43 protein-coding genes and 4 pseudogenes are annotated in these 57671 nt (G+C 67.5%); 25 read left to right on the forward strand and 22 right to left on the reverse strand.

What is annotated here, in order from left to right; genetic code table 11:
- The first annotated feature begins 91 nt into the window (after nt 1–91).
- The 5 genes from ACT86A_RS17340 to ACT86A_RS17360 all read left to right on the forward strand — a co-directional run bounded on the left by ACT86A_RS17340 (nt 92) and on the right by ACT86A_RS17360 (nt 3258).
- Nucleotides 92–523: an Rrf2 family transcriptional regulator gene (locus ACT86A_RS17340; protein ID WP_445093188.1), complete on the forward strand. Its 432-nt coding sequence runs from the start codon at nt 92–94 to the stop codon at nt 521–523.
- Nucleotides 524–615: 92 nt separating this feature from the next.
- On the forward strand, nt 616–1368 hold the full coding sequence (locus ACT86A_RS17345) for an SDR family NAD(P)-dependent oxidoreductase (RefSeq protein WP_445093189.1): 753 nt from the start codon (nt 616–618) through the stop codon (nt 1366–1368).
- A 118-nt stretch (nt 1369–1486) separates the two neighbouring features.
- The gene (locus tag ACT86A_RS17350) at nt 1487–2098 is read left to right on the forward strand and encodes an NADPH-dependent F420 reductase (protein ID WP_445093190.1); all 612 of its coding nucleotides are present in this window, start codon (nt 1487–1489) and stop codon (nt 2096–2098) included.
- Nucleotides 2099–2145: 47 nt separating this feature from the next.
- Nucleotides 2146–2562, forward strand: a complete 417-nt coding sequence (locus ACT86A_RS17355; protein ID WP_445093191.1) for a nuclear transport factor 2 family protein — start codon at nt 2146–2148, stop codon at nt 2560–2562.
- Nucleotides 2563–2811: 249 nt separating this feature from the next.
- On the forward strand, nt 2812–3258 hold the full coding sequence (locus ACT86A_RS17360; protein ID WP_445093192.1) for a nuclear transport factor 2 family protein: 447 nt from the start codon (nt 2812–2814) through the stop codon (nt 3256–3258).
- Between the two features lie 165 nt (nt 3259–3423).
- Here ACT86A_RS17360 and ACT86A_RS17365 read toward each other — a convergent pair.
- The 5 genes and pseudogenes from ACT86A_RS17365 to ACT86A_RS17385 form a co-directional block, all read right to left on the reverse strand.
- Nucleotides 3424–3642 (reverse strand): annotated as a pseudogene (locus ACT86A_RS17365) (Tn3 family transposase); the annotation flags it as partial.
- Nucleotides 3635–4231 carry a DUF308 domain-containing protein gene (locus tag ACT86A_RS17370; protein WP_445093193.1) on the reverse strand — a complete coding sequence of 199 codons (597 nt, stop codon included), beginning with the start codon at nt 4229–4231 and terminating at the stop codon, nt 3635–3637. The pseudogene ACT86A_RS17365 and the gene ACT86A_RS17370, both read right to left, overlap by 8 nt.
- A gap of 304 nt (nt 4232–4535) precedes the next feature.
- Nucleotides 4536–5471, reverse strand: coding sequence for a coiled-coil domain-containing protein (locus tag ACT86A_RS17375; protein WP_445093194.1), 936 nt, complete (start codon nt 5469–5471; stop codon nt 4536–4538).
- A 341-nt stretch (nt 5472–5812) separates the two neighbouring features.
- Nucleotides 5813–6004, reverse strand: a pseudogene (locus ACT86A_RS17380) (hypothetical protein); the annotation flags it as partial.
- A gap of 32 nt (nt 6005–6036) precedes the next feature.
- Nucleotides 6037–6552 (reverse strand): FAD-dependent oxidoreductase, encoded by a 516-nt coding sequence (locus ACT86A_RS17385; protein ID WP_445093195.1) that lies wholly within the window; start codon nt 6550–6552, stop codon nt 6037–6039.
- On the opposite strand from ACT86A_RS17385, the gene ACT86A_RS17390 reads away from it, so the two are divergent.
- The 6 genes from ACT86A_RS17390 to ACT86A_RS17415 all read left to right on the forward strand — a co-directional run bounded on the left by ACT86A_RS17390 (nt 6547) and on the right by ACT86A_RS17415 (nt 13079).
- Entirely contained in the window at nt 6547–7188 is a 642-nt protein-coding gene (locus tag ACT86A_RS17390; RefSeq protein WP_445093196.1) for a TetR/AcrR family transcriptional regulator, read from the forward strand. The two genes, ACT86A_RS17385 and ACT86A_RS17390, sit on opposite strands and share 6 nt — an antisense overlap.
- A gap of 991 nt (nt 7189–8179) precedes the next feature.
- Nucleotides 8180–9151, forward strand: a complete 972-nt coding sequence (locus tag ACT86A_RS17395) for an LGFP repeat-containing protein (protein ID WP_445093197.1) — start codon at nt 8180–8182, stop codon at nt 9149–9151.
- Nucleotides 9126–9854, forward strand: coding sequence for a hypothetical protein (locus tag ACT86A_RS17400; RefSeq protein ID WP_445093198.1), 729 nt, complete (start codon nt 9126–9128; stop codon nt 9852–9854). The genes ACT86A_RS17395 and ACT86A_RS17400 overlap by 26 nt, the downstream gene beginning before the upstream one ends.
- 151 nt (nt 9855–10005) lie before the next feature.
- A complete protein-coding gene (locus ACT86A_RS17405; protein WP_445093199.1) occupies nt 10006–10926 on the forward strand; it encodes a hypothetical protein in 921 nt (306 codons plus the stop codon).
- An 870-nt stretch (nt 10927–11796) separates the two neighbouring features.
- The gene (locus ACT86A_RS17410) at nt 11797–12342 is read left to right on the forward strand and encodes a DUF4333 domain-containing protein (RefSeq protein ID WP_445093200.1); all 546 of its coding nucleotides are present in this window, start codon (nt 11797–11799) and stop codon (nt 12340–12342) included.
- A 242-nt stretch (nt 12343–12584) separates the two neighbouring features.
- Nucleotides 12585–13079, forward strand: coding sequence for a recombinase family protein (locus ACT86A_RS17415; RefSeq protein WP_445093201.1), 495 nt, complete (start codon nt 12585–12587; stop codon nt 13077–13079).
- 10 nt (nt 13080–13089) lie between these two features.
- Here ACT86A_RS17415 and ACT86A_RS17420 read toward each other — a convergent pair whose 3' ends face one another.
- Nucleotides 13090–13566 carry a hypothetical protein gene (locus ACT86A_RS17420; protein ID WP_445093202.1) on the reverse strand — a complete coding sequence of 159 codons (477 nt, stop codon included), beginning with the start codon at nt 13564–13566 and terminating at the stop codon, nt 13090–13092.
- A 218-nt stretch (nt 13567–13784) separates the two neighbouring features.
- Between ACT86A_RS17420 and ACT86A_RS17425 the strand changes: the two are divergent.
- The 3 genes and pseudogenes from ACT86A_RS17425 to ACT86A_RS17435 all read left to right on the forward strand — a co-directional run.
- Nucleotides 13785–13985: pseudogene (locus ACT86A_RS17425) on the forward strand (methyltransferase family protein); the annotation flags it as partial.
- A gap of 295 nt (nt 13986–14280) precedes the next feature.
- On the forward strand, nt 14281–14967 hold the full coding sequence (locus ACT86A_RS17430; protein ID WP_445093203.1) for an alpha/beta fold hydrolase: 687 nt from the start codon (nt 14281–14283) through the stop codon (nt 14965–14967).
- 320 nt (nt 14968–15287) lie between these two features.
- Nucleotides 15288–15755, forward strand: coding sequence for a VOC family protein (locus ACT86A_RS17435; RefSeq protein ID WP_445093204.1), 468 nt, complete (start codon nt 15288–15290; stop codon nt 15753–15755).
- A gap of 201 nt (nt 15756–15956) precedes the next feature.
- Here ACT86A_RS17435 and ACT86A_RS17440 read toward each other — a convergent pair whose 3' ends face one another.
- Nucleotides 15957–16253 (reverse strand): SHOCT domain-containing protein, encoded by a 297-nt coding sequence (locus ACT86A_RS17440; RefSeq protein WP_445093205.1) that lies wholly within the window; start codon nt 16251–16253, stop codon nt 15957–15959.
- 424 nt (nt 16254–16677) lie between these two features.
- Nucleotides 16678–17373: a MerR family transcriptional regulator gene (locus ACT86A_RS17445; RefSeq protein ID WP_445093334.1), complete on the reverse strand. Its 696-nt coding sequence runs from the start codon at nt 17371–17373 to the stop codon at nt 16678–16680.
- A 112-nt stretch (nt 17374–17485) separates the two neighbouring features.
- On the opposite strand from ACT86A_RS17445, the gene ACT86A_RS17450 reads away from it, so the two are divergent.
- Nucleotides 17486–18703: an erythromycin esterase family protein gene (locus ACT86A_RS17450; RefSeq protein WP_445093206.1), complete on the forward strand. Its 1218-nt coding sequence runs from the start codon at nt 17486–17488 to the stop codon at nt 18701–18703.
- Nucleotides 18704–18805: 102 nt separating this feature from the next.
- Here ACT86A_RS17450 and fahA read toward each other — a convergent pair whose 3' ends face one another.
- The 4 genes and pseudogenes from fahA to ACT86A_RS17470 form a co-directional block, all read right to left on the reverse strand.
- The gene (gene fahA / locus ACT86A_RS17455) at nt 18806–20002 is read right to left on the reverse strand and encodes a fumarylacetoacetase (protein ID WP_445093207.1); all 1197 of its coding nucleotides are present in this window, start codon (nt 20000–20002) and stop codon (nt 18806–18808) included.
- The gene (locus tag ACT86A_RS17460; protein WP_445093208.1) at nt 19999–20871 is read right to left on the reverse strand and encodes a hypothetical protein; all 873 of its coding nucleotides are present in this window, start codon (nt 20869–20871) and stop codon (nt 19999–20001) included. Before ACT86A_RS17460 ends, fahA begins: the two co-directional genes overlap by 4 nt.
- Nucleotides 20872–21354: 483 nt before the next feature.
- A pseudogene (locus tag ACT86A_RS17465) lies at nt 21355–22326 on the reverse strand (acyl-ACP desaturase); the annotation flags it as partial.
- A 112-nt stretch (nt 22327–22438) separates the two neighbouring features.
- Nucleotides 22439–23221 (reverse strand): sigma 54 modulation/S30EA ribosomal C-terminal domain-containing protein, encoded by a 783-nt coding sequence (locus ACT86A_RS17470; protein WP_445093209.1) that lies wholly within the window; start codon nt 23219–23221, stop codon nt 22439–22441.
- A gap of 466 nt (nt 23222–23687) precedes the next feature.
- Between ACT86A_RS17470 and ACT86A_RS17475 the strand changes: the two genes are divergently transcribed.
- From ACT86A_RS17475 to ACT86A_RS17495, 5 genes are all read left to right on the forward strand, one after another.
- Complete coding sequence (locus ACT86A_RS17475) at nt 23688–24017, forward strand: ArsR/SmtB family transcription factor (RefSeq protein WP_445093210.1); 330 nt, start codon at nt 23688–23690, stop codon at nt 24015–24017.
- A 95-nt stretch (nt 24018–24112) separates the two neighbouring features.
- Nucleotides 24113–25939, forward strand: coding sequence for a phosphoenolpyruvate carboxykinase (GTP) (locus ACT86A_RS17480; RefSeq protein WP_445093211.1), 1827 nt, complete (start codon nt 24113–24115; stop codon nt 25937–25939).
- Complete coding sequence (locus ACT86A_RS17485) at nt 25849–27624, forward strand: SulP family inorganic anion transporter (protein WP_445093212.1); 1776 nt, start codon at nt 25849–25851, stop codon at nt 27622–27624. The genes ACT86A_RS17480 and ACT86A_RS17485 overlap by 91 nt, the downstream gene beginning before the upstream one ends.
- Nucleotides 27625–27865: 241 nt before the next feature.
- Complete coding sequence (locus tag ACT86A_RS17490) at nt 27866–28504, forward strand: class I SAM-dependent methyltransferase (protein ID WP_445093213.1); 639 nt, start codon at nt 27866–27868, stop codon at nt 28502–28504.
- Between the two features lie 98 nt (nt 28505–28602).
- Nucleotides 28603–29805: a site-specific integrase gene (locus tag ACT86A_RS17495; protein WP_445093214.1), complete on the forward strand. Its 1203-nt coding sequence runs from the start codon at nt 28603–28605 to the stop codon at nt 29803–29805.
- A gap of 960 nt (nt 29806–30765) precedes the next feature.
- Here ACT86A_RS17495 and ACT86A_RS17500 read toward each other — a convergent pair.
- Both ACT86A_RS17500 and ACT86A_RS17505 read right to left on the reverse strand, forming a co-directional pair.
- Nucleotides 30766–31254, reverse strand: a complete 489-nt coding sequence (locus ACT86A_RS17500; RefSeq protein ID WP_445093215.1) for a universal stress protein — start codon at nt 31252–31254, stop codon at nt 30766–30768.
- Between the two features lie 5 nt (nt 31255–31259).
- A complete protein-coding gene (locus tag ACT86A_RS17505) occupies nt 31260–32516 on the reverse strand; it encodes an SLC13 family permease (RefSeq protein WP_445093216.1) in 1257 nt (418 codons plus the stop codon).
- Between the two features lie 129 nt (nt 32517–32645).
- Here ACT86A_RS17505 and ACT86A_RS17510 point away from each other — a divergent pair, with 129 nt between their 5' ends.
- From ACT86A_RS17510 to ACT86A_RS17525, 4 genes are all read left to right on the forward strand, one after another.
- Entirely contained in the window at nt 32646–32894 is a 249-nt protein-coding gene (locus ACT86A_RS17510; RefSeq protein WP_445093217.1) for a type II toxin-antitoxin system ParD family antitoxin, read from the forward strand.
- Entirely contained in the window at nt 32891–33184 is a 294-nt protein-coding gene (locus tag ACT86A_RS17515) for a type II toxin-antitoxin system RelE/ParE family toxin (protein ID WP_445093218.1), read from the forward strand. The genes ACT86A_RS17510 and ACT86A_RS17515 overlap by 4 nt, the downstream gene beginning before the upstream one ends.
- A gap of 451 nt (nt 33185–33635) precedes the next feature.
- Nucleotides 33636–33890 (forward strand): hypothetical protein, encoded by a 255-nt coding sequence (locus ACT86A_RS17520; RefSeq protein ID WP_445093219.1) that lies wholly within the window; start codon nt 33636–33638, stop codon nt 33888–33890.
- 233 nt (nt 33891–34123) lie between these two features.
- Nucleotides 34124–35377: a cytochrome P450 family protein gene (locus ACT86A_RS17525; protein WP_445093220.1), complete on the forward strand. Its 1254-nt coding sequence runs from the start codon at nt 34124–34126 to the stop codon at nt 35375–35377.
- 154 nt (nt 35378–35531) lie between these two features.
- Here ACT86A_RS17525 and ACT86A_RS17530 read toward each other — a convergent pair whose 3' ends face one another.
- The 8 genes from ACT86A_RS17530 to ACT86A_RS17565 all read right to left on the reverse strand — a co-directional run bounded on the left by ACT86A_RS17530 (nt 35532) and on the right by ACT86A_RS17565 (nt 56194).
- Entirely contained in the window at nt 35532–36599 is a 1068-nt protein-coding gene (locus ACT86A_RS17530) for an LLM class flavin-dependent oxidoreductase (RefSeq protein ID WP_445093221.1), read from the reverse strand.
- A 64-nt stretch (nt 36600–36663) separates the two neighbouring features.
- Complete coding sequence (locus ACT86A_RS17535) at nt 36664–37998, reverse strand: condensation domain-containing protein (protein ID WP_445093222.1); 1335 nt, start codon at nt 37996–37998, stop codon at nt 36664–36666.
- 37 nt (nt 37999–38035) lie between these two features.
- A complete protein-coding gene (locus tag ACT86A_RS17540) occupies nt 38036–39889 on the reverse strand; it encodes an amino acid adenylation domain-containing protein (RefSeq protein WP_445093223.1) in 1854 nt (617 codons plus the stop codon).
- On the reverse strand, nt 39858–40985 hold the full coding sequence (locus tag ACT86A_RS17545; protein ID WP_445093224.1) for an aminotransferase class I/II-fold pyridoxal phosphate-dependent enzyme: 1128 nt from the start codon (nt 40983–40985) through the stop codon (nt 39858–39860). The genes ACT86A_RS17540 and ACT86A_RS17545 overlap by 32 nt, the downstream gene beginning before the upstream one ends.
- Before the next feature lie 61 nt (nt 40986–41046).
- A complete protein-coding gene (locus ACT86A_RS17550) occupies nt 41047–47931 on the reverse strand; it encodes a beta-ketoacyl synthase N-terminal-like domain-containing protein (protein ID WP_445093225.1) in 6885 nt (2294 codons plus the stop codon).
- Nucleotides 47921–54154: an SDR family NAD(P)-dependent oxidoreductase gene (locus tag ACT86A_RS17555; RefSeq protein WP_445093226.1), complete on the reverse strand. Its 6234-nt coding sequence runs from the start codon at nt 54152–54154 to the stop codon at nt 47921–47923. Before ACT86A_RS17555 ends, ACT86A_RS17550 begins: the two co-directional genes overlap by 11 nt.
- Before the next feature lie 109 nt (nt 54155–54263).
- Entirely contained in the window at nt 54264–55928 is a 1665-nt protein-coding gene (locus tag ACT86A_RS17560; RefSeq protein ID WP_445093227.1) for a PfaD family polyunsaturated fatty acid/polyketide biosynthesis protein, read from the reverse strand.
- Entirely contained in the window at nt 55925–56194 is a 270-nt protein-coding gene (locus ACT86A_RS17565; RefSeq protein WP_445093228.1) for a hypothetical protein, read from the reverse strand. The genes ACT86A_RS17560 and ACT86A_RS17565 overlap by 4 nt, the downstream gene beginning before the upstream one ends.
- A 327-nt stretch (nt 56195–56521) precedes the next feature.
- On the opposite strand from ACT86A_RS17565, the gene ACT86A_RS17570 reads away from it, so the two are divergent.
- Entirely contained in the window at nt 56522–57178 is a 657-nt protein-coding gene (locus ACT86A_RS17570) for a hypothetical protein (protein ID WP_445093229.1), read from the forward strand.
- Nucleotides 57179–57671: the final 493 nt, after the last annotated feature.

Consider the following 57671-nt stretch of genomic DNA (forward strand, 5'->3'; position numbering starts at 1 on the left):
GCGGGTCCGGCCAGCCCCGGACTTGCCGCCTACGGGTTGTAACAGGTACAGTTACGACTAGAGCCGAGGAGTACGGGAGGTGGAGTCCGGCATGAGTGCCAACAGCAGGCTGACCATCGCGGCACACATCTTGACATGGATCGGGTTGTATCAGCGGCGCGGTCACGAGGTCGCCACCTCCGAGCAGATCGCGACGAGCGTCAACACCAACCCCGTGGTGATCCGCCGCCTGCTGGGCGAGCTGCGCAAGGCCGGCCTCGCCGATTCACGGCGAGGTGCGGGGGCGGGCTGGATGCTCGCGCGGGACCTGGCGGCGATCACTCTGCTCGACGTCTATCGGGCGATCGAATCGGGGCCGGTCTTCGCCCTGCATCGCGCGACGCCGGACCCCGAGTGTGTCGTGGGGCACGGCATCGGGCCGGCGATGACCGCCGTGTACGACGACGTGGAGGCCGCCCTGTGCAGGGAGCTGGCCAAGACCACGCTGGAGGACGTGCTGCGGGACGTCTTGAAAGCCGCCTGACCTCGGACCGTCAACTTCCCCCGATCGAGGGGAGTCGCATTCCACACCCATTGATGTAACCAAAATAGTTACAGTAAGGATCGCAGAGTCTCATGGGACAACTGGACAACAAGACCGCCCTCGTCACCGGCGCCTCCAGCGGCATCGGCCTGGCGATCGCCCGCCGTTTCGCCGCCGAGGGCGCCACCGTCTACCTGACCGGGCGCCGCAAGGCCGCGCTGGACGTCGCCGTCGCGCAGGTCGGCGCCCGCGGTATCGCCATCCAGGGCGATGCCTCGGACCTCGGCGACCTCGACCGGCTCTTCGCCGAGATCGCGAACCGCAGCGGCCGCCTGGACATCGTGGTGGCCAACGCCGGGGTCGGGGACTACGGCCCGCTCGGCGCGATCACCGAGGAGGAGTGCGACCGCACTGTCTCGATCAATCTCAAGGGCACGGTCTTCACTGTCCAAAAGGCGCTGCCGCTGCTGACGGCCGGCGCCTCGGTGATGCTGCTCTCCTCTAGCTCGGCCCTGCGGGCCGCCCCGGGCCTTGGCGTCTACGCCGCCACCAAGGCCGCGATCCGCAGCCTCGCCCGCACCTGGGCCGCGGAACTGGTCGGCCGCGGAATCCGTGTCAACGCCCTCACCCCCGGCCCCGTCGAGACCCCGGGCCTGGACGAGCTTCTCGCCGCTTTCCCGCACGGCGATCGGCCCACCGCGGCCGAGCCCGCCCCACCGACCCCGCTCGGCCGCGCCGGCCATCCCGACGAGGTCGCCGCCACCGCCCTCTACCTGGCCGGCGATCAAAGCAGTTTCACCACCGGCGCGGAACTGCTCGTCGACGGCGGCGCCACGCAGCTCTAGGCGCCTACCCGCTCGCCGAGCTGCCGAGCGCCATCTCGGCGGCGCGGACCAGCGGCACCGGCACCGTATTGCTCGAGCTGAACTGACCAAACCTGGAACGCAGGGGAGCAGTGACCTCATGGAATTCAAGACCATCGGCACCATCGGTGCGGGAGCACCAGCACAAGCCGTGGCCGCCCACGCGGCACGCGCCGGGCACCCGGTGCTGGTCAGCAACAGCCGCGGCCCCAGCACACTCGGCGACGCCGTCGCCGCCATCGGGCCCGGCGCCTCGGCGGCCACGTTCGAAGAAGCGGCGGCGGCCGACCTGGTCCTGCTCGCCGTCCCGTTCGGCGCGGTCCCCGCGGTCGGGCGGCGGCTCGGGGACTGGACGGGCCGAGTGGTGGTCGACATGACCAACCAGTTCGCCCGGTCCGACCCCTACCGCGGCTTCGCCGACGTCTCGCCGCTGACCGGCAGCGAGTGGGTCGCCCGGCAACTGCCCGGCGTCACGCTGATCAAGGCCTTCAACGCCATGTTCGCCACCTATATGGCTCCCGATCCCCGGCACCAGGACGGCAACCAGGTCGTCTTCCTCGCCGGTGACGACGAGAGCGCCAAGGCCCCCTTCACACGGCTGCTGACCGAATTCGGGTTCGCGCCAATCGACCTTGGCGCTCTGCGCGAAGGCGGGGCGCTCATGCAGCTCGGCGGGCCGCTGAGCGGCAAGCACTTCCTGTTCCAGGGCTGAGGCCCGACCGACACCTTCAAGAGACGAAGAGACAAAGGACAAGGACGATGACAACTGACACTCAGACCTCGCGGACCGTGGCCGAGGAGTTCCTGGAGCGCCTCGGCCGGCAGGATGCCGACGGCATTCAGGAACTGTTCTCCGAGGAGATCGACTGGCACGTCCCCGGCAGCGACGCGCTGCCCTGGACCGGGCGCCGCACCCGCCGGGAGGAGGTCGCGCCGTACTTCACCACGATGTGGCAGCACTTCGCGCCCGGCCGGAGCAAGGTCGTGCTGGAGCGCTTCATCGTCGACGGTGGTGACGTGGTGCTGCTGGCGGTCTTCACACACACCGCCGCACCCACCGGCAAGGAGTTCACCACACCGGTGGCCATGCACCTGGCGATCGAGGACGGCCGGATCGCTCGCATGCACCTGTACGAGGACACGCTGACCGTCGCCGAGGCGTTCAACGCCAGCTGAGCGGAGGGACTTCAGAGGCCCCTGCGGCCCGGGGCAGCCGGGCAGGTGCGCAGAGGGTCAGCCGAGACACGGCCGCAGCTGTCGGCGGATCTCTCTCCCCGGTCGCGTACAGGCATCCCCAGTCGTCAGACCAGGAGGGCCCACGCCGCGCACTCCTCGGCGGGCCGACGCGACTCCTCAAACGAATCAGGCCGAAACGGTGCTCCACGGAAACCACGAGCATCGGCAACACAGAAAGCAGAACGAACCATGAACGAAAACGACCTCCACGCGCAGCGCGAAGCAACAGCCATCCAGTACTTCCGCCTGGTCGATGCCGCCGATCCGGCACTCCTCGAACTCTTCACGAACGACGCGCAGATGTTCTTCCCGAAGTTCGGAACCGCCAAGGGCCTGGCGCAGATCGGGGCCTTCGCCCAAGGCTTCGCCCGGGGCATCGCTGACATCGAGCACGACATCGCCCACTTCAACGTCCTCACGTCCGGCGACTACGTCGTCGTCGAAGGGGCCGTCAAGGGAGAGACGACATCCGGTGTGAAGTTCCCCGACGGATCCTCATCCTTCGGACTCTTCTGCAACGTGTTCGAATTCCAGGGCGAAAAGATCAAGAGGCTCCACATCTACGAAGACCCCGACTTCGCAGGCACCCACACAGACGGAGCGTCCTGGGGACAGTCCGTACGTGACAGCATGTAGCCGGCCGACCGGCGGCGGTCTTCTCGAAGTACAACGACCCGTCCCGGACAGCGGATGCGGCACCCAGGCTTCGTCCTCGGCGTCCTCGTCCGCGTCCGGGTCCCGGAAGGGCACCAGGCCCTGGCCGGGGCCGCAGGCCTTGATGTTGAACAGATAGCGGCCCAGGAAGTTGATGTGCCGGTCCTCTAGCGGGGAGAGGCGGGCCACGTCCTCGTCCCTGATGTCGTGGCCCTCGGCGCGGAGCTGGGCAACGGCGGCGTCCAGGTAGTCGGCGGTATGGGTTACCACGATCAGTTCGGCGGGCGAACGGAGCTTTGGACGCCGGAACGCCGTGGTCACAGACAACCCGCAGGACTCGCCGGCCGCCACTGCGCGCTCAACCATCCAACGGTGCGGTCGGCATCATCCCAGCCAGCATGATCGCACTGGGCCGGGGAGACATGACGCAAAGAGTCTCCAGCGCGCTGATCGCGATCAGGCAGAACCCGGCCACCCAGCCGACCGCGTCCAACGAATCGAACGGCAGCGCACTGACAATCACGCCGAACGTCAGCATCACCAGGCCGAAGACCTCCTGCCGGACTCGCCCGGGCAGGTCGTCGAGCCATACCGCCACCGTCGCGTGGCAACTGCCGCGAATGGCCCAGGCGAGTCCGATCCAGAACGCCAGCAGCAGAGCCGAATTGCCACCGGCGAAACACAGCATGGCCAACAGAGCCGAGATGACGCCGCTGATCAGCAGCAGCGCTCGAAGTGCCGTGGCGAGCCGCGCGCTGACCGCCACGATCATCTGGAACACGCCGTTGAGCAGAAGATAGCCGCCGCACAGCAATTCCGCTGCCGGTACCGACTTGTGCGGCCACACCGCTAATGCCACACCCACGATCATCGAGCAGGCGCAGACCACCAGTACCGACTGCCGGGCGCTGCCGGCCAGTGGTTCCGTACGCCCTTCCACTACAGTTTCGGGCATAGCTAGATGATATGACCGCGTCGATCAGCGAATGGATTGCCCCGCTGTGGCCCCGGATTTCGTTCTCCCGGGTGCACTGACGCCACCGACGAGTTCGAGTATCACCGACCGAGTGCCCGCCTGCTGCTACGCGGGCGAAAGGTGCTGTCGCAGATCGCGGATTGATTCGTCGCGACCTGCTGGTCGGACACCAAGTCCACTCTGCTATCCCTGCAGCGGACTTCAGCGGAGGCATCTTGTCCCGCCCCGTGCCTTGATCATCGTGACGGCAGACAACTGACCAGGCTCCGTCAGAGGTCGATGCTCATATGCCTTCGCTGTCACGGGGTTCGGTCGCGGATGGTTTGCGACGCGCCTCGGCGAGCAGCTCGTCGAGTTGGGTTTCGGCACGTTCGGCGCGAGCGAGGGTTTGGGCGCGCGCTTCATCGAGTGCCGCAAGGCGCTCGGCGGCTTCGGTGCGGACCTTCTCGATGGCCGCAGCAGCTTCGGTGCGGGCCGCTGCCACGTCGGCGGCTGCGGCGCGGCGAATTTCGGTGAGCTCGGCGCGGGTCGCATCGAGTTCGGCACGCACCCTGCGCCATTCGGCGCGTGCCTCGGTGGCAGCCTCGGCCCGTTCGGTGGCAGTCTGTTCAGCGCGCTCGGTCGCGCGTTCGGCGTCGGCCGCGCGCTGGGCGGCGAAATCGCGTTCGGAGTGGGCTGCCGCGACCTGCGCGGCTGCTTCACTACGGGCGTGCGCGATCTCGGTTTCGGCTCGGCGCTCCGCGCGCTGGACCTGTTCGGCGGCATCTTGTTCGACGCGTTCGATTTCGTCGGCCGCCTCCCGGCGGACGGTGCGGATCTCGGCTTCGGCGTCGCTGCGGGCCGCGAACACGTCGTCTGCCGCCTGTTTGGTGACCTGTTCGACCTCGCGCAGCGCGTCCTCCCGGGCCGAGTTGGCCTCGGCGATCAGCTCTTCGGCCCGCTCCGCGGCATTCGCGGCGTCGTCAGCCGCGGACTCCGCGAGAGCGCGCGCTTCCTGCGCCTGCCTGCGCGCCTGCTCAGCCGCGACCGCGGCCGCCTCCGCCTCCGCGATCCGCCGTGCCGCGTCCGCCTGCACCGACTGGACCTGCACCTCGGCGATCGACGGGTCGGCGAGCGTGGACAGTTCCGCGACAGCGGCATTCAACGTCGTGTTCAACTGTCCTGCGAGCGACCGGAACTGCGTGAGCAGCTCATCGGCACGTAACCGCGCGACAGTCACCGGCCCCGGCTGCGTCACAGTGACAGAAGCGGCCGGTATCTCCGCCTCCTGCTGCAGCCGTTGCCGCTCCCGCCACGCGCGCCATCGCGTGTGATCCGGATGGTCGCAGTACTCCGACGGTCGACCGGGCCCGCCTCCCCGCATAAGAGGACGAGAGCAGCCCGGATAGTTGCACACATTCGACACGCCGCGATCGTAGCGTTGGCCTCGTTGCACTCAGCGGATTGATTCTGTCCTGATCCGGTGTCCAATGCCAGGCAAGGCGGCCTCGCCTGGAAGGAATCAGTTGATCGACCCGGTGAGCGTTAGGGTGCCACATAGATCTGAGGTCCGGCGTCTCGGTTGAGCAGGAGCCCGACCAGCAGGAATGCCGACAAATAGCTGCAGAGCAAGGCTTGCTCGGAACAGCGACCGCTGCGGCGGAGTCGAGTTCACGGCTGGCGCGGCGCTGCGCCGCCGAGAGCACCCGGCATGATCACCAAAGTGGCTGCGGCCAAACTGATCCCGATCGGTGCGGGCTGGGCTTCACCGAGGCGCGGCACCGGTGCTCTTTACGCTCGGCCGGTCAGGATGGCTGCAATTCGTCGAAGAGGGCGAGGGCTCGGGTGGGATCCGGGCTCACCAGGCGTTCCAGACCGGTCGTCGTGATCTTCGCCCACTCGCCGGCCCGTGCCCACATCTGTTCCTCGAAGGCGCGGACAGCTTTGTCCAGCTCGCCGGGGCCAGGGGCGGCGGCGATCGACTCGGCGAGTTCGGCGCCTTCCAGCATCGCGAGGTTCGCGCCCACGCCTAATGGGGGCATCAGGTGGGCGGCGTCGCCCAGTAGCGTTACCCCGGGGACGTGGGTCCAGGTGTGGGAGACGGGCAGGACGAAGAGGGGGCGGTGGACGAAGGCGGTGCCGTGGCGGAGAAGGTTGAGGACAGGAGCTGCCCATCCGTCGAACAGCACCAGCAGGCTTGATCGCACGGCCTCGACGTCGGCCAGGTCCAGGCCCGCGTCCGGTCCTTGGTGCCGGTTCAGGCCCATATACCGGTCCAGGTCGGTGTGCCAGTCCAGCGGCGCGCGGAACTGGGCATGCACCTTGACGTGGCCGCCGCTGTTGCGCTGGGCGACGAGGGAGGGCTGGCGGCGGTGTCATTGCGCAAGGTCGCCGCCCGGTTGGACGTCGGCCCGATGCGGTTGTACGGATACATCTCCACCAAGGAGGAGCTGTTCGATCTCATGGTGGACGAGGTTCACGCCGAGATCCTTCCCGAGGAGCAGGTCGGTGACTGGCGGGAGGTGCTGCGCATCCGTGCCCACCGCACCAGGCAGGCCGTCCTCCGCCACCAATGGCTGGCCGACCTGATCGGCGGCCGTCCGCCCCTGGGCCCCAACGCTCTCGCCGTGACCGAGGCCACGCTGTCTGCCCTCGACGGCCTGGCCGACCTCGACACCGCCCTGCGCGCCGCGGAAACCGTCAGCGCCTACTTCACCGGTGCGATCAGGCGCGAGATCGCCAACCTGCGGGCCGAGTACGCCACGGGCCTGTCCAAGCGCGATTGGCAACGCGCCTCCGGCCCGCATCTGAAAAGGATGCTGGCCACGGGCCGCTTCCCGGCGCTGGCCAAGGCCGTGTACGACGGCACGGAGATCGACGCCGAGGCGTCTTTCGCAACTGGCCTGGACTGGGTCCTCGACGCCGTGGCCGCCAAACTCACCCGGCCGCCGGCGTGACGGGATGTCAGTAGTCCCGCGGAAGTTTCCAATTCACTGAGATAGGGACACCTGTCCCGACTCGATTGATCTGGCCCGCGGCCGGTCTTCCGACCTTGGGACGGACCAGATTGATTGAGCCGCTGTCCAGATCGGCGGCTCATAATTCCTGGTCCACGTAGAACCTGTCCGAAAGTTGCGAGGCGACACGAGATTGTCAGTGCGAGGCGATATCTCGATATCAGCCAGCTCGCTCTGGGATAGTCAGCAGCGGCGAGCGATGTGGTTTACCCCCAGCGTCATCTCACTCGCAAGTACCCCCGGTCTTGGTGAACCTCCGTCAGGATGGCCAGTAGGGAAGCAGGCGTCGGGAAATTCATCGAGCTACCGAGGCGGACGCGTCGCCGGAGCCCCCTACTGAAAATGCTGCAATGAGCTCTTGCATCGGATCCTCTCGCCGTGCCGAATTCGTCGTTCGGCCCGGGGTCGAGCAGGACAGCGATGAGATCAGGGTTTAGGCCGATTTCTAGCCGGGTAGACAGCAGTGACAACTCCGTCGAGTTGAAAACCTCTTTGGGGCTGCGGGTTTCGACTTGCAGCGCAACGGGGAGAGAAGGAGGGCTTGATGGAAGACAGTCGGCAACGCCGAGCGCAACCACGCTGGCGAGTCGCAGTGCCTCACTCGATAACGGTTGTGGTGGTGGCTTTTGCGGTTGTTTGGGGTGGCGGTGTCGTAACGGCGCAACCGAGCGAAGTGCCTCCCTCGACTACCGTGGACCCGCGGACATCGACGACAGTTCCTGCGCCGCAGGCTTCCTCTGTCCCGCCTTCTGCCCTGTCGTCGTCGGTGCCTGCGTCTGCGCCTACTTCGACCCCTGTGCCCGCGCCTCCCTCGACGAGTGCGCCCGCCGCGACGACTTCACCGGGTACCGAGTGTGGCTCTGGTCCGAAAACCAAATCCGAGGAGTGGACACCGACCGAGAATCCGAAGGCCACGGTCGAACCGGGCAGGATGCGTTCGGACTGCCAGGAAATTCCCGAGGGTTTCACGAAGGCCGATGCGGACAAGGCCGAGACCATGGAAGCGTCGCTGGCGAGCCGCCCACAGTCGCGGGTGGCAGCGGGATGTCAGGTGTATTGGCCCGCACCGTATGAGGTGTGTGGGGCGATCCGTGACAAATACAACGAACTCGGTGGCCCGAACAGCTTCCTGCTATTTCCGACCAGCAACGAGTTGAGCAACCCCGACGGTGTCGGTAAGCGGACGACGTTCCAGAACGGGCCGATCTACTGGTCGCCCGCTGGTGGCGCTCACCCGGTGGTGAATCACTTCTTCGCGGCGTGGCAGAGGCAGGGTTGGGAAGGAGGGGTGCTGGGGTACCCCACTACCGATGAGATACCGGCCGCCAATGGTGGACGACGCCAAGAATTCCAAGGTGCCGCGATCTATTGGCATCTCAACGAAGCGTACGCGATCGGCGGCGCGATCCGCGACAAGTGGAACACCGTGGGCGCCGAGGGTGGGCCGCTGGGATATCCGAATACCGACGAGCTGTCGGTAACGAAGAACAACGGCCGCTACAACAACTTCGAGAACGGCACGATCACGTGGTCGGGCCAGACCGGATCGCGGCTGCTCTACGGCGCGATCCGGGACCGGTGGGCCTCGTTCGGCCGTGAGGACGGGGAGATGGGGCTACCTCTGGGCGATGAGCTGGTCGCGGCCGACGGTACCGGCCACTACGCAAACTTCGAGGACGGCTCTGCCATCTACTGGCACCCGGTGATCGGCGCATGGCGAATCACTCCCGGCATACTCAGGATTTTCGCTCAATTCGGTGCTGAAAGCGGAAAGTTCGGCTATCCGACCTCGGCTGCCGGGACAGCTGGAACAGACAACGGGATCGGGCAGGGTTTCGAGAACGGCTCGATCATCTACATCGACAGGGGGGCCACATATGACTACTACACCGCATCCTACTGATCGTTCCCAGTCTCGTAAGCGGATCCCACAGCTTATGCCAGCAGCCATTGCCGCTGTCGTACTGGTGATGATGGCGACGATACCGGCGCTGACCAACAGTGTTCCCGCCGCTGCCGCCGATGTCTCGACTTGCACCGGAACGCCACAAGCTCCGATCTACCCGAACTATGACAGTTCCGAAGAGCTGGGAACTTACGACAACACTGTGGCCGGCGAAGTGATCATCCGACGTGGGTTCTACTGCGTGCCGAGCTCGTCGCAGAACGAAGCGGCCGACGGGTTCGGGTTCGGACTCGACAAAGTCCAGAACCGACACCACATCGGACGCCCGCAAGACGGGTACAACCGCGCTACCGCAATCAAGGCAGTCAAGTTCGTCCTCTCGGCACCCCCATCGAATGTCACCTCCAAAACAGACGACTGGGGATTCGGATGGAATTTCCTCGTCTATGCCAACGGCGGAACGGAATGCCCGAAGGGCAATCCGGATCCGCAAGCATGTGCGAACAAGGTGAGCGTGCCGGTCAAGGCCGCCTCCACCGAAGGCGGCGACGATTATGAACCGACCGGCGGCATGCCAGCGGGAGAACCTCTCGGCCTACAGACTGTCTACTGCGACTACGGTCAGCAAAGTCTGCTCCGGTGCGATCTCTGGGTGACCGCGGCGCTGGCCAAGGCCGCCGAGGGCCAAGGCATCAACTGATCAACGCCTGACTGGACCGGTACATCAGACGGTCCGCAGCAGCGTATCGTCCCACCGGCTGGACGATGATTCACAGACCTAGGAGGATCGGGTGATGAGCGTTCCGTCCGACCACCGGCTCGACGAACTGCGAACCGAGGTAGACCGGCAGTTGTCAACCACGGGCAACGGCGTCACAGGTATCGCTCTCGTTGACCTGGCACATGACAGCGGCTCGCAGGTCGCGAGAACTGTCCGCGGACGGTCCTGTACTGATCCCCGTATCGGGATCACCGCCGACCTCAGTACCCGGCGGGTCGAAAATGATGGCACCTTCTCGACCATCGGACCTGTATACCTGGTGAGCCTGCTCGTTGCGGTGAATCCGGCATCGTCCGACGCGCAGAGCGCCGCGTCACCAGGGCTCATTCCGTACGTGGAAGCGACAGCGTGGCGGAACATTCTTCTTCCGAAACCGTCATGGTGTTACCTGCGTGAAGCCCCCGATGGCACTGCGGCCGAGGGCGCCCGGCAATGGTTTTTCGTCTTCTTCATCGCCTCGAACGGTGAACTACTCGCCGCACCAACCGATTTCGACTGGGTAGCGCACAGAGTTCGCTATCGGGGTTTGCTGGTGTCCTTGATCGACAGGGACGGCAACCGAGTCGAGACAATCTACGAGAACGAACGTTTCCCGAAATTCTATCAGGCGTACACCGAAGGGCGCGGCCGGTACTGGGATATCGAAATAGGCACACCCCCACCGGACGCGAAAATAGCTGATTGTTTCGAATCGCTCGCCAAAGCAGTTGCTCGAGTCGGAGCGATCGCGGACAGTATCCGTCCGGAGGCTCTGACATGGAAACACGGCACCACCGTCGAACTAGTTCTACGCAACGACCCCGAAAAGCGTTCCTACAAAATATCGCTGACTGTGCCCACCGCTGACGAACTCGACAGTGGAAGTCACATCCTTCGCGCAACCACAGATGGTCTCGATACGGTACTGACAAGCCCGCACCAATACGCCAACGGAGTGATAGCCCGCCTGCGAGAGGCGGGAACCAGCGGCATCGCCGCGATCGCCGACTAGGTTCGATCTTCCAGCCCGGCGACGCGAGCCGGTCGTGCAGTTGCCGTCGACGGCGTCAACCTCATACAGCGAGGGCTACACTGACTACCCCGTCCTCGCCGAGGGACGGACGGCATGCTCACCTGATTAGCGTAGGCGGCTGTACCGACAAATTGCCTTGCTGCTGGCCTGTTCACCGAGTCAGACCAGATCGACTGAGGCAGGACAACACCTCCCGAGCGGACGAAAACCGCGAGCGGCCTATGACCTCCGATAAGTGAACCTTATCGGAGGTCAGGATGGGTAGAGGCCAGGTTCGGCCCAGATCTCGCCGCTGAAAATTCGTTTTCGTTTCGTTGAACCAAACGAAACGTAATCATGACGAAAACCCCCGAAAACTGTGCACCCCCGGCAACTCGACTGTCAGTGTCAGTTCTCAGTAGATCTGGCGGTTCTCTCACGCATGTGGCGGGACGGTGGCGGGGTCCGCACATAAGTGGCGGGAATGGGTTGGTCGCGAGATGACGTTGCGGCGCAGCGTGAGTTCGGATAGTTGGGTTGGAGCGCTGGTCCGCCGAGGAGCAATGGGTGCCGTGGCGGTGGATCCCGGAGGTGGGGTTCCGGACTCGCCGAAAATCCAACGATGTTCGCCATATGCACTGATCAGAGCCGGACATCTCGATGCGGAGGCAGGCCTCGTATCGGATGCGGGAGAGTCGCATTCGATACGGGTCGCCGATGCCGGCGCCCGGATGCGCTACCCGGCCGGATCGGGGCTGGAGTTGGCGGCGAGGACTTTCAGTTCTCGGTCGCGTTCGCGATCGATCTGATCGACCGGTACTGCCGGGCCGACAGACCTGGACTGCCCCCGACGGATGCAAGAATTCAGCTATGCGTTGGTTTCTACTGCTGGTTCCGATCGCCGCTGTGACGGCGTGCTCCTCGGCGCCGTCAGGTCCGCCGTCGGTCAGCACCTACAGTCTCCAGTCCAAAGCGACGGATCTGTTCAAGGGCAAGATTCATCAGGATCCGAAGTCCGTATCCTGCGACGGCGAGCTGGACGCCATAGTCGGTGCGACGCAGAAATGTACGGTCGTGGATCTCACGGGCGGGAAGTGGGCCTTGACTGCCAAGGTCACCGGCCTGACCGGGGACATGGCCGACTACGACATGACCTTCGATGACAAGTTCGCGACCGCCGAGCAAGTGGCCCGCTCGGTCGGTGACCTGATCGGTATGGGTGGACTGGACGGTAGGGCCGTGAAGTCCAGCGTGTGCGATGGAGCTCTACCCGGCACAGTGGGTGCCGAAATCCGTTGCACCATCACGTTCAGCGATGGAACGACCCTGCCGGCGACTGCGAAAACCGTCGGGATCGACAACCAAGGCGTGAAGTACGACGTCTATGGGGACGGAAAGCATTGGAGCCGTCGTTAGGTTGGGCGGTCCGCGGGAAGGGGGAAGCCCGGACAGGGCGCGCATCACGTCGTAGCGGAAACGGGCCGGTCATCCTCGAGCGCGGCCGGCTCGATCGCCATCCAGTTGGTGAGACCGCAACCGGACGTCAGTCATGGTTGGGTGTCTCAGGTGAACGTCTCATCAGCGATCGCTCACGAGACACCCTGCGCGGCAGGATGTTTCCGCAGTAAGGATCTGTAAAGGTTGCCGTGCACGCGGCAATGTCAACCTGCCGGGGTTGCCGATACGCTTGCGGCTCATGCGAATCGGCTACGGGCGAGTCTCGACCGCGATCAGCACCCCGAAGCACAACACGACGCGTTGACCGCGCGGCCGGATGCGAGAAGATCTTTGTCGACAAGGCTTCCGGCAAACTCGCGACCCGGCCGGAACTGGACAAGGCGCTGCTGTCGGCCGACCATGCCGGTGATCAGCTGGTGGTCACCGAGCTGGACCGGCTCGGCCGCTCGCTCGAACACCTGATCGAACTGCCGAAGACCCTCGAGAGTCGTAGCGTGGAACTGGTGGTACTCGACCAGAACATCGACACCTCCACCACGCTCGGGCGAAACCCGAACTCGAACTGCGGCAGGTGCAGCTGGCGCGGCAGATGTACGACGAGGCCGGCAAACGCCGCTACAGCGTCGCCCAGATCGCAACCGAGTCCGGCGTCACCCGCCCCACCAGCTACCGGACACCTCGGCAAGAACCCATAGAACTGCACCCTCAATGCGGGCGTTTGAACCAGGCTCCCGCACTGCGCTGAGACAAGAGGATGACGATTGCCAGGCTTGCGCCGAAGCCGAGGAGTCCGGGCGGGCGCCCCTGTGACATACCGCTGAGGCCCCACAGGATTCCGACGCCCGCGAAAACGATCGCAGCCACGCGCACGCCGTTCCCGTTCACGGTGAAACCGCACGCGAAGAGGGCCAGGAAGAAGGCAGGAAGGAAGCCCCCGATCAGCGCGCCGCACAACTCGGGCTTATTCATGGCGCCTGCGAGCACCGCCAGCGCGACGCCGAGACCGCCGAACAGCCAGGAGATGATCTGCGCCGCTCGCACCGGTCTGGGCATCCTGGTGGGGTGCGCCAGGATCCCACCGTCCGGCTGGTAGTCGTGTGGCGACGGTACGTAGGCCGGCTGTGATCCCGGCCAGCTGTCCGACCCGGCAGGATATGCCTCGTAGCCCGAGCCGTTCGTCACGTCGTGGTTCTTACCCAAATCCACTGGATCTCCCCATCTCTTTCTTCCCAGCCGGTCCCGCAGCAGCGAACACCACCGGGGACTGCCCGCTCCACCATCCACCGCATCGATATGCGACTTGCCGCTATGACTGGCGGTGTTTTCATATGACAAACCTGCCAAAGTGAATCTCCGTGGGACACAACGATAAAGCCAATGACACCGACGCGCTCCGTCGCATGGCTGGTTTGGCGACGCCGATGGCACTGCGGGTCGCAGTGACCCTGGGCCTGCCGGACCGGCTCCTCGGCGACGGCGCCGCCGCTGATCAACTCGCGGTCGAGCTCAACGTTTCACCGGTCGCGCTCGATCTGTTGCTGGGCCACCTCACAACCCTCGGGGTCGTCGAACGGACATCCATCAACTACCGCACCACAGAGTTCGGAGCGAACCTATGCGCCGATGCGGGCAATGGCTTCACCAACACTCTCCTGCACCTGGATTCCGCTGCCGGTCGCGCCGAACTGGCCTTTGTCGAACTCGCCCACAGCATCGCCACCGGCCGAGCGGCCTACCCACGCCGCTATGGGCAGGACTCTGGCGTCGGCTGCACGGATGAGCACCCGACCTTGGCCGGGGGCACCGCAGGAGTCGTGACGGACAATCGTCGACCGATTGGTGTCAGACCCTTCGCTTACTGTTGCGCGCGTATCCAGCGCTCGCCAGGAGAACGAAATGAACCCGGACCTGCACTCGACGCCGATCCTGTTCCTCAGTGGAGCAGGCCTTCCGGCCTGGATCTGGGACGGGGTCCGAGCAGACCTGCCTGTCGAGTCGGTCGTGGCGGCGTATCCGAAGCGGGGCGACGCGCGTCTCGATGACTGTGTGGCCTCCGTGTTGGAGCAGGCGCCGGATGGCTTGTTCACGATCGTGGCCCATTCGATCGGCGGTGTCGTGGCCAGTCAGATCGTGGCGACTGCGCCCGAGCGCGTTGCCGGGCTGCTCGGGGTCGCCGCGTCGTTCCCCGCCGCTGGAAGGTCGTTCCTTGCGGCATCGCCTGCGCCGCAGCGTGTTGTGGTGGGCCTTGTCATGCGGGTCGCGGGAACTCGTCCTCCAGACAAGGCGATCCGCTCGGTGCTGTGTGCCGGCCTCGACGAGGACGACACCGCTCACATTGTCGCGGAGTTCGAGCCGGAATCCCCGCACCTGTATCGGGACAAAGTGTCCAGCAGGACTTTCCCGGCGCGCAGCGGGTATGTCGTGACCACGGCGGACCGCCAGTTGTCCGCCGCGATGCAATACCGGCACGCGGCCGAACTCGGCTCCGGATTCCGCCGCGAGCTGTTCACGGGGCATCTGCCGATGCTGCAGGATTCCGCTTCGCTGGCGAAAGTCGTCCAGGAGTTCACTGCCAACACGTGAAACCATCGACACCTGCGCGGAACGACCACGCTGGCAGTCACAATGTCGGCAGAAACCGATTTCTCGTGTGTAACCAGGGAATTGCCGGCGAATTCGGTCGTCACTGCGGGAGCGTCGGCGTGGTCGCTGCAGCCGACGTCGACTGCAGCGTTTCGGGCTGGACGGTAGCTCTGGGTGTCGGACTCGCATGGTCCGGATCGTCATCACTCCGATCTGGGTGAAGCTGATCGACTTCGAAACCACCCTGCCCACCGCGGTCGAGGAGCTGATCCAGCAGCGGGCCGAGCGTCAGCGCGCCTGAACCGAGCAACCCGGCCAGAATGGGCCGTAACGAACCCGAGGAGAAGATCGTGACGATCCACCGGATGGATCACGTCGGCATTGTCGTCGAGGATCTCGCGGCTGCTATCGCGTTCTTCGTCGAACTGGGCCTGGAACTGGAGGGCGAAGCGACAGTCGGTGGCCAATGGGCCGACGACCTGCTCGGACTGGACGGTGTCCGAGCAGACATCGCCGTCGTACGGACTCCGGACGGCCATGGCCGGGTCGAGCTCTCGAGGTTCCACTCGCCGGCGACCACCAGCACTGCGCCGGAGGCGCCGGTGAATACCCCGGGCATCCCTCGCCTGACGTTCGTCGTCGACGACGTCGACGACGTCCTCGACCGCCTGCGCGCCCATGGCGCCGAACTCGTGGGCACGGTAGCCCGATACGAAGACATCTACCGGTACTGCTACGTCCGCGGCCCCGACGGCATCATCATCGGGCTGGTCGAGGAACTCCACTGAACGACACTCCTCGCCGCAAGGCTCCCGATCAAGCGCCGACTGTGACCGGAGCCACCCCGAAGATCAACTGGCAGAGCTGATGTCAGCCTTTCAGCATGCGCGAACTTGCCGCTTTATCGAGCGGTTTTCTGCTGGCCACGATCGGCGTAGGCCGTGCTGGGTGGTCGACCGCCGAGCGCCTGGTGCGGCGAGTACTACTCGCTATGCGTCGCCGGGGCTCTTCGTACCTGTGCCGGAGCTGGCATCGCCGCGTAGCGTTGCCAGTCGATGGTGGTACTCGTCCGCATCGATCTCACCGCGGGCGAATCGCTCGGCCAGCACTTGCTCGGCGCTGGGGCGCACGATCGGCGCACCGCCGACCGGCGGGGACGGCTGAGCCAGGTATCGGACGGTGAGGATCACCCCGGCGATCACCAGTGTCCAGAACAAAACCATGCCAACGGTCATGAGCCCGTAACCCCACCCGCTCACCCCGTGTTCGCCGTACCAGAACATCATCGCAGGCTCCTTGATCGATGCGAATCACCAGTGCCGTCGCGCGTACCCTTCTGCTGTTGTGTCGCCTCGGGCGTGTGATCGGCGCCTTCTACGATCCGCGCGGCTGAGCGCGGCTGGTAGGGACAAGGTGCCCTTCCGACGCAACCGAAGGTCCCTACCCCCGGCGGGTATCACCGCCCGGACTCGACCTGCGCAGTTGCCGACCTGCTGTTACCATCCAGCGAGACTGTGGGGCGGCGAGTGTTGACTGCGCATGAACTTCCTTCCGGGCTGTACGACTACTCGCGGTGTTGCGTCTGGAGCGCGACGATGTTCGAGCCGGAACCCGTACTCGCGCAACTCGGTCGCCGCAGGCACCTAAGCCGCTTAGTTGCACAACACGGCTGCGGCCGCACGCTCGCCCGCGCTGGTGCCGGCGCACCCGCTACGTCTGATCGAGCAGCGTCAGATAGGCGTCGAGTTGGGCAGCGCCGGCGAGAAGGTGGCGGCTGCGCGTGGTCAGCCGGTCGGTCCAGGAGTCGAGGAAAGCGCTCAACGCATCCGGCCCGCCCGCCTCGCGTAGCGACTCGATGAACTGCGCGACCCGGCGCAGCGGGTACCCGCCGCGGCGCAGCTGTCGCGCGATCTCGGCGTCGCGCAGGCAGTCCGATCCGTATTGGCGGTAACCCGTTGCGCGGTCGCGGACAGGGCGCAGGATGCCCTCGGTCTCCCAGGCGCGCAACGTCGCCGGGTGCACGCCGAGCCGGCCCGCGAGTTCGCCCACCGTCAGCGGTCGACCGTGGACAGGGGCCGGTGTGGTGGTGGACAGACTGCCGAGGGCCGTCGCGACCTCGGTGCGAGTCTCGCGTTCGGCGAGTAGGGCGACGTGTGCGGCGTCGATGAGCCGGTAGGCGGACTCGGTGTCGCCTCGGTTGGTCGCGCGCATGATCTCCGTTGCGTGCTGGTGCCCATGGCCACGGCGCAACGCGAGGAAGGCTCGCAGGGCGTGCACGTGCAAGGGCGTGTAGCGCCGGTAGCCGGTCTCGCTGCGTTCGGTCGGCGGGAGGATGCCCGCGTCGTCGTAGTTGCGGATCGCCTGTGCGGACAACCCGTGTTCCCGGGCGAGGTCGATGGGTCGCAGCGTGCACCTCCGATTGAGGCTTTGCTCCACTGCTCGCAGGTAGAAGCAGCAGAAGTTTCACTCGTTTCTTCAACGATAGTGTTCAAAGGTAGTGCCTTTGAAAGGGGTGTATATGTCCATCGCCGCAGCACTGCGTGGAATCGGACGCCAACTCGACGACCCAGCAAGCCTGGGTCGGGCCCTCGACGAACTGCTCGCCACGCGGACCGAGCCGCCGGCCCTGCTCGCCCTCGGCGAACCGACCCACGGGATCGAGGCGTTCCCGTTGCTGCGCAACGAAATCCTCGGTCACCTCGTTGAACGGGGATTCCGGTCGATCGTGCTGGAGACCGATGTCTTCGCCGCATCCATTGTCGATGACTACGTGGCCGGGGCAGTGGCGGAGATCGACACGGTTCTCGCGACCGGGTTCAGCCACGGGTTCGGCGCCGTGCCGGGCAACCGCGAACTCGTCGAATGGCTCCGCGCGCACAATTCCGGCCGCGCACCGCAGGATCGGGTTCGCTTCCACGGTTTCGAGGCGCCGCTGGAGTACTCCGGCGCGGCGAGCCCGCGCCACGCACTGTCGGCGGCCGACGACTACCTGCCCGCGGCGCTGCGACCCGAATCGGTCCGCGACCTCACTGCGCTGGTCGGCGAGGACGCGGACTGGACGAACCCGGCGGCCATGTACGACCCGGCAGCGTCCATAGGCGGCGGTGACCGCGCTCGCGCCCTGCGTATCGTCGCCGACGATCTCGCCAGCGCGCTGCGCCGAGCGGCACCCACCCTGCGCCCCGCCGACCCGGTCGGCTACGACCAGGCCGTCGCGCACGCGCGCACCGCCCAGGGCCTCCTGCGCTATCATGCGGCCATGGCCAGCCCCGCGCCTGATCGCATCGCGACCCTGCTCAGCCTGCGCGCCGAGATGATGGCCGACAACCTGCTGGCGATCGTGGCGAAGGAGCAGCGACGCGGACCGAGCCTGGTGTTCGCGCACAACGTGCACCTGCAACGCACGCAATCAAACATGCAGGTCGGCGCAGACGAGGCGACCTGGGGAAGCGCGGGTGCGCTCGTCGGAATAACCCTCGGTGAGCGCTACGCGTTCGTGGCAACCGACGCCAACCCCGATAGCGATCCCGGCACCCTCCAGGGTGTACTGGCCGAGGCGACCACCCGCCGCGCCTTGTTCCCAGCACCTGCCTTGCGCGCCGCGCTCGCCCCATCGATCGGGGCAGGCGAACCGATCGTGCCCGGCCACATCCCGCTCGCCCCGGCAGATTTGGACGGCGCCGACGCGGTCATCTTCGTCGCCGACACCGATGGAAAACGGCATCAGTACTGGTAGCGGCATATTCCGTATACCCTGGCCGCAACAGGCGTAGCCGTACTCGCGGGGACCCGGACCTTGAATGTTCCCAGTCAGCAGTGGATTTCGGCGCTGCCCGGGTCACGCACCGGCCATACCTCGCCCGGTGCCAACGATGCGGCCGCGGGCCTCGCCGAACCCGAGCCGCTTCCCGCCGGCCGCAGGCGCGGTCGCCCGCAGGTCGATCACGTCGCCGTCCTCGAGGAAGGTGCGCTGTTGTCCGTCGACCGTGACCGGCTCGGCGCCGCCCCAGGTGAGCTCGATGAACGCACCGCGCTGGTCCTTGTCCGGGCCGGAGATGGTGCCGGAAGCGAACAGGTCTCCGGTGCGCATCGGCGCGCCGTTGACGGTCAGGTGAGCCAGCATCTGAGCGGGCGACCAGTACATGGCGGCGTACGGCGGGCGGGACACGATCTGGCCGTTCCACACCACCTCCAGGTCGATGTCGAGCCCCCAGGGCCGGTCCAATGCCAGGTAGGGCAACACGGCCGGCTCCTGGACGGGGGTATCGACTTTCGCGTCCTGCAGCGCCAGCAGGGGGACGACCCACGGGGAGATGGTGGAGGCGAACGACTTGCCGAGGTTCGGGCCCAACGGCACGTACTCCCAGGCCTGGATGTCGCGGGCCGACCAATCGTTGAACAACACCACCCCGAAAATGTGGTCCTCCGCGTCGGCTACGGCGATGGGCTCCCCCATCTCGTTGCCGACCCCGACCACGAAGCCCAGCTCTGCCTCGATGTCCAGCCGCACCGACGGCCCGAACACAGGCACCGGGTCCTGTGGGCCCTTGCGCTGACCCGATGGCCGGACGATGTCGGTGCCCGACAGGACAATCGAGGCACTGCGGCCGTGATAGCCGACCGGCAGGTGCTTCCAGTTCGGCATCAGCGGATCGGGGTTGTCGGGCCGGAAGAGCCTGCCGAGGTTGGCGGCGTGGTGCTCGCAGGCGTAGAAGTCGACGTAGTCGGCCACCTCGAACGGCAGATGCAGTGTCACCGAACCGAGCGCGTGCACCGCCTGCGCCGGCACCGCGGCGGTCAGCATCGCGGTGATCGCAGCCCGCACCTCGATCCAGCGGTCGCGCCCCTGAGCCATGAACGGGTTGAGCGACGACACCCCGAAGGTCTCCTCGTCACCGAGCAGGACGGCGAGGTCGACGACGTAATCGCCGTACCGCACCCCGACCCGGGGCTCGCGGCCGGGCACGGAATAGACGCCGTAGGGCAGGTTGTGCAGACCGAACAGGTCGTCGGCGGGCACGGTCAGTCGGGTCACGGGAGATCCTCCGTCAGATGGGGGTCCAGCAGCCCGAGGGCGGCGAGTTCCTCGACCGGTTCGGCGATGGAGCAGGTGCCGAACGAGCGGAACGCCTCCCGTACCCGGGGTGCGAGGGCACGGACCGGTTCGACGACCCGTGCGCCGTCGCGGTCGGCGAGCAGGTCGACCAGCTCGGCCGCGTCGGCGCCGTCGAGCGCGGCGCCGGTGGCGGCGAGCAGGTTGAGGAAGCCGTGCTGCTCGAAGCCTGTCGCAGGGTCGGTGTTGCGCAGCGCGTGGTGCAGCCCTGCAGTCGCCTTGAACGGAACCCCGTACCGCACCGCCGTCAGCACGCAGGCCGCGAGTTCCCGTTCGTCCGGGTAGAGCTCGGCCCGTACCCCTCCGGTGCGGAACTTCGCCAGGTACGGCGTGTCGGCCAGCGCGGCCAGCACCGCCTCGCCGCGCTCGTCGCGAGGTATCTCGACGAAGACGGACAACTCGGAGTGACTGTCCAGCAACCGCTCGAGCGTAGCGACGACATCAGCCGGTGGGGTTTCCTGGGGCAGCATGACTTCGAGCGCGCGCAACCGTGCCGCCGGGATCCGGGCGGCGCCTGTGCGGGCCTCGCTGACCTGGGACAGTGGCGTAGTGACGGCGATATCGAGCGCTGCCCTTGGACGCTGCCCGGGAAGAGCGTCGACGACCTCGGCCAGCTCGCCGAGGTCCTGGACTGCGAGCACGAGTGGGCCGACCAGTGCGGCGTGCGCCGAGGTGAGGTACCGCAGGTGCGCCGGCACTGCCTGCGCGAGCGGCAGGTTCGCGGGAGGGAAGACCGCCGCGTCATCGCACAAGGCGGTGATCAGCGCGGCCGGTAGCGGGTCGGTGCTCATGCGGGAGCGCCCCCATCGCCCCCTGGTCGCCACGACACCACGAGTAAGCGTATACCCCGTCTCGGCCGCACGACCCGTCTCGCCGATCCCCAACAGCTGGCAGGTGCCGACCACCGGGCGAAGGCTTCTTCATCCTTTCCGTGAGGGCTCGGCGCAGCCTCCCGTGCGCTCGTCGCCTTGGGCGAGGAGCGCACGGGCGAGCACCTCGAAGTCACCCGGCCAGGCGCCGGAACCGCTGATCGTCTGCGCACTTGCGGGAAGCTACGGGCCGGCGCGGCGGGCCTAGCTGTCGCCTGGCGTGGCCATCCCGACCTGGCTGTCAGCGTTGTCTTCTTCGACGGCAGTCGGGACGAACCGACCGTGCGCAGGCATCCGGTGCGGGCCGGAGAGGTGCTGGTGCAGCGTTCTACTGGGTGACGCACCGCTGAACCCCTCGGCCCGCGTGTCGTCAAGTGCCGGTTTGTCCTTGGCTGCAGGGACTTTCGACGCTGGTGGCCCGCCCCGGGCGCGTTCACGGGCCAGTGCTCGGTCCCGTTGTTCCTCGAACCGGGGGATCTGTACGTGTTCGAGGTTGTTCAGGTAGGCGGCGAGACGCTCGCGGGCTTGTTTGCCGCGGGGTCCGAAGTCGGTGCGGCCGAAGATGTTCCACTGCCGGAGCACGGGTTGCAGGACTTCTTCCAGGTGTTGGCGCAGGTCGTAGATGCCGTGTTTGGCCATGAGGACGCCGTTGCGGCGGAAGTTGGGCATGCCGGAGCCGGGCATACGGAAGTTCTCCACGATCAGGTCGATCGCTTCGATGGCCTGGTCGGGCACGAGATCGAGGGCGGCGGCGCACATATCGCGATAGAAGATCATGTGCAGGTTCTCGTCGAGCGCAATGCGTTGCAGCATTCGGTCGGCAACCGGGTCGTCGCAGACGGCGGCGGTGTTGCGGTGGCTGATCCGGGTGGCCAGCTCTTGGAAGGACACGTAGGCGACCGAATGCAGGAAACCGGCCTCACCTGCCGAGGCCGCCTGGTCTCCCCTCGGGGCGAAGCCGGTGGACATGTGCACCATGCGGTCGTTCTCCAAGGCGACGGGGTCGACACCGCGGGTCACGACGAGGTAGTCGCGCAGGACGATACTGTGGCGGGCCTCTTCGGCGGTCCAGCGACCGACCCACGACCCCCAGGCGCCGTCTGGGGAGAAGTTCTCACTGATCTCGCGGTGATAGGACGGGAGATTGTCCTCGGTGAGCAGATTCGTGACCAACGCCGCTTTGGCCACCTCCGACAACCCGGATTGCTCAGGCTCCCAGTCGGTTCCGCCGAGCAGCGCGAAGTTGCGGCCGGAGTCCCACGGCACGTAGTCGTGGGGATGCCACTCCTTGACCATGGACAGGTGCCGGTTCAATGCGGTTGCGGCGACGGGTTCGAGCTCGGTGAGGATTTCCAGTTGCGCCAGATCACGCGCCAATGTCGTGTCCGCCTTTCTCTGTCGAAGAATTGAGGATGCGAAGCAAGTCGATGGGCCGATGACGGTGGTGGGCAAACGCGAGGGCCGAACCGTCGCCGCCGGCAGGAGCCCGCTACCCGGTTGTGGTGGCGATGCCGCCGACAGCGGGGGTGACGAGGGTTAGATCGGCGTCGTAGCGGCGGTACAGCAGATGGCCGCGCCCCGATACGACGTCGGTATAGAACAGGAAAGGCAATCCGTGCTCGCAGGCCCGATCAGTTGCTCGGGTTTCGGTGAGTACCGGCGCGGGACGTGGATTGATCGTGAACGGTCCCAAACCATCCGACGCGGAACGTGGTGGCTGGACGCTGTGCTGGCGGGCCAGTCGCAGCCCGGCGGGCCCGGCACGGTAGACGACGGCCTCCTCGCCGGTATCGGCATCGGTGAACAGGTGCACGCCGTAATCCATCGCGTCCATCACCGCTGCGGCGACCAGCGGGCGGCTGGTCGCCAGCAGGACCGGCTTGCGCCGGGACAGTTTTCCCGGCCCGGAAGTGTCCGGCTCCGCCGCGGTCGGATCCGGCCACGGCCGCGGCTGCCACGGCGCCCGCAACGCCTTGATCTGCCGTTCCAGCCGTAGCACGGCCGGCAGCGCATCGCCACGGCCGTGCGTCAACGTCTGCATTCGCGCCGGTGTATCACCGACACGCAGATTCACCTGGACCAGCATCGCACCGGTGTCGCGATTCGCACCGGTGATCCGCAGCCGGGCACCGCCGGTGAGATGCTCCCGTGCCAGTAGCCGGCCGACGGCACCGGCGAACCGTTCACCCTCGAGCACCGGCACCTGGCCACCGGCGAACACGACCACGTCGGGAAACAACGTCGACGACCACGCCTGCGACGCCCGCAACATACACCCTCCACTGTTCTCGACGCATCGGGCTGAACGCCTGCGCCGAAAACCACGGTGCCCGCTGGTGCGTCAAAGCCGATAGGGCCGAAGGTCACAACGCCGATCACCGCAGCGCCGCCGCCCCCAAGCCGCGCCCGCTGCGCTCGGCGAACCGAAGACCCCTGCGGGACTGCAGGATTCATATCAACCACGCATCCAGACGCAGGCTCACGCGCGAGCTGTGACAGCGAAGGGCAGGTGCTTCGAGGCGCGCGCACAACGCCGACGTTGCGACGGGGCGTCACAGGGCTGGATCCCAGGCCAGGGGCGGGGATCTGATAATTTGCGCGCGCCGCCTACGCACCCTCGACCGAGGGTTGCCACCACAGCCCCGGCAACGACATGCGAGCTGTTTGCTAAACTATGCAAGTAGCCGGGCGTTCGCCCGGGCCGACGCCGCCGCCAGCGGAAGGATTTGGTTCGGAAAATGCCGGGATCGAGCAGGCCCCTCTATCAGATGAAGGCCGACTTCTTCAAAACGCTCGGCCACCCGGTGCGGATCCGCGTCCTCGAGCTGCTCAGCCGCCGTGAGCACGCCGTCTCGGAAATGCTGACCGAGATCGACGTGGAGGCGGCCAGCCTGTCGCAACAGCTGTCCATCTTGCGGCGGGCCGGTCTGGTCACCGCTCGCCGTGAGGGCCTGTCGGTGATTTACGAACTCACCTCACCCGAGGTCGCCGAACTCCTGGCGACGGCCCGCGCGATCCTCACCGGGGTGGTCGCCGGGCAGGCCGAAGCCCTGGAACAGTCCGCATAACCAGTGCCGCACCGACACCCCTCAGGAGCGCAGCACATCTAATTGCATATTTTCTAAACTATATACCTTGCATTTTCGTGAAGGAGAGATCAGCTGTGACCGACCACCCGACCGCCGCTGTGCAGGCACCGACCGACCACGAAGGCATCCTGGCGTGGGTGGCCGAGGTTGCCGAACTCACCGCACCGGATCGGATCGTGTTCTGCGACGGCTCGCCTGCCGAGTGGGACCGGCTGACCGGACTGTTGGTCGAGAAGGGCACCTTCGTGCCGCTCGAGGCGAAACCGAACTCGTTCTGGTGCGTGTCGGACTCCGATGATGTGGCTCGCATGGAGGACCGTACGTTCATCTGCTCGGAGCTCGAGTCGGATGCGGGCCCGACCAACAACTGGGTGGACCCGGTCGATATGCGCACGGTAATGACCGAGCACTACCGGGCCGCGATGACGGGCCGGATCATGTACGTGGTCGCGTTCTGTATGGGGCCGGTCGACGCCGCGGACCCCAAGTTCGGTGTGCAGATCACCGATTCGGCATATGTGGCGGTGTCGATGCAGATCATGACCCGTTCCGGCACACCGGTCTGGGACCTGCTCACCGACGACACCGAATTTGTGAAATGCCTGCACTCCGTGGGCGCTCCCCTGTCACCGGGCCAGCAGGACGTGCCGTGGCCATGTGACAAGACCAAATACATCTCGCACTTCCCGCAACACCGCGAGATCTGGAGCTACGGGTCCGGCTACGGCGGCAACGCGTTGCTGGGCAAGAAATGTTTCGCGTTACGCATCGCATCGGTGCTCGGCCGCGACGAGGGGTGGCTGGCCGAGCACATGCTGATCCTGAAACTCACCTCCCCACAAGGGAAGACGCATTACATCGCGGCAGCGTTCCCATCATCGTGCGGCAAGACGAACCTCGCCATGCTCGAACCCGCGCTGCCCGGCTGGAGCGCCGAGACCATCGGCGACGATATCGCGTGGCTGCGCTTCGGCGCCGACGGGCGGCTGTACGCGGTCAACCCGGAGGCCGGATTCTTTGGTGTCGCACCGGGTACCAGCGCGAAAACCAATCCGAACGCGATCGCCACCATCGCTGCCGGGAACTCGGTCTTCACCAACACCGCCCGCACTCGCGACGGTGATGTGTGGTGGGAGGGTCTGACCGACACACCGCCCGAGGAGCTGATCGACTGGCGCGGGCAGCAATGGACCCCGACGTCGCGAACGCCTGCCGCGCACCCGAATTCGCGATACTGCACACCGATCGCGCAGTGCCCGTCGGTGGCACCGGAATGGAACGACCCGACCGGGGTACCGATCTCGGCGATATTCTTCGGCGGACGCCGCGCGACGACGGTACCGCTGGTGGCAGAGACGTTCGATTGGGCGCACGGAGTATTCACCGCGTCGGTACTGTCGTCGGAAACCACCGCGGCCGCGGTGGGCGCGGTGGGTGTGGTGCGGCGTGACCCGATGGCGATGCTGCCGTTCCTCGGCTACCACGTAGGCGACTACTTCGCGCACTGGCTGACGCTCGGCGCGGACGCGGACCCCGCTACGCTGCCAAAGATCTTCCAGGTCAATTGGTTCCGCCGAGGCGCCGACGGGACATTCCTGTGGCCAGGATTCGGCGACAACGTCCGCGTTCTCGAGTGGGCACTGGAACGGATCGCCGGTACCGCGGACGCGGTCGAAACACCGATCGGGTACGTGCCGACCATGGACGCGCTCGACTTGTCCGGTTTCGACGCGGGGACCCGGGCGCAGGTGGCCCAGGCGCTCGCGATCGACATCGACGAGTGGGTGGCCGAGACCGCCTCGATCGACGAATGGTACGCCATCATCGGCGACGACCGGCTGCCCGAACAACTGCGCGAGCAGCTGACCGCGTTGAAGCTGCGTCTGGCCGAGAACCGGTGAGCGCACTCGCCTTGCTGCCACGCTGGTCGGACTGGCGCTCGGCGGTCCGCGCGCCCGGCGCCGATCTGCTGTCGGGTCTCATGGTCGCATTGGTGGCGCTGCCGCTGGCGCTGGGTTTCGGGATCTCCTCGGGGCTGGGGGCCGCGGCCGGGCTGGCGACCGCGATCGTCGCCGGTGCGGTCGCGGCGGTATTCGGCGGCTCCCGATACCAGGTGTCGGGGCCGACCGGGGCGATGACCGTGGTGCTGGTTCCGATCGTCGCTCAGCACGGTGCGAGCGGGGTACTGGCCGTGGGGCTGCTGGCCGGAATCGTGCTGGTGGTGCTCGCGGTCGCCGGGGTCGGGCGGGCAGTGCGGTATATGCCGGCCCCGGTGATCGAGGGGTTCACCGCAGGCATCGCGGTCGTCATTGCGTTGCAACAATTCCCGGCTGCGCTCGGCATCGCCCATGCCCACGGCGACAAGGTCTGGCAGTCGGCATTCGACGCGGTCCGCCAGTATGTCGCGCATCCGGACCCCGTGACGGTGGCGACCGCGCTGGCTGTGGCCGCGGTCGTGCTGGTCGGCGGCCGGTTGCTGCCGAAGCTGCCGACCGCGCTGATCGCGGTCGCCGCCGCCACCGTTGTCGCGCATGTGCTCGATCTGGGTCTCACGCCGATCGGGACGATCCCCTCCGGATTGCCCGCTCCCACCGTGGAATTCGTGCATCTCGACCAGGTGGGGTCGCTGATCGAGCCCGCGCTGGCGGTGGCGGCGCTCGCCGCGTTGGAATCGTTGCTGTCTGCCACTACCGCCGACGCGATGGCCGTCGGCACCCGCCACAATCCGGACCGTGAACTGCTCGGCCAGGGTCTGGCCAATATCGCCGCCCCACTGTTCGGCGGTGTGCCCGCCACCGGCGCGATCGCGCGCACCGCTGTGAACGTGCGCGCCGGCGCCCGCACCCGGCTGGCGGCGCTCACCCACGCAGTGATACTCACCGCGATCGTCTACCTCGCCGCGCCCGTGGTCGCCGACATCCCGCTGGCCGCACTGGCCGGAGTGCTGCTGGCCACCACCGTGCGAATGGTCGAAACCGCCTCACTGACAGCCATCGCCCGCGCTTCCCGCGGTGACAGCATCATCATGCTGATCACTTTCGCCGTCACCGTCGCACTCGATCTCGTGACCGCAGTCGCGATCGGTGTCGGCATCGCGACGCTTCTGGCATTGCGGTCAGTCGCGAAAGAAGCACGGCTGCACCAGGTTCCACTCGACGACACCGATCACCGCACGGAAGAACACCAGCTGCTGCACGACCATATCGTCGCCTACCGCCTCGACGGGCCGCTGTTCTTCGCCGGCGCCCACCGCTTCCTCCTCGAACTCACAGAGGTTTCGGACGTACACGTCGTCATCCTCCGCATGTCGCATGTCACCGCCCTCGACACCACCGGCGCACTCGTGCTGAAGGACGCCATCAGCAAACTCGAACACCGCCGCATCACCGTGCTCATGTCCGGACTACGCGCCGACCACTACCGCAAGCTCGCCGCCATCGGCGCCCTGCCCACCGGCGGAGCCGATCACCTCTTCGACCACACACCCGACGCCATCGCGCGCGCTCGCGGCTACCTGCCCGATCCAGCGGCCCCCACGGATGGGCGGCCGCCCGACAACGTCCCTCAGTCGATTGCCACGCGGTAACGGTCCGCCGCTCGATGAGATCGGTGGATTCAACCTGCACGCGGGACTGATCACACGAAGCCCACAACTGCTGAGGGTACCGGTGGATCCGCACTCTGGCGCCGCCGGATCCTCTGCGGCTCGCCCCGACTCGACTGTCTCGTCACGGGATCCCATGTGCTCGACCTCTCTCCGGCCCCTGGTCGATATCACGTTCGACACGTCGGTTGTCAGCGCGACAGAGGGCCTAGTGTCGTCGCTTGTGACCGAACTTTCCTCGCACATTCGTGCGACAGCAGATGCCTATGATGCCGTCGCCGGCCTCTATGCGGAAATCACCCGCGACGCCCTCGACAGCGTTCCGCTGGATCGCGCGATGCTCGCCGCGTTCGCCGACCTCACGCGGGCCGGCGATTCCGGGCTCGTGGCCGAGCTCGGGTGCGGCCCAGGACATGTGACCACGCACCTGGCAGGCCTGGGGCTGGACGTTTTCGGCCTCGACCTGTCGCCTGTGATGATCGATCTCGCCCGCGCAACATATCCACAGCTGCGGTTCGAAGTCGGTTCCATGGACGCTCTGGACCTGGCCGACGGCGCGCTGCGAGGCATCGTGTCGTGGTATTCGGTCATTCACACTCCCCCGCACGAGATCCCTGCGTACTTCGCCGAGTTCCGTCGGGTGCTGGCGTCCGGGGGCCACCTCTTGCTCGCATTCTTCGAGTCCGAGGGCGAGCCGGTCACCATGTTCGACCACAAAGTGACGGCAGCCTACCGGTGGCCGATCGACGACTTCGCGAGACTGGCCGGCGAAGCCGGATTCATCGAGGTCGGCCGGATGCTGCGTGAGCCGCAGGAGGGCGAACGGTTCCGTCAAGGTCGTCTGCTGATGCGCAAAAGGTAAGCAGGGCTCCTTCGTCGAGCGTGCCGTAGGGTGTTCTCTCGCGCCGAATACCTTTGGCGCGGACAGACAATCGCCGATGTGAATGGGGGCGCCGAAGTATGGACGATCGATCCGCCGTCGTCGCGGTTCCCGAGTCGGTGCGCACGCAGCTGCGCCGTGGCGTCCGCAGCGTGCTGGTCGATGCTGCCGCGCTACGGCTGGTCCGGGATCGTTTCGATGACGATCAGGCCGGTTCGCTGCGCCGGTATCTGGAAGCCTCCCAATCGGCGAACACCGTGCGCGCCTACCGCGCCGACTGGGTTGCCTGGTCGGCGTGGTGCGCCGCCGAAGGCAGACAGGCACTTCCCGCCGATGCGCTCGACGTCGCCGTCTACCTGGCCGCGGCCGCCGACGCACGCCGCGCTGCCGGCGGATGGGCGTTCAGTCCGGCGACGTTGGAACGCAAGTCGGCCGCAATCGCGGCTGTGCACGCGGCGAACGGACTTCCGTCGCCGACGCGCTCGGATGTGGTGCGCTTGACCCTGCGTGGCATCCGCCGCATCCGCCGCGCGCAGCCCCGGCGCAAACGTCCGGTCCTGCTGTACACCCTCGATCAATTCCTCGGTGGACTTCCCGAACCGGGCTGGCCCGCCGAACCCGCCCGCCGCCGGGACGCGCTCGCACTGCTCATCGGCTTCGCCGGAGCGTTGCGCCGCAGCGAACTGGCCGGGCTGCGCATCGGCGACGTCGAAGTGAGCGCCGATCACAGCACCGGCGAGCCGATTCTGCTGATCCGGTTACCCGCCACGAAAACCGATCCCACCGGCACGGCGGAACAGCGCGTGGCCCTTCCGCGTGGGCGGCGCCCGGCGACCTGCCCGGTCTGCGCTTTCGCCGACTGGCTGCGTTTGCGCGAAATACATGCCGCCGCAGGCACTTCCGGCGTCCGGAGCTGGCTGTCCGAACACCCCACCGGTTCTCCCGATATCCATCGCTGCCACGGCTTCACCGGCACCCACACCGACCCGGAGCTTCCCCTCTTGCCCGCCATCACCCGGCACGGAGCCATCGCCGATCACGCTATGTCCGGTCGCGCGGTCGCCGAACTGGTCAAACGCTATGCCGCCCGGGCGGGCCTGGACCCAGACCTCTTCTCCGGCCACTCCCTCCGTGCCGGCTTCGCGACGCAGGCCGCGCTCGGCGGCGCCAGCGACCGCGAGATCATGCGCCAGGGCCGATGGTCCAACCCTCGCACCGTCCACGGCTACATCCGCACCGCCAACCCCTTGGAAGACAATGCGGTCACCAAACTCGGGTTGTGAAGCCGATACTGTTGTACCAGTTGAAAGGTGCTGCTCATCGACGCTCGAAGCTATGTCGTTATTGGCGCAGGCATGGACGCGACGCGTACCATGTGGCGCATCCAGGCAATCGTGAAGGGAGGCGAGCAATGAGTACGTTGACGCAGGAAACATGGCGCGCACGCAGGGTGAAGCTGACGCCTGAGCAGGTCGAAGCGAATCGCCGTGCAGCCGAGAAGCTCCTTGGCCGCAAGCTTCCCCCGCGCCCCACCCCGCCTATAGCCGGCAAACGCGGCCAGTAACTCGCAAAGGCCGTCCCCGCAGATCGCCACACAGCATCAGACACTCGTCCACTGCGAGGGATCGGCCAGCCCGGTTCTCGGGTGCGGCGGGTACAGCCCCGCCCTCGACAACCGCGACCAGCCCGATTCAAGCCCTGAACCTCGACGAGTAGTCATCTCCACGGAGGCCGACCCACCGCGGACATCGACACCGCCGAAACAGTGAAAACTCCACCTTCTCGACTTCCGCCCCACCGTCGGCAGGTGACCCAACGCCGCCGACCGCGCGCCGGTCGGCCAGGCTGCAATACAAGGGCCCGGCCGATTTCTTTCCTGAAGACGACAACGAGGGCGCGCAGATCCGCGAAGACCGGATGATCCAGTCCGACGAATACAAGCACGGCTGCAATACCGCTACGTCACCAGTCGTCAACCGGGCGGCACTGCATCCAATGCCGGGAGACGGCCCTATGTCCGCCACCCCGGGAGGCCGCACATCCCGGCTGATCGAACCGGCCACGTCGGTGTGACACCACATCGTGAGCGAAGCCCAACCATGCGGCGCGGTAGTGCGGTCGAAACGGTCGCACTGGCACCCGGCGGCACACCGCCGAAAAGCCCGACAAGCTGGTGATGATCGCCGCGGCGCAGGTGTTGATCGGCGGGGTAACCGGGCTGACGGGCCATGGGCCTGTTGTGGTTAGCGGAGGTGGGGTGGTGGCGGGATGGTTTCCGTTCCGGGTGCGGGTTGGGGCCAGACGAGCAGGACCGGGCAGGGGGCGTGGTCGACGATGAAGCGGCCGGCGGGCCCGAGGCTACGGGGTCCGAGGTGGGTGCGGTCGCCGTCGCGGGCAACGATGAGCAGGTCAGCGCCTTCGGCGGCGGCCACGACTTCGCGTTCGACGCGGCCCGAGCGCAGCTGCCGGGTGCACACCCGCCCCAGTCGGTCGGCCGCGGCGTCGAGGAGGTCTTCGGCGGCCGCGGCGGAGAGGTGTTCCAGTGTGGTGCCGGGGTCGCGGTCGGGGCGGGCACGACCGAACAGTCCGGCATAGGCACCGTGGGCGGCACCGGGCACTTCGGGGCCGGTGACGTGTAGCAGCACGATGTCGGCGTCGTCGGGCGCGTAGGCGCGGGCGGCGTCGATGCAGGCGGGCCAGGTGCCCTCCACGATCCACGCGATGACGGTCACGGTTTTCAGCCTCCGATCACGTGTAGTGAGGCCCACAGTGCCACCACCGACCCCAGCAGGGCGACCGGCACGGCGAGCAGCCCGAGCCGGGTGAACTCGCCCAGTTCCACGTCGGTGTCGTGTTGGTGCATGATGCGCCGCCACAGCAGAGTGGCCAAGGATCCGGCGTAGGTGAGGTTGGGGCCGATGTTGGCCCCCAGCAGCACCGCGAGGACCGGCCCGGGACCTGTGGGGGCGGTCAGCGGCAGCAGCACCAGCACGGCGGGCAGGTTGTTGACGAGGTTGGCCAGCACGGCGGCCAGCGCTGCGACGCCCAGCAGTGCCACCAGCCCGGCACCTTCCGGTATCACGTGCCCCAGCGCGGCGGCCAGTCCGTTGTCCACGACCGCGCGGACCACGATGCCCAGGGCGAGCACGAACGCGCAGAACGGCAGCGCCGCAGCGCGCCCGATCGCGGCGGGGGTACTGCGACCCCGGGCCAGGGCACGTCCGGCCAGCACGACCGCGCCCGCGGCTGCCGCCCACGCCGGATTGATCCCGGTTGCGGAGGTCACGATGAATCCGGCGAGGGTGCAGGCCACCGTCGCCAACGCGAACACCGGTATCTCATGGGGTGCTGTGGTGGGCGGGGCCTGGGCCCCGGCGTCCAGGTCGGTGGCGAAGAATCGCCGGACGACCACGTATTCGACCCCGATGGCGACCAGCCAGGGCAGCGTCATCAGAGCGGCGAAGCGCGTGAAGCTCACCCCACACGCGGCGAAGGCCAGCAGGTTGGTCAGGTTCGAGACCGGCAGCAGCAGCGAGGCGGTGTTCGACAGATGGGTGCAGGCGTACACGTGCGGTTTCGCGCGGGCGCCCAGCCGCGCGGCGGTGGCGAACACCACCGGCGTCAGCAGCACCACCGTGGCATCCAGACTCAGCACCGCGGTGATCAGCGACGCGGTCACGAAAACCTGGACCAGCAGCCGACGGGGGCGACCCGCCGCGCTGCGGGCCATCCAGGCCCCGCACGCTCGGAACAGGCCCTCGTCGTCACACAGCTGGGCAAGCACGAGCACCGCCGCGAGGAAACCGATCACCGGCCCCAGCCGGGCCGCCTCGGCCGCCGCGTGATCGAGCGAGATCGCCCCGCCGGCGATGACCACCCCGGCGGCCGGGACGGCGACGACCGCTTCGGGCCAGCCCCACGGACGCACCACCGCACACGCCAGCACCACCAGGAGCAGGACCAGCGACAGCGCTTCGGCGAGCGAGGCGTTCACGATCGGAGCCTCCCCACGGAGTTGGCCGCCCGGAGTCGAGCACGCCGGGCCAGTTCTTGCGTTCCGTCAGCTCAGGGCCGGTGCCGGGCCCGCATAAGACCGTATACCAAAAATTGGTATCATGTGGCCATGGCCAGGAACACGTCCGTCAGCCTCAGCGATCACTACCTCGAGTTCATCGAAACCGAGGTCGGTTCGGGCCGCTACGGCTCGGCCAGCGACGTCGTCCGCGCGGCCCTACGGCTACTCGAAGACCGCGAGACAAAGCTCCGCGCGGTGCGCGAGGCCCTCATCGAGGCCGAGAACGCCGGTCCCAGCCTGCCCTTCGACGGCGAGGAGTTCCTGGCCCGCAAGCGGGCGCAGTCGCAGCGCCGGTGAGCCGCTACCTGCTCAACCCCCTCGCCCACGCCGACCTCGAACAGATCTACGACTACACCCTCGATCGATGGGATATCGACCAGGCCGAGCACTATGTGCGCGAGCTGCTGCGCGCCTTCGACCGCACCGCCGAGAACCCCCGCATCGGCTGGTCCTGCGACGACATTCGGCCCGGCTACTTCCGGCTGCCCACCGGGTCCCATACGGTCTACTACCGGATCGCCACCGGCGGCATCGTCGAGATCATGCGCATCCTGCACCAGCGGATGGACGCCGAGCGTCACCTCTGACCTGGAAGCAGGGCGGCACGCTCACAAGCACCGCCATACCGGCATCGGCCTGCACACCCCGCCGACCCCAACTGCGGCCCGGCCGCCGATAAAGCCGCCGACCGGCATGCGGTCCTGGACCAGGCCCTGCTCGCCACCCCCACCGATTCGTCACCACCACGGCACCGAAGATCCTCACCCAGGAGACCGACACCAGTCCGATTCACCGTCGCCGAACGATGCGCTCAGGACAGCGCGTAAACGGTCCGCTATCAAACCTGCTGTCGCCGAGGGTTTTCCGGCTAGAACGCGGTCGATCAGCACGTAGTCCCGCACGGTGTCCGTTCGGCTGTACGGCAAATATATTGCCGTACAGCCCTTTACGAAACGGTACGGTACTGTGCCCGCAGCGCATGTGCCGACCGTCAGCTGCTCGGAATAGTTTCCTCACTCCGGAATCGAGGCAAAACGAATGAACCACAAGCTCTGGCTGCTCGGGCGGTCCGCCGCCATCGGCGGTCATGTGCTGCGCGAAAAGATCACCCGGCCCACCGCGGACGCGTATCGGCAGCAGTCCATGTTCGCCTACGCGGCGTGGGCGTTAACGATCGGCGGCGGCGCGGCATATCAGCCCAAAATGCAGTCCGTCGAGACTTGTCTGACGCTGTTGAGACGGATCACCACCGCTGTCGACGCCCCTGATTCGCTGGGCGCACTCGGCGTCTGAAGGCCACGCAGCAGAGCTTTTCACGCTTCTGTGACCGATCTGCGCACCGGAGGTGGCTCGCATCGGTGCAGGCGGAATAGTCTGCCGCGCAGTGGCTGTTCGCAATCGAACCCCGCGCTAGAGCATCGATTGCGTCCGACCGAGATCGAGTGGTGCGTTGTCCGAGGCAGCGACTCGGCACGGGACATGCGCTAATCACCAACAGTGACATCCGAACAGTCTGGAGTTTCTTCTTGAGTACGCCACAGTCCCGGGTGCAGTCGCAGTCGTGCCCGGTCGCCCACGGCTCGCCGATCGCTTTCGATGGCCCACGGGTGCCGCTGCACACGCTGGAGTTCGCCGCCGATCCGCACAGCGCCTACCGTGAAATGCGCCGGCGCTATCATTCTCTGGCTCCGGTGGAGCTGGCCCCGGGCGTGCCCGCCACCCTGGTGATCGGCTACGCCACCGCAGTCCGGATCCTCAACGATCCCGAGCACTTCCCCGCCGACCCGCGCGTCTGGCAGCAGAACATCCCCACCGACTGCCCCATCCTTCCCCTACTGGAATGGCGGCCCATAGCAAGCAGAAGCACCGGAGCGGACTTCGCGCGCTACCGGCAGGCGATTACCGCAAGCGTCGACGGGGTCGATCTGTACACACTCCATGACATCGTGGAAAAGATCGCCATCCCGCTGATCAACTCCTTCTGCCAGGACGGCCGTGCGGATCTGGTCAGCCAGTACGTGTTTCCGCTGCTGTTCGAAATCGTCAATGTGCTGCTCGGTTGCCCGGCGGAGATCGGGCAGCGGGTCGCCGCCGGCACCGCCAAGGTGCTCGACACCGTCGATGCCGAACAGGGCAACCAGATGCTCGCCGAGGCGCTGGGGAACCTGGTGTCGTTCAAGCGGAGCGATCCGGGAGCCGACATCACCTCGACGCTGCTGCAGCATCCGTCCCGGCTGGATGACGTGGAAGCTGCCCAGCACGTGGCAAGCGTCTACGGGACCGGACTCGAGTTCGAGCTGAATTTCATCGTCAACTCTTTGCTGCTGGTCCTCACCGACGATCGCTTCGGGGGCAGTGTTCTGGGCGGAAACCTGTCCTCGCGCGATGCGTTGGACGAAGTCTTGTTCAACGATCCGCCGCTGGCGAACCTGCTGGTCACCTTCCCGCGGCAGCCGGTCCTGGTCGACGATGTCTGGCTGCCGGCGCATCAGCCGGTCGTCATCAGCATGGCCGCGTGCAATAGCGACCCCGCCATCCGCACCGGTGATCTCACGGGGAATCGCTCCCATCTGGCGTGGGGCCTCGGCCCGCGCGCCTGTCCCGCGCAATCGATGGCCATTCTGATCGCCCAGGCCGTCATCGATCAGCTGCTCGATGCGCTGCCGGACATGCGGCTGAACCTGCCGGATGGCCCGCTGGCCTGGCGCCCCGGCCCATTCCACCGAGCCTTGTCCGCATTGCCGGTCACCTTCGCGCCCACTCCTCCGCTGCACGCGTAAGAAGAGCCCCGCGGTGGTGCGGGCCGATCTCGGGCGTCGCGGATGATTCGGCGGTTGCCGAACGGGAATGGGAGTATCTCGTTGGACGTGGTCAGATCGTCGCGCCTTCAGGGGAAGCGGATAAATATGTCAGCGGCGCCATCGGTCGCTGTGCTCACCCGCCGAGTCGGCGCGCGGCGGGCAGCACCTCTTTGGCGAACAACTCGAGGCTGCGTTCGGATTCTTCGTAGGGCATTCCGCCGAATGACGGGGTGACCGAAAGCCCGAAACCGCCGAGAGTCCGTGATATCTCGGTGATCTGGGACAGCACCTCGTCGGGGTCGCCGACCAGCGCTGCGGAGAGGTAGCGATCGACTGCCGCTTCCGTACCGGCTTGTCGCAGCGTCCGGGCGACCTCGGCATAGCTTTCGTAGCCGACGGTCCCGGCGAAGTGGTCGCCGGTCATCTCGTAATGCCGCATATGTGCCTGGAAAATCCGATCGAGGTAGGCGCGGGCACGCTTGCGAGCCAAGTCGCCATCGGTCGCGCAGTAGAGATGGATCATGCACATGATCGGCGCCGCCGGGACGCCGTGCCGCGCCCGGTAGCCCTCCCGGTATGCGGTGAACAACTCGGTGTACTCCGCAATCGGCTTGGTCACCACGCTGAGCAGCCGGGCACCCAGATCTACCGCCGCCGCCACCGAGTCGGGCGATCCCGCGGCGCAGTAGAGGCGATCGGCGAAGGACCCCCGTGGCCGCGGACGCAGCGGGGTTCGCGGTTGCCGGTAGAAAGGCCCGTTTCCCTCGATGAAGCCGGTTTCCAGCGCGTCCACGATCATGCGGGCAGCCTCGTCGAAACGTCCACGCGACTCGCTCATCGGGATCCGGAACGCCTCGTATTCCGACCGGGAGAGTCCGCGCCCGAGGCCGAGCAGGGCACGGCCACCGGACAGAATGTCGAACATGATCATCCGCTCGGCCACTCGCAGCGGATCATGCCATGGCACGATGACCGCTGCGGTGCCGAGCTGGATCCGTTCGGTGCGGGCCGCTACGTGCGCCAGGAACAGGATGTTGTCCGGGCACATCGAATAGTCCGAGAAGTGGTGCTCGACCGCCCAGACGCTGTCGAATCCGAGCTTCTCGGCGAGACTTGCGAGGCGGAGCTCACCGGCGTACACGTGATCGTCGGGCATGTCCTCGTGTAGGTTCCCGAAGCCGAGATCGATACCGATGTGCATTCTGTACTCCCTATCGTTCGGTCAGTGGTCGGCGACCGCGCGCACGACGGTGGTCCTGGCACAATCACCGCAGCGCAGAATCCTCTGGGACGTCGGCGGTCAGCTCGATCGTCCGTTCCGTGGCAGCGGAGATCACGCTTCGGAGGCGGTCGATGAGGATCTGGACATCGCCCCGGCTGAGGCTGTCGAGCCGGTGGCTCAGCCGCGCCCGCAGCTCGGCACCGCGGCGGTACACCTGCACATGCAGTCCGAATACATCGCTCTGTTGACCGAACGAATCGGGAAACGCGACCCGAGCGATTCGGTGGTGCCGGGTGTCCGCAGACCCGGGGTCGGCGAAGTACTGATAGAGCACCCAGCGCCCGCGAGCCGGATACCACAGCTCGCGTGCCAGCCAGGGGGATCGACCGACCAGCACATGAAACGGAAGGACGCCATCGATCGCCCGAATGACCTGCTGCTGGATCTCGGCGAGCGCGCTGCCGAACTCCCGCGTCCCAGTTGCCGGCCACTCGATCGGCCACAGGTCCGCGAACGGGCCCAGGGTACGCGCGAAGCGGTACGGGTTGCGCACGGTCTTCTCGCCGAGCAGCAGGCCGAGCCCGAGATCGGGCTGCGCGGACAGCGCGGTGCACAACGCGGTCAGCACGAGGGTGTTCATGGTGACGCCTTGTTCACGCCCGTAGGCGGTGAGGACGGCCAAGTCCTGCGGGGTGAAGCACAATTCGACTTCCTCGCGTGTCCGGTCCCCGCCCGGCGTCGGCTGCCCGGCCGCGGCATCGGCGCCATAGAGTTTTCCCCACGCCGCGACCCTCGCCTCGTGGTCCTGCCAGCGTGGTACGGCCTCCCGGCTCCGCAGGTAACTCGCTACCTGCACGCGCTGCCAGCGGGCGAATTCGGCGTATTGGGCAGCGGCAGGTTGTGCAGCCGACGCGCTCGCGACGCCCTCATAAAGCGCGGTCAGTTCCGTCGCCAGCATGGTCTCCGACTCCCGGTCGGAGATCAGGTGGTTGATGGTGAGGACCAGCCGGACCGCACCATCGGGCAGGGGAATTGCCGCACTGCGCAACAGCGGACCGCCATACAGGTCGAAGGGCATGGCCGCCTCCTCGGCGACCAGTGCCGCCGGGTCACCGTCGGCGCGACTGCGGAGCCGATGCGGCGACCCGCCGTCGGCCGGCGCCACGACCTGGCAGTGCCTGCCGTGACGCACCTCGAACCGGGTGCGCAGAATCTCATGACGCCGGCACAGCGACCGCAGCGCGTCACGTACGTGCGCGTCGTCGTAATCGATGACGTCGATCACGATCTGGTGATTCCAGGTAGCGGGGGTGAATCCCGCCTCGGCGCCGAAAGCCAGCATGAGTTCTTGGCTGTACGACAGCGGATGAGCGTCCACCGTTGGTCCTCTCCGGTCTGGGCAGCTGGCTCGATGGTCACGGCTTCAGGCCGGAGGTTTCCGAGCGGCGCACCCTGGCAGCGAGCTGACGCGACGTGCGGTCGGCGAACGCCTCGGCGAACTCGACGTGCACCCCGTGGCGCAACTCCAGTTCGCTGATCAAACGCATGATGAACAGGGAATCGCCGCCCAGGTCGAGGAAGTCGTCGTCGGGGCCGACCGCGGTGCGTCCCAGCAGGTCGGCGGCCAATCGGCACAGCTCGCCCGCCAGCGGATCGGCCGGTGCCAGGTGGTTGCCGGATTCCGGCGGCGGTAGTTGCGGCGCGGGCAGCGCCGCGCGGTCGATCTTGCGGTGGACGGTGAGCGGGAACTCGTCCACCCGTACGAATATCGAGGGGACGAGGTAGGCGGGCAACTGTGCGGCAACGAACTCGCGCAGACCGGACTGGGTCACCGTGCCGGGCTCGGCGCTCACATAACCGACCAGGCGGCGCTGTCCGGTCGAGTCCGCCCATGGCGCGACCAGGGCCTGACGCACCTGCGGATGCGCCAGCAGCGCGGCCTCGACCTCGCTCGGCTCGACGCGATGACCACGGACCTTGAGCTGGTGGTCGGCCCGGTCGATGAACTGCAGCCGCCCATCGGGGAGCCGTCGGGCCAGGTCGCCGGTCCGGTACAGCACTGCCGTGGGGTCGTCGCAGAACGGATCGGGTACGAATCGCTGCGCAGTCACCGTGGGCCGCCCCCAATACCCACGGGCCAGCGCGGCACCGCCGATCAGTAACTCGCCGACCGCGCCGTCCGGCACGGGCCGCAGGTCCTGATCCACGAGATGCAGGCGGACACCGGGGATCGGGTCGCCGAGCGACAGGATCCCGTCAGCCGGCATCCGGCCGGGCGGAACGGTCCAATATGTCGCCGTCGCCGTCGTTTCCGTGGACCCGTAGACGTGCACGAGCGGCACACCCAACCGATCCCACAAGCGCGCCGCGTGTGGCAGTGCGCGGTCGCCGCCCACAACGACCAGGCGCAACGACGGCGGCAGGACGCCGCCCGTCTCGGTCACATGTGCTGCGAGCAGATGCCACTGATGCGGCTGTAACCCCAGCAGCGTGATCGACTCGGCCTCGATGAACCGCAGCAGTGCACGCACGGACGACAGCGCCATCCGGTCGGGTGGGAATACACAGGTCGCCCCATGCACGAGCGGCGCGAACAGCTCCTCCAGCGAGGCCGAGAACGCCGCCGAGGCGAGCATCAGGGAGCGGTCGCCGAGGCAGATGCCGAACTCCGCGTCCGCGGCGAAAACGAGGCCGGACAGGCCGCGATGGGTGATCATCACCCCTTTCGGTTCCCCGGTTGACCCGGAGGTGTAGATGATGCACGCGAGGTCATCCGGATCGAGGCGGTAGGGCCGGCCATATCCTTCGGCCGACCCGCCATCGGGTCGGATCACCGGTACGCCGAGCCCGGGCGGGACCGAATCCTGATCGGTGATCAGCAGCGCCCAGCCGGCGTCCGCGGTGATGTACCGGGTACGCGCCGCCGGGTATGCGGGGTCGACGGGGACGTAGACCGCGCCGACCCGCATCGCGGCCAGTGCCGCGATCAGCAGGTCGCGGCTGTGCCGCAGGATCAGACCGACCCGATCGGACGGCCTGATCCCGGCGGACACCAGCCGGTTCGACAGGTGCTCGACGCGCTGGGCGAGTTCTGCCCAGGTCAGCGTGCCGGCCGCGTCCTGGACGGCAGGCGCGGCAGGCGCGGTCGCGGCGATCGTGTCGAGCAGCTGCGGCAGCACTGTGGTCCGGTCCGGGCCGGTTGTCGTGGCGGGAGTGGTGTTGGCGTGCACGCTGGCCTCACCGAACCCGGAGGGGGTCGGTGTCGTCACACAGCCCGGTCAGTCGTCGCAGCGCATCGGTCACCGTCTCCGGGTCGCGGGCCAGGGCGAGCCGCAGCAGGCCGGCACCGTCCTGCGGCCGCGCCCAATGGAACTGGTCGCACGGCAGCACATGGACGCCGCGCTCGTGCAACCCGCGGCGAACCGCGGAGGCCTGTCCTGGGGAGTCGAACTCCAGCCTGCTCACACTCACCCGGGCAGCACCGTCGACCAGGCGTACTCCGGGCAGGTCCGCCACCGCCCGCGCTACGGCGCGGCGGTTGGCCGCGATCAGCGCGTGGAGCGCGGTGAGCCCGTTCTCCTGACCGTCTACCGACAGCGCTTCGATGAGCTTCAGCAAGAAGGGTGACACGGTGAGCAGGACGTCGCTGAGTACGTGCTCGACTGCGGGACGCAGATCTTCGCTCACCACAAGGAAGCCGAGCTTGAGTTCAGCGAACGGCCAGAGTTTGCCCGTGTCCTCGATGACGATATAGCTGACGCCGAACCGGTGCAGAATCTCGTAATGGTCGAATTGGGCCCGCGCGTCGAACCCGCGGAAGGACGAGTCGACGCACAGCAGTATGCCGTGTTCGGCGCAGGTAGCGGCGAGCCGCTCGAAACGGCCGCGGTCCAGCACCCATCCCGTCGGATTGTTCGGAGTGGTGACGAATAAGCAGCTGGCTCCTCGTCGCAGCGGTTGGCGCAGGTTCGCGGCACTGCATTCGGCTTCCGACACCGGGAGCAGCGGAACCGACCGCACCAGCAAGTCATGGATGTTGTCGAAGGTCGGGTGCAGCAGGGCTACAGTGTCGCCCCGATCGGCCAGTACCGCCCCGACCGCCATCGTGGCGACCGAGGAGGAGTACACGCTGAAGATTCGCCCCGCATCCATGGGGGCCGCGTGCTGGCCCAGCATGCCGAGGAACGCCGCGTGCGCGGCGCGTTCCACCTCGGCGAATGCCTCTTTACGGGATGCCTCGAAAAACTCGGGGAAGCGCAGCACAAGCCGGCGCTGTTCTTCGGTCAGTTCCTGCCGCGGATGACCGTCGGCGAGGTTGATGGGCGCATCGATCGCCCGTTGCTCCAATTGGGTCAAATTGACCATCATCGCGCTCCTGATGTGCTGGCTGATGCGTGTACGTGCCGGTCGGTAGCTGGAAGGTCTGTCACGAGTCTCGGTGCGATTCGTGCGGGACCCGGTCGTCACCGGCGGCGATCCCGACGGCGAAGCTGGGCAGGTGGTAGATCCGGATGTCGTCGGCCCATAGCCACCCCTCGGCAACCACATACGGGCCCGTATCGTCGGCGGTGATGTCGAGGATCTCGGCCTCGAGCGTGACCGTTCGCGTGAGTGGAGTGACCTGGCCGCGGTACTTCCAATTCAGCGGTTGTCCGGGCACCGCGGACCGGAAGCGAGGACTGCGCAGACCGGCGGCCAGCCCGGTTTCGATGGCGTGGAACTGAACGAGTTGGCAGAGGGCTTGTATCCCGAGGGAGCCCGGCTGGACCGGGTCCTGGAAGAAATGTGCCTTGAAGAACCACTCACCTGGATCGACGTCCTTTTCGGCCCGCAGTCGCCCGAGACCGGCGGCGCCACCATCAGGCCAGTATCCGGTGATCCGGTCGATCATCGAGAGCATCGGCCCGGGCAGACGGGGCTCGGACCTGAACCATCGCCCCGGCCGGGGAGTGAGATCGAGCGCGAATGTCGAATCGCGGGTGCGCCACCCGGCCTCCTGCGGGGTAGCCGGAATGCCGACCTGGCCTGCGAATGCGTCCTTGGGGAAAAACCCGAAGGTCGTGGTGAGCGTGACCACCGGGAGGCTGTCGAGCAGACACTCGGTGGTGAAGTCCTCGATGATCGTGCGGCCGTCGCGCATGACGTTGGTCAGCCGGGTCCGGGTGACCAACGGTCCGTCACCGGGACCGATCTCGCGGTGGATCGTCGCCGTGCCGCCGAGGTTGCGGAAATGCAGATCCGTCGCACAGTCCAGGGCGCTGCCCGCGTAGGCCGCAAGCCAGCCGCTGGCCTGCAACGCCACCTCCATCACGACTGCCAGGGGCATCACCGGGTAGTCGTTCTGGTCGAAATACCACACATCGGCGGGTACGTCGTACTCGATCACCGCCCCCGCACCGGGCCGCAGCTCCCACGCCGGCCCGTCGAGATCGATGACGCGGCTCATGAAGTGAAAGGGCGGACCGGGCAGTCGCGCCACGTGACGGTGGCTGTCGAACACCGCGTATGGCGGGCCGAACGCCTCGCTCGGCCTGCCCCACGCGCAGCCGAGCAGGGCTCGGTAGTCGAAGACGAACTCCCCGACCCGGGCGGCCGAAGTGGGTTCGGTACAGCCGACAAGTCCCGCGAGTTGTTGCGGTGGTAGCGGATCGCCGCCGCGCTGCGTGGTGGGCGGGCTCAGCTCCCGCCAGCTGTCCAACGGCCAGTCGGGCACCAGCCGAAGACCGAGCCGACGGCCATGACAGGCTTTGATCCCATCCACCGTGCACAGCACGTCAGCGATCAGCGTCGGCTGCGGCCCCGCGTGCAACTCGACGACGAACACTTCGTAGGTGATCCCGGAACTCGTCGGCAATACCTGACCGCGGTACTGCATCAGGTACGGCTCCCCGGTCACCGGCTCGAACCGCCAGCCGTCACGATCGATGGTGAATCCGGCAGCGGCCAGATAGAACGCCATTGCCTGAAAACACCCCTCGGACATCAGGGTGCCCGGCATGCACGGGTCGCCGGGAAAATGCGCCGCGAAGAACCAGTCCTGCGCGCGGACGGAGAACTCGCCGCGCAGGTAGCCGCGTCCCCATGGTCCGCCGCCGGGATCGAAGACAGCGACCTCGTGCAGGAATCGGCCCCGGCCATCGGCGATCCGTGGCGTGCGGATGTGGCTGCGGGTCAGCTCCCAGCCGGACCCGAAGCAGTCGGCCGGGGCGCCGGCGGCGAATGCCGCCACCTGCGCGCCATTGAACGACCGCCGGCCCTGCGGCGTCGCCGGTGGATCGACTGTGCCTTCCGATTGCGGCACGTCATCTTCCGGTCGCCACGACAGGCCTCGCCCGCCGGCCAACTCGGCGTCGGTGAACAGGCCCGCCTGGCCCCGGGTGATGGTCAGCCGCAGCTCGTCGCCTACGAAACAATGGCTGTGGAAGGTGAACAGGGGGATGTCACCGAAGGTCTCCTGCCCATCGATGTGGATCTCATAGCGCAGCGTCTCCCCGGGACCGGGTAGCTGCCCGTGCAAGGTCACCTCGCAGCCCAACAGGCGGTACACCCGTGCTCCTCGAGCAAGGTGGTCGGCCCCCAGCCAACTCAACAGCAGCAAGCTTGCCTGACCGGCCTCCGCGGTGATCCCCGCGGGCATACGACCTGCCGGGTCGAGATACCACCCGTCGACCGGGACATCGGTCTCGGTCCAGATCACGCCGCCGTCCCAGGTTCCAGGCTCGCCATCCATACCGATGACCCGATCCGGCAGCAACAGCGGTGGGCTCGGCATCCGAATCACCCGCCGGTAGCTGTCCACCGCCGCGTATTCGTGACCGAGCACCGCCGCGATCGGACCGGCGGACAGGGCTTCCAGCTGTGCCCGGTCGAAGGTGGCTCCGGACGGCCGCCGCCGGACCGGCCCAACGGATGTGGTCGAGACGGTGGGCGGCGGGGGCTCGCTCACCGGAGCCACGGCGGTCAGCGCCGCTGCGGCGGACCGAACCGCCGGACCGGACAGTCCGGCGGATGTAGTCGGGGCTGTGGGCAGCGGGGGCTCGCTCACCGGAGCCACGACGGTCAACGCCGCTGCGGCGGACCGAACCGCCGGACCGGACAGTCCGGTGTCGGTGTCCGGGTGGCGACGGTCCGGTCCGATCGCCTGTCCTGCCCGGCTGAGCAGTTCCGCGGCCCGGCCACGGGCCTCGAGGAACTCCACGTGTGCGTCTGCGAGCAGCCCCAGCCAGGATCGATGCGCGTGTCCGGCCAGCCGCAGCTGCTCGGCCACCAGCGCGACGAACTCATCCGGCGGCGCGGCCGCCGCGACTTCGTGTTCCACCGCCGCGGCGCGGTGATTCACCGCCATCGATCCCAGAGGTCCAACGGCCGACCGGGTAGAGCTCTCGGCGAACCGCTCTAGACGTGCGTCCGCCGCAACCGTGTGAACCGGGTGCACCGACGCACCCGCGCGGATCGGCGCCGGCTCCATCAACTGCACATGTTCTCCGAGTTCCGACCCAGACCGGTCACTCGTCGGGTGACTGTCTTCCGGCGCGGCCGCGTGGCTCGTCCCCGCGGACGGCGCGACCACCGTCCCGACCCGGACCTCGGGTGGATGCGCGGGAAACGACAGCATCGTCCCGGTCTCCGCGCGGCCGCCCGCGACGCCGTTGCCCAACGAGGCCGCGAGCGCAGCGGTATCGACGGGCACACCGGCGGCCATCAGTTCGGCGACAGCACGCAGCAGGGAGTCCACCCCACGCCCGTCCGCCCCGTCCAGTGACACCACCAGGTGCTCGCGCGAGCCCAGGGTGCGCCGAATCCACGCCGCGCACAGGCCACGGGGACCGTGCTCGACGAAGATCCGGACACCATCGGCCCACGCTCGCTCGATCGTGCCGGCGAAATCGATCGGCCCGAGTTGCTGCCGGGTCACTGCCACTGCCACTGAATCCGGTGACAATTCGACCGGCATTGTGGTCGAGCAGGTGTAATGGCGCACGCCGGTGTGTGCGTTCGTCGGTAGCCGGTAGAGCTGCTCCCACTCCGAAGTGGTGTCCGAGAGTTCGGGCACGTGCGCGGGCATGTCGTAATCGATCGGCAAGGACGCCACCCCGTCGAGTCGTTCCAGCACCCGCGCGCAGCCGTCCGCCTCGCCACCGATCACGCACGAGTCCGGCGTGTTGATCACCATCAAGTGCACGGCCGGCTCACCCGCCAAGGCCGCACGGACCCTTTCGGCGGACGTGTCGACCTGATAGGTCATCCACACGGTGCCCTCGATTCCGGCTTTGCGCCAGGCGGCCCGGACAACCTGCAGTTCGTTCGCGACGGCCATACCGAACGCGTCCGGGTCGGTGTCCGGCAGCCTGGTCAGGGGGGTGACGTCGGGCCACACGCCGAGAGCGGCCAGGGAGGTCAGCTCGCCCGAGGAGTATCCGATCGCGGCATCCGGGCGCAGGCCGAGAACAGTGCGGGTGATCTCGGCGTGCAGTTGGCCCAGCACGGACGCGCCCCACACCTGGTCGAGTGCGTGCCGCGGACGCGGATTCCGCGTGTCGTGTGCCCATCCGACAAGTTCGGACAGCGCGCCACAACGCCCGCGCACGGTGTCCAGCAACGCAGGGAAGGCGAGCATCAGGTCTCTGCCCATCCCGGGATAGGCCATCGACCCGCCGGAAAAGACGAACGCCATCTCCCCCGTGACCGGTCGCTCCCGGAAGAACACCCCCTCGGGTCTCCTGCCGCCGGCCGCAAGCCAATCCCGAGCGGCATCGGCCCGGGTCGAGTGTTCTTGTGCGTCCGCCGCGAGCACGACCAACCGGGCGGGACCATCAGCTGATGGGCGCCCCGCAGCCAGTGCGGCGGCCACCTCGACCCGGGTCCGGCCGGAGTACACCGTGGCCTTCGGTGCGGGCGCACGCAGGAACGCGGTAGGGTCCGCGGCACGCAGCCGAGCCCGCACCACCGCGCCACCAAGAGTCTGGACCGCGGCCTCGACCAGCGGCGGATCGGGAAACGGCACGGCCTGGCCGCCCACCCGCGGCGCGGCGCGATGCGTCGCCGCCGACACCGCGAGCGCGAACGCCAACAGCCCGCTGGCAGCGTGGGCGCGGCCGAACAACGCGCTCGGGTCCAGATGCGGCACGCCCGCCATGGCCGAATCGGCGTCACCCACGGTGAGATCCGGTGACCGGTCGTCGGCGGACGGTGCAGGCACACCGCCGGTGACGTCATCGAGTACCGCGAGCACCCGCTCGCCGTCGGCCCGGGCATCGGTCAGCCGCTTGAGAACGACCACCACGGCGGCGTCACCAGGAGTATCCGGCAGACCGAGCTCGGCGAGCGCGGCTCGGTGGACCGGCTCTCGGCTCAGGTCGACCGCTCCCACAACGGCGGCGTCGCTCTCGCCCGCGCGCAGCGCCCGGGCCGCGATGCGCAGCGCGACCAGCCCCGATCCTTCTTCGGCGCTGACCGTGAAACCAGGGCCGGTGACCCCGAGCTGGGCATTGATCCGGTTCGCCACCAAATTGGGCATGCTGCCGACTACGCTCGCGCGGGTCTGCGGGGCGCCGATCCCGTCCACCGTGAGCACCGCGGCCCCGGCGGGGCCGGCGAGGGCTTCGACGCGTCCGCGCACCACCGGCCGGGCGACCTCTGGATCGCAGCCCATCCCGACCAGCACGGTGGTTCGCTCAGCCGGCAGCCGGATCCCGGCCACGGCGTCGCGAGCGGTCTGCAGGATGAGCAACTGCTGCGCCTGTGCCCGCGCCAGATCGGCGGGTGGAAAGCACAGCCCGTCACCAGCCAGTTCGACTGTCGACCGAGTTTCGATTCGGCTGGCCCCACTCATTACCGCCCGCCACAGGTCGCCGCCGGCCAGGCCGTCGGCCGCTGTCACCCGCACCGCGACAACCGCGACCGGTTCGCAGCTGCGCCCGTCCCCCGGCTGCGGGTGCAGACGGGGCGGTGGAACGACTGCACTCGCGTTGTCGCCCGTCCAGGCGTCGACCACGAGATGCGCATTGGTACCCCCGAACCCGAACGCGCTCACCGCGGCCCGGCGCGGCCCCGTCCACTCCGCGGGTTCCCCGTGCAGCCGCAGCGGCGTGCCGGAAATCTCCGGCATCGGGTCGTCCGTACTCGGCGAGGCCGGGCGCACCCCGGCACCGAGCGCGCCGAGGACTTTCAGCAGCCCGGCTCCGCCGGCCGCGGTGAGCAGATGGCCGAGGTTCTCCTTCACCGATCCGACCACCAGGTCGCGAGCGTCCGCGAAAACCCGGCTCGTGCTGCGCACCTCGGTCAGATCGCCGACTCGGGTTCCGGTCGCGTGGCACTCGAGCAGGCCGACGCTCTCCGGCGGCACACCGGCCGCCGCGTAGGCTGCCCGCATCGCTCGCGCCTGTCCGTCTTCCGACGGTGCCAGCAGACCGCTGTCCCGGCCATCGTTGGACAACCCCATGCCGCGGATCACCCCGACGATCGGCGCGTCCGCGGCGATCGCGTCGGCAAGGCGCATCAGCGCGACGAACACCGCCCCCTCGCCGGGAACCAGCCCGTCGGCCTGCCGGTGGAACGGCCGGCTGCGGCCGCTGCGACTCATCGCGGAAAGCACGCCGAACGCCTCGTGCACAAACAGCGGGTCGACCCCGTTGACCCCGCCGGCGAGCATCAGATCAGCGCGGCCGTCAGCGAGCGTGTCGCACGCCAGCTTCACCGCGTAGAGGGCCGAGGCGCACGCCGCGTCCAGGGCAAATCCTCCGCGCCCGAGTCCCAGCGCCCGCGCGGTCAGGTGAGCCGGCAAGCCGGACATGAACCGGTCGGCCGCGCGGGAACGTCGGGCAGACAAGGGCCCGGTCCGGTCGCGCACACCCTGGTCCTGCTCGGCCAGCCACACCTGCTCGGCGTAGGACACCAACCCCACCGAGGGGAACGACAGGTTGCCCAGGACAAGCCCGGTCCGCGCCCGCCGCTGCGACTGCCCGGATTCACGCAAGGCGCTCGCAGCCCCATACACTGCCCACCGGAACAGGGGGTCCAGGTCGTCCAGTCCGGCCCCGCCCATGCCCGTGTCCCGGACTACGGCGGGGTCGATGATCTCCTGGAACGCCGGCTCCGCGAGGGCAGACCGGAATACGGCGTCGAACCCGTCGACGTAGCCACCGATGTCGAGGCGTCCATGGCCGCCGGCCGGGGGAAGCCGTCTGCGGTCGTCCGGAATCCGGGTCAGGCTTGTCCGGCCGGTGACCACGTTGTGCCACAACCGGTCCGGGTCCAGCGCTCCGGGCAGGACGCAGCCCCGCCCCACAATCGCGATCGGGTCAGCGCACATGGTCGGCTCCTGTGGTCGCGGCCGCCGCCGGTTCGTCAGGTCGACGCACCAGGCGCACTCCGAGCAGTTCGACCACCGCGGCACCGTCGGCGTCGACCACGGTCACGTCACAGCGGGCGGTCAACGAATCCAGCGCCGTGCCGCGCAGCACGCACCGTGTGCCCGCGCCGACCGGCCCCTGCCGGAAAACGCGCAACTGCGCGATCCCCATGGGCAGGTACGCGGCGCCATCGGCGGGTACCTCTGCGACCAGCGCGCGGCTGCGGTCGGCCGCCCACAGCAGCGCCAACTGCAACGCCGCGTCGACAGCCGCCGGATCGCTCTGCCACAGTTCATCCCGCCAGCCCAGCCGACGTACCCCGATCACTCCGGCGCTCGCCGCCCCGTCCGACAACGACTCGACGACGTCGATCGCCCGGAATGCGGGACCATGGAACAGCACAGGCCGGCGGTAGGTCGCAGCCTGATCCACAGCGCCACTGACGTGGGTGGACTCCACGCCGGCAGTCGGGGCAGGGTCGTCGTTTCCGGCCGAGACAGTAGCCCGAACGTGCACGAACCCGCGCGCGCCGACCAGATCCAGGCCCAGTTCGCCCTGTTCCGCGGCGCGCCCGCGGATGGTCAGCAGCTGACCGCCGTCATCGAAGTTATCCAGCTCGACGCCGCGAATTACGTCCAGATCACGCAGCGTGATCGGACCCGGCTGCGACTGCCGGATACGGGCCGCCCGTAGGAACCATTCGGCGACAATCGCCAGGGGAACAACCGGCCGACCGGCCGGCATGTGGTCGGCAAGGTGCGGATGCGACTCGCGGCCCACCCAGACCGCCCCGGATACCCCGCGATCCGCCGCGTCGGTGAACGGGTCGGGACGCTGCCCCGCGGTCAGCGTCACTCGCACCGCTCCCGTCCCGCCCCGGACTTCACGCACGAATGCCTCGGCCCCCGCGGCGGGCGAGATGAGGGCGGTGCCCTGGCCGAGGAAGTGCGCACGCAGCGCGGACGAGACCATGCCGCCGTCCCACGGGCCCCAGGCCAGCGACCGCACCACGCAGTCAGGGCGATCCACCTGCACCGTGGAAGCGACCTGCGCGATCACCTCGTTGGCCAGCGCGTAGTCGCCTTGCCCCGCGTTGCCGAAGCGGGCGGCCGCAGAGGAGAAGACACACACCAGATTCAGGGGGTCGTCCGCGGTGGCATCCAAAAGCGCGCGCAGACCGGCCACCTTCGTGTCGACGACCGCCGCGAAATGCGCGTCGGTCTTGTCCGACACTTGCCCATCCGCCAGCACCCCGGCGGCGTGGACCAACCCGGTGATCGGCCCGAACTCCGAACGCAGCCTTTTGAGGGCCACCTGAAGCCCGGTCGCGTCGCGCACGTCGACAGGGAAGTACCGCACCACGGCGCCCGCACGTTCGAGGTCGACGAGGGTCGCGCCGATCTCCCGTATCGCCAGTACCTTGTCGGCTTGCGCCGCGATCACTACCGGGTCGACGTGCTCGCCTCGATCACGTGCCAGGGCGACCAGCCGCCCCCGCACATCTTTCGCGCCGTCAGCGCCGGCCAGGCCGGCAAGCTCCGGCTCCAAATGGGTGCGCCCCAGCAAGGCGACGACCGGCGGGGTCGGGGAGGCCGCGACAAGCGCCCGAAGAGCGTGCGCTGTCACGCCGCGGCCGCCCCCGGTGGCCACGATCAGCTCAGGTGACCTGCTCGGGGGCTGCTGCGGGAAACGGTCGGCAGAGATGGGACGCTCTGCCAGTACGCGGCGGGCGCCGTCGGCGCCCAGTGCCACATCCGGCTGCGACCCACCCGCCAAGAGTTCATCGGCCAGAGCCCGCGCCAGGGCCTCGGCATCGCGGGAGCCACGGGCACAGTCCACGGCTTTGGCGTGGACGGCGGGCCATTCCTTCCGCAACGTGCGATTGAGTCCCGCCAGACCGCCCAGCCACGCGCGCGGTCCCTGCGTGCCGCTGAGCCCGAAGTCGCCACCGGTGTCTTGGACAGTGACCAGCACTCCGCCCGGAACGCCGATCCGCTCAGCGGCCGCGCGGGTGATGCGAAACACCTCATGGTTGACCTCGATAGCGTCGTCGACGGACGGAACAGGTCGTAGCCCGGCCAGAACTACCAGACCGCGCACATCAGGATCGACCAGATCTCTGGTTTCGCCGCCATCCGGGTGGGCCGGTGCGGCCCAGACCCGGGCGAGAATCCCCTGGTCGAGCAGCAAGTCGGTGAGGTGGTCGGCGACGCCGGTGCCGTCATCGGTAACGAGCACGACACCGGAGCGCAGCCCAGGCAATTCGAGCCCCGGAAGAGGTGCCGGGACCACGACGGACACCGACCGTGCGATCCCCGCGGACTCTGCCGCGTCCGCCCGCTCGCCGGGGGCTGCGGCGGCGTCGATCAGGTTGCCGACCGGCGCTGGCCGAGCGTGCTGGCCGGTGAGTGCGGTACTGAATGCTGTGGCGATTTGATCGGCGGTTCGTAGTGACCCGAGCGTCGTGAGATCGACGTCCAGCTTGGCCAGTTCCGGCAGCCGTGCTCGTAGTGCCGAGAGGATCTCCACTCGCTTGATGGAGTCGATCCCTAGGTCTGCTTCCAGTTCCAGATAGGGGTCGACCACCTCTGGTGGGAATCCGGTCTTCTCGGCGATGACTTCCACCAGTGCTGTGGCGATCTCGACCTCCCGAACGGAAACTCCGGCAGTTGAGTCGGGCGGCACGCTGGAACCGAGCTCGTCCCCCAGGGCTGCCGCACTCCGCGGTTCCAGGTAGCCGCCGACCGATGGTCCGGCGTCGGTTCCAGATGCTGTGGGTCGGGCGGTTGTGTCTCGGTGCCGCACGTCGGGGGCTGTCACCGGCGAGTGCTCCGGCAACCCTTCGAGCAGCTGGTCAGCCGCCCCAGCGGGGTCGAGCCCGCCGAGGGCCGACCGCTGCACCTCGCTTCCCGAGCTCGCCATACCGGCGAGCGTGACCACCGCTTTCTCCATGGAGGTCAGGAACGCGCGGTGGCCCTCGATCGCGGCCCGCTGGAACTCCAGGTGCGCCGCCGCGGTCTGTGCCTGCGCCTCCCGGAACACCGATATCCACTGTCCGTCAGCGCCCCCACCGACCGGCGCCGCGCTCGGTGCGGCGGCGCTCGCGTTCGCGTACGTCCGCTCGGCGATCTCGGGCTCCCGCAGCGCCCCTGGATCGCCCCGCATCGGTTCGAAGGAATCGACCGGCGCCAGCGTCGGTCCGGCCGTCATCGGTCCGGGCATCGTCGCGTCGGTCTCGCCGGCGGCGGGCGCTATGGTGCGCGACGGGGCAGGCGCCGGGTTGGGCGGCGGTAACGCGGCGCTGCCGCCGGTGGGCGGATACGGGCTGCCGTAATTGGCACCGTTGATCGGAACCCGTATCCGGCTCTTCGGCGCTGTTCGGCTCTCCTGTTCGCGAAACGGCGCCCACAGAACGTCGAGATTCGCCTCGAACCCTGCGGTGACGAGCACACCGATCGTTTCTTGCAGCATCGTCAGGCCGTGCCGGTCGCGGTGGTCCAGGCTCACCGCGATGTGCGCGCGGTCACCGAGGATCTGACCTACCAGCCCGGTCAGCACCGAACCGGCACCGAACTCCACGAACGTCCGCACCCCCGCGTCGTACATCGCCTCGATCTGAGCGGCGAACCGAACCGGCAGCGTCAGATGCTCGGACAGGCACTGCTTTATTCGATCGGGATCGACCGAATAGGGTTCGGCGTCGGCGTTCCCGTACAACTCCAGCTGCGGGGCAACGACGTCGAGCTGATGCAGAAATTGCTGGAACGGTGCCCGGGCTTCCGCCATGAGCGGAGTGTGGAACGCCGCTGCCGCCGACAGCCTGCGGGCCGTGATGCCGGCAGCTGCTGCCCGCCGCTGCAGGTCCTCGATCGCAGCCAGGTGGCCCGAGAGCACGATCTGCTGCGGGCCGTTCTCGTTGGCGATCCACACGGTGGCGTTCGCTTCCGCCGACTGCTCGGCCAGCAATGCCTCGACCGTCCGCCGGGTGGCCTCGAGGGCGAGCATGGCGCCGGGATCATCGGATCCCGCGGCGTCGCGCATCAGTTCCCCGCGGCGACGAGCCGCCCGGAGGAGACCGGCCTCGTTCAGCGCGCCCGCCACGTGCACAGCGACCAACTCACCGAAGCTGTGCCCGCCGACGCAGTCCGGCGCCATGCCGAGCTCACGCAGCACGGCGAGCTGCGCGAGGGCCTGCGCGGCGAGAGCTGGTTGGGCCCACTCGGTCGCCGTCAACAGGTTGTGCTGCGCCGCCCTGTCCTTGTCATCGAATGCTGGAATCGGGAAGACGACCTCGTGCAGCGGCCCGTCATCGATCCAGGTCGACCACATGTCCGCGACCCGGTCCCATGCCGCCGCAGCCGAAGGCACCGACATCGCCAGATCGGCCCCCATACCCACGTACTGGCTGCCCTGGCCGGAGAAAAGCCAGGCTACGCGGCCCGGGTCGGCCGCACCGAACTGGTAGAACGCACCCGGCAGGGTATGGCGACCCGCCGGATCGCGCTCCACGAGGCGTGTGATGTGGCCGATTCGCTCGGCAAGGTGGGCACGGTCGCGCGCGACCACCGCCAATCGCGCTGTCGCGGTGGCGGGATCGAACTCCTGCTGCGACCGTTGGGCGGTGACGGCCAGGTCATCGCCATCCCGATCGGTGCCATCCCGATCGATGAGTGCGCGGGTCCGGGTGAGAAGTTCTTCCGGCGACGCGGCACCGACCAGAATCAACTCCGTCGGCGCGCACCGGGCCCGGGGCGCCGAGCGGCCTGGTGCGCGGTCGGTGGGCAGGTACTCCTCGAGCGTCAGATGGAAATTGGTGCCGCCGAATCCGAAACTGGACACCGAGGCACGCCGCGGATAGTCGGGACACGCGATCCACGGCCGCGCCACCGTATTCAGATAGAGCGGGCTCGCCGGCAGGTCCAAATCGGGATTCGGGCGATCCACCTTGATCGTCGGCGGCAGGACCTGGTGCTGTAAGGCCAGCACCGCCTTGAGCAGCCCGACCGCCCCTGCCGCCGACTTGGTGTGCCCGATCTGCGACTTCGCCGAGCCCAGCGCGCACCACTGGCGGTCTTTCCTACCGGTGGAATCGAACACCTCGCGTAACGCGGTGAACTCGGCGGCATCACCAGCCCTGGTACCGGTGCCGTGGGCTTCGACCAGCCCCACCGTGTCCGGGCCGTACCCGGCGGCCTCGTAGGCTCGCTGCAGCGCTCGCGCCTGACCGGCCGGCACCGGCGCGTAGATCGCGCTGCCCCTGCCGTCAGAAGAACTGCCGATACCGCGAATGACCGCGTAGACGCGGTCACCGTCGCGCTCGGCGTCGGCCAGCCGTTTGAGCGCGAACATCACTACGGCCTCACCGAGCATCGTCCCGTCGGCGTTGTCCGAGAACGGCCGGCAGTCCCCGGTCGGCGACAGCGCAGGGGTCTTGCTGAAGCACATATAGGTCGAGATGTCGTTGAGCGTGTCCACCCCTCCGGTGATCACGATGTCCGCTGTGCCGTGCGAAAGCTCGTGCACCGCGCCGGCGACGGCGGCCAGCGAACTGGCACAGGCCGCGTCCACGGTCATGTTCGTGCCGTGCAGATCGAAGCGGTTGGCGATGCGGCCGGCGACGACGTTTCCGAGGACGCCCGGGAACGTCGCCTCCTGCCACGGCACGTAGTGCTCGGCGATGCGGTCGCAGATCGCCTGGGCGTCCCGCTCGGGCACCCCGAGCTCCCGCATGGCCTTCAGCCATACCGGCCGTTGCAGCCGGTTGCTCATGGTGCGCAGCAGATCCAGCGCGCCGGTCCCCAAGATGACGCTGACCCGCTCCCGGTCGATCTCGCGGGCGCTGTTGCCGCCCAGATCGGCAAGCACACGCTCGGCGACGACCAAGGCCAAGAGTTGAGCGGTGTCGGTGGCGGGCAGTGCGTTGGGGGTGATTCCGTAAGCGGCGGGGTCGAAGTCGATAGCGGAGAGGAATGCGCCACGCCTGCTGTAGGTGCGGTCCTTCGCAGCCGGGTCCGGGTCGAAGTAGTCGTCGATGAGCCAATGCGTGGGCGGCACGTCGGTGAGCTGGTCCTGGCCACGCAGTACCGTGTGCCAGAACGCGTCGGTATCGGACGCACCCGGGGTGAGCGATCCGATGCCGACGACGGCGATCGGAATCTGCTGCGGAGCATGCTGATCGGACATCCTGAAATCTCCTGTTCACAACGGACTGCACAGCGCACGCCCGGCACGGACCCGCGACGGGCGGGCCTGGCCGATGTGGCCGGGGGGTGAGTCGCGCCAGGCATGGCGCTCAAGCCAGCGGGCGGGGCCGAAAGGCGAAGGCCGGCACCGGCACCGGCACGCCCAGGCTGCGCAACTGATGCCGGCGCGTGACGACCGCCGCGCCCTCCATCAAGTTGCGGGCGATCTGCACGACGGATCGTCGCTCAGGACTGCCCAGGAAGCTCCCCCGGGTCCACCGGTTGAACGCCCCCATCGCCGGCCCGCACCAGATCTGATAGTCGGTTCGCCGATCGACGTGACCGGTGACCGCCCATCGACTGGACAGGCCGAGGTAGGTGCGGAACGCCAACGCCATGCGATGGCGGGGATCTCGCGCGGCGCGCTCCAGCTCGGCTGGATCGCGGTCGCGCCAGTACGTGGCGGTCCGCGCCCACAACGCGTCGAACGTCTCGTGCAGCACCATGCGTTCCAAGCGGTCGCGCTCCGCGGTCGGCACCGATTCGATCGAGTCGTAGGCCCGGAACACCTCCCACAGCCGCGACGCACGCTGGGCGAACATCGTGCCCCGGCGCAAGACCTGTACCCTGCCCCCGAGCTCGAACATATCCGCCGATGGGGCCATCACCACGTCCGCGACGTCGGCCGCGGCGAGCAGTGCCTTGGCGTCGTCGGACAGTCCGGACTCGACCGCCACCTGGTTGACCGAACCGGTGACCACATAGGCCGCACCGAGCGCGAATGCGGCGGCCACCGATTCCGGCGTGCCCAACCCTCCTGCCGCCCCGACCAGGAGCTGTTGTTCGTAGCCGAAGCGCAGCACCAGCTGATCCCGCAGGGCCGACACCACCGGCAGCACGACGGCCAACGGCCGGTTGTCGGTATGTCCGCCGCTATCCCCCTCGACGGTGAGATCCTCGGCCACCGGGACTCGCTGCGCCAGGTGCGCTTCCTCGGGAGTGATCAACTGCCGCGCGCGGAGGTCTTCGAGGATCTCGCGGGCCGGCGGGCAGAGAAATCGCTCGGCCACGTCCGGGTGCGAAACCTTGGCGATGATCTTGGTCCGGCGCACGATGCGGCCGGCGCGATCGCTGGTGAGCCCAGCAGCGGCGAGGCGCACGACCGCCGGTGTCGGCGCGGTGAACGCAGACACCGACACGATCGGCACACCCCGCGCGATCATCAGCTCGGCCAAGTGCTCCTCGAGCTGTGGCTGGGTCGGCGAGTGGATCAGGTTGACGCCCCAGTTACGGCGACCCGCCAACGCCGCGGCCAGTTCGGCCACGGCAGCCTCGACCTGCTCGACAGCCAAGCCGGCCGCGCCGAAGAAGGCCAGCATGTCCGCTTGCGCCATAGCGCACACCATTCGGGTCGTCGCGATACCGCCGGCCATCTCCCCGGCTATATAGGGAAACCGGACATCATGCCGCACGCAGAAAGATCGGTCGCCGAGCCACTCCGGATACAGGGCGGGCACCGACCCCAGCAGATCGAGAGAATGCCCGGCGGTGCTGCGGAAACGTTCGTCACTACCCCAGGTGGTGAGCCCCACGCGGTTCGATGACCGCTCGACGACCACACCGACAGGCGTCCTCGGCTGTTCGGTGACGCGCAGCAACGCATCCGGCGAGAAGGCCGGCAACCACTGCGCGGAATCGGCGGCAAACACCTCGGATTCTTCCGGCACGGCGGAGTCACCCGAATCCACCACCAGCACACCCGGCTCGGAAATCATCTGCGCTCCTGGCACGTTCGGGCATTCAGCATGCCGACGGTGGATCGCACGGCGTGCGTGGCGTTTTCGGCACCGCAGTGCCATCGCTCGTACGCCTGATCGGCAAGGATCGGCCGATCAGGCATGGTTGTTTCCAGCAGACCACTGACGATTTGATCAGCCGGGCCCGGCGCGGTCGTCTGCGACGGCACGCCGCCGAACAAGACCATGACGGCCGAGTCCGGCCGTCGCCATACCCGTTGGCCGACGTCCGATATCAGCGACATGATTACCTCCAGTCAGATCACCAGAACCGCGAAAAGAACAGTGCGGCAATCGCCCCAGCAAACTGTGCGCGCAAACAATCCCGGATGTGTATTGCCCGAACGAATCAGGAATACCCAGGGGCGCGCTCACCGAATTGCTGACCGGCGAAAAAATTTCGATTCGAATAGAAAAATCTCACAATAGACCCTGAGAAATATCCCTGGAGATTCCTTCTCGCACTCCTCGGTTTCCGGCAGCAGCGACATGTCCGCAGCAGCGTCTTCCCGCGGAATCCGATCCGTCGACCTGATTTTCACGGGAGAGCCGAATCACCTGTCGTCAGCACTATGGTCAACGAAATGGTGGATGCCGGCTTCAAGGGCTTCATACCGTGCGTCGTGGCCGCACCCGACCGTCGCCAGCCGCGCTTTGCCGCACACAAACGACAGGCTGCGACGCGGTCGGCCGACGGATTTCTCCGAACCGGCGTACGTTCCTTATCGATGAAGCGCCTCGGCTACGAGAACACGATGGTGTGCCGCCAGACGTTACCGCGAGACGGTCGATCACCATTCGACTGCGGGATCATCCGGAATTTCCAGCGATATATTCAACACGCCATGCGGCAAAATCCCAGCAGATCGAGCATGGATGTCGGCGATGCCCATGCCGCTCACTCCCTCGACGGCGCATGGCGCGCGCGTGGAGTTCCGCAAATACGCTTGCGTGTGACCCCATTGCCTACCTCCAAGGACCCGATACCGAAAAGCGAGAATCGCGTCGATTTCCCTGCCCAGGTTGTGCCCGAAAACCCTTCCCAGGTCCGAGCTTCCCTGGAAACAACCTATTCATATCGGACGATTCCCGCAATTGTATCCGCCTCCCTGGCGCTGATCGTCAAAAACGTTGGCACACAGGATCAAGTCCGTTCGGCACCGATCCGCCATTCCCGCGGAAGGAAGGGGGAAGCATTGGGCCGGTCGGGTCCGGCGCGGAATTGGTGAGCACTGAAGAGTGTTCGGCAGGATGGCACGGCCGGTGCCGACCGCGTGGGCCGCTGTTCGGCAGCCGAGCTCTCCGGCGCGGGATGCGACATCTGAGGTGACCGAGTACCTCGAACCCTCCGGGCGGGCCGAGTGTTCCGGTTCAGGTAGCCGATACGGTTGCCGTGTTGGATATCGTTGCAGTGGAGTCGGATTCACTGTCGTTGCACCGGCGGACCGCCGAGCGTGATGTCGCGCGAATGTCACTGCGTGTGCACGGGCGCCGTTGACGTGACGTCGGCCGATCGGCGGGGACGCTGTCCATGACAGGCGAACCGAGCGCGAGAGCTGCTGCGCGCCGGGCACGGTCAGCATGCGGTGGGAAGCCGACCGCTCGGCTCATCGTGGTAGTGGGCCGATAGGAGTTTGCACATTCCGAGAGAACCAGCAGCAGGAAAATTCTCCGCGCGATAAAATGCCGGCCAACCACGGCACGGACGGGAGGGAAGCGTGC

The organism is Nocardia glycosmidis, from assembly GCF_052545115.1.

Excerpts from the sequence above, each read along its gene's own strand:
- ACT86A_RS17340 (WP_445093188.1), top strand. The coding sequence starts at position 92 with ATGAGTGCCAACAGCAGGCTGACCATCGCGGCACACATCTTGACATGG.
- ACT86A_RS17345 (WP_445093189.1), top strand. The coding sequence starts at position 616 with ATGGGACAACTGGACAACAAGACCGCCCTCGTCACCGGCGCCTCCAGC.
- ACT86A_RS17350 (WP_445093190.1), top strand. The coding sequence starts at position 1,487 with ATGGAATTCAAGACCATCGGCACCATCGGTGCGGGAGCACCAGCACAA.
- ACT86A_RS17355 (WP_445093191.1), top strand. The coding sequence starts at position 2,146 with ATGACAACTGACACTCAGACCTCGCGGACCGTGGCCGAGGAGTTCCTG.
- ACT86A_RS17360 (WP_445093192.1), top strand. The coding sequence starts at position 2,812 with ATGAACGAAAACGACCTCCACGCGCAGCGCGAAGCAACAGCCATCCAG.
- ACT86A_RS17370 (WP_445093193.1), bottom strand. The coding sequence starts at position 4,231 with ATGCCCGAAACTGTAGTGGAAGGGCGTACGGAACCACTGGCCGGCAGC.
- ACT86A_RS17390 (WP_445093196.1), top strand. The coding sequence starts at position 6,547 with ATGCACCTTGACGTGGCCGCCGCTGTTGCGCTGGGCGACGAGGGAGGG.
- ACT86A_RS17395 (WP_445093197.1), top strand. The coding sequence starts at position 8,180 with ATGCGTTCGGACTGCCAGGAAATTCCCGAGGGTTTCACGAAGGCCGAT.
- ACT86A_RS17400 (WP_445093198.1), top strand. The coding sequence starts at position 9,126 with ATGACTACTACACCGCATCCTACTGATCGTTCCCAGTCTCGTAAGCGG.
- ACT86A_RS17410 (WP_445093200.1), top strand. The coding sequence starts at position 11,797 with ATGCGTTGGTTTCTACTGCTGGTTCCGATCGCCGCTGTGACGGCGTGC.
- ACT86A_RS17415 (WP_445093201.1), top strand. The coding sequence starts at position 12,585 with ATGTCAACCTGCCGGGGTTGCCGATACGCTTGCGGCTCATGCGAATCG.
- ACT86A_RS17430 (WP_445093203.1), top strand. The coding sequence starts at position 14,281 with ATGAACCCGGACCTGCACTCGACGCCGATCCTGTTCCTCAGTGGAGCA.
- ACT86A_RS17435 (WP_445093204.1), top strand. The coding sequence starts at position 15,288 with ATGGGCCGTAACGAACCCGAGGAGAAGATCGTGACGATCCACCGGATG.
- ACT86A_RS17440 (WP_445093205.1), bottom strand. The coding sequence starts at position 16,253 with ATGATGTTCTGGTACGGCGAACACGGGGTGAGCGGGTGGGGTTACGGG.
- ACT86A_RS17450 (WP_445093206.1), top strand. The coding sequence starts at position 17,486 with ATGTCCATCGCCGCAGCACTGCGTGGAATCGGACGCCAACTCGACGAC.
- ACT86A_RS17460 (WP_445093208.1), bottom strand. The coding sequence starts at position 20,871 with ATGAGCACCGACCCGCTACCGGCCGCGCTGATCACCGCCTTGTGCGAT.
- ACT86A_RS17470 (WP_445093209.1), bottom strand. The coding sequence starts at position 23,221 with ATGTTGCGGGCGTCGCAGGCGTGGTCGTCGACGTTGTTTCCCGACGTG.
- ACT86A_RS17475 (WP_445093210.1), top strand. The coding sequence starts at position 23,688 with ATGCCGGGATCGAGCAGGCCCCTCTATCAGATGAAGGCCGACTTCTTC.
- ACT86A_RS17485 (WP_445093212.1), top strand. The coding sequence starts at position 25,849 with ATGGTACGCCATCATCGGCGACGACCGGCTGCCCGAACAACTGCGCGA.
- ACT86A_RS17495 (WP_445093214.1), top strand. The coding sequence starts at position 28,603 with ATGGACGATCGATCCGCCGTCGTCGCGGTTCCCGAGTCGGTGCGCACG.
- ACT86A_RS17510 (WP_445093217.1), top strand. The coding sequence starts at position 32,646 with ATGGCCAGGAACACGTCCGTCAGCCTCAGCGATCACTACCTCGAGTTC.
- ACT86A_RS17520 (WP_445093219.1), top strand. The coding sequence starts at position 33,636 with ATGAACCACAAGCTCTGGCTGCTCGGGCGGTCCGCCGCCATCGGCGGT.
- ACT86A_RS17530 (WP_445093221.1), bottom strand. The coding sequence starts at position 36,599 with ATGCACATCGGTATCGATCTCGGCTTCGGGAACCTACACGAGGACATG.
- ACT86A_RS17545 (WP_445093224.1), bottom strand. The coding sequence starts at position 40,985 with ATGGTCAATTTGACCCAATTGGAGCAACGGGCGATCGATGCGCCCATC.
- ACT86A_RS17550 (WP_445093225.1), bottom strand. The coding sequence starts at position 47,931 with ATGTGCGCTGACCCGATCGCGATTGTGGGGCGGGGCTGCGTCCTGCCC.
- ACT86A_RS17555 (WP_445093226.1), bottom strand. The coding sequence starts at position 54,154 with ATGTCCGATCAGCATGCTCCGCAGCAGATTCCGATCGCCGTCGTCGGC.
- ACT86A_RS17560 (WP_445093227.1), bottom strand. The coding sequence starts at position 55,928 with ATGATTTCCGAGCCGGGTGTGCTGGTGGTGGATTCGGGTGACTCCGCC.
- ACT86A_RS17565 (WP_445093228.1), bottom strand. The coding sequence starts at position 56,194 with ATGTCGCTGATATCGGACGTCGGCCAACGGGTATGGCGACGGCCGGAC.
- ACT86A_RS17570 (WP_445093229.1), top strand. The coding sequence starts at position 56,522 with ATGGTCAACGAAATGGTGGATGCCGGCTTCAAGGGCTTCATACCGTGC.